Raw genomic sequence first — 47399 nt, forward strand, 5'->3', positions numbered from 1 at the left:
CGCGCCGACAGCCAGTCCCTGCCACACAAAATACAGCAGCGACCAGCCCAGCGCGGGTATCAGCATGGCCAGGTTCATGGCTTGCCGGAACCTTTGTGGCTGAGGATTTTTTCGATTTCCAGGCGCTCCGCGTCGCTGACATGCTCGCGCAGCGCGGTCAGCACCAGCGCCTTGCCGGAGCCGGCAAACACCTTGCCGATCAGGTCCTTGAGCAGGCTGGTCTGCACTTTTTCCTGCGCCTCGACCGCCGCATACAACTGCGGCCGCCGGCTTTCATCGCGGCTCAGCAGGCCTTTGCCATGCATCAGCTGCAGCTGGCGCAGGACCGTGGCGTAGCTGGCATCGGCGCGCTCCAGCACCAGGCAATCGTAGACGGCGCGCGCGTCGAGCGGACCGCGCTGCCAGAGGATGCGCAGCAGTTCCAGTTCGGCGGCGGTGGGAGTGGGGAGTGGAATGGGTGTTGACATGACGCCAGCATACCCACACTAGAACTTTATGTCTAGAACTTTATTTCTAGATTATCCACCGCGCGTTAAAAATCACGCAACTGGTCGAACAGTTCATACAGGCGTTCCTGCTGCACCAGCGCCGGGCCCTGCCCGCCCAGCTCCGTTTCCAGTTGCACCAGCACATCGGCCAGCACGGCATAGATTTCCTCGCGCTCCACGGTTTCGATGATGCCGGAGCGTTCCATCTTGTTGAAATCCTCCGTGTAAGCCGTGACCATGGCGTCCAGCGCGGCGGCCGCTTCCGCCGCAGGCATGCCGGCGTCGATGGCGCGCGTGGCAGCCAGCAGGTTCTTGTAGGCCAGCGCCGCCTTCTTTGCCTGGGCTGCGGAAATCTGCTCGCGACCGTCCCAGTCGCGAAACGGATTGTGCAGATTCTCGGCCAGCCATTCCGGTTTGCGCGGCTTGCTGATCGACAAGTCCAGGCCCTGCGCGGCCGCCTTCTTGTACGCCGTCTTGACGGCCTTGGCCACGTCCGCCGGCAGGCTGGTCATCCACAGGCTGGCCAGGTTCGGCAACTGTTCCGGCGATGGAAACTCGTCCGCGCCAAAGCCGAACACGTCAAACGTGGTCAGCATCTGCAATTGTGGCAACTGCGCGATGCTGCGCAGATTGCGCGCCATGCCGGGCTTGCCCCAGAGGCGCAGCTCGCGCAGATGGGGAAAACGCTCGACCACCGGCGCCAGGTCCAGCTCCCTGACGCCGGTCAGCGACAGCGCGCCCAGGCGATCCAGGCCCTGCAGGACCGGCATTTCCTCCCCGCACTGCAAGCTCAGGTCGCGTCCCTGCTCCGCCTGTTCAACCTGCAGCTGCGGCGACGGCGTGGCGGTCAGCGAAAACAGTTGCAGGCCGGAATTGAGGCGCACACGGGTGACGCCATCGGGCTGCAGGACAAAGCGCTGCAGGTGCATGGCGCTGACATCGATCTCGGTCACCGTCGACGATTGCCAGTGCAGCTCGTTGATGAACGGATGCTGCCGGATATACGCCATCAGCTCGGGCGTGCCCTTGGCGGTTTCGATGGTCATCAGGCAAGGCAGCAGGTCCAGTTCGGACAGGTCCTTGACAGCGTCCAGTATGCTGTCGTTGATGCGGGTCGCGTCCTGCTTGAAGACGTGGCCGCCGACAATCACCTTGTTGCCGCCCGACGCGGCCCGGAACTGCTTGCGCCGCGCGGGATCGATCTGCTGCCAGCTGCGCTGGCGCGCCATGCTGGCGCCCGTGTCCCAGCCGAACTTGTAGGTGTGGACCTCGTCTTCCACCAGCGGCGGCAGGTTGGCAATGAACACATGATCGGGCGGCACATTGGCCGTCACATAGCCGTGATCGAGGCGGTTGCGGACAAAATAATAGCTGTAGCGCAAGGGCTGCATGCGGCTGGCCGCCGCCGCGTCGGGCAAAGCGTCGCCCAGCCAGTCCAGCTGCAGCACGGCCGCCAGCGGCTTGCCCCTGGGCGTCCTGGGCGGCTGGATATGGGTCACCTGGCACGCCACGTACTGCTGCAGCTCCACTGAAAATACACTGTAGATATCACCGACATTTGCTGGCACTCGGATTTTCCTTTTACTTATGGATTGATATTCGCGGAGCATGAGGCGCAGTGCCCCGCGCTAGAATTCGCGCAGCGCAGCGAAGCGCTGTTGCAGCGCGGCCTGGTCGACCAGTGCGCCGCCCCGTTTTTCCAGTTCCTCCGCCAGTTGCGCCAGCACGTCCGTCAGCGCCGTGCCGATCTGTTCGCGCTCCGCCGTTTCGATCATGCCGCCGTGCCGGTCGAGCTGGTTGAACACGCCGACATAATCGCCGACCAGGGCAGTCAGCGCCTTGGCCAGGCTGGCGGCGTCGATCGCCGTATCGATGGCGCGGGTGCCGGCCAGCAGCTGCTTGTAGGCCTGCGCCGCCTTTTTTGCCTGGGCGGCGGAAATGCGCGCGTGACCGTCCCAGCCGCGAAACGGATTGAGCAGGTTGTCAGCCAGCCATTCCGGCTTGCGCGGCTGGGTAATGCGCAGCGCCAGTCCCTGCGCCGCCGCCTGTTTGAAGTTTGCCTTGATAGCCTGGGCCGCATCGGCCGGCAGGCTGCTCATCGACAAGGTGGTGAGGTGGGGCAATTGACCGGCGGTGGGAACATCCTCGGCGCCGTAGCCAAACAGATTATCGGCGGTAAACAACTGCAACCGTTTCAGCTGCGCGATAGCTGGCAGGTTCGTAAGCAGCCCCGGCTTGCCCCAGACGCGCAAGCGCTCCAGCATGGGAAAGCGCTGCGCCACCAGCGCCATGTCAAGTTCGCGCACATCGACCAGCGACAAGCCCGTGAGCCGGTCCAGGCCCTGGAATGGCGGTATGCCGTGTTCGCATTCCAGGGCAAGAAACTGCCCCTGATGCGCGTGTACCAGGCGCAAACCGGGCGACGGCGCCCCGCGCAAGGCCAGGGTATGCAGGATCTTGTTGAGCTTCAGGCAGGTGACGCCCGCCAGCTGCACGCTCAGGCGCGCCAGATTGCCGTGGCTGAAATCGAGCTCGGTGACAGTCGATGACTGCCAGCTCAGTTCATGGAGGAACGGATGCCGGGCGACATATTCCATCAGCTCATGCGTGCCATGGCGGGTGGCGACGCGCATCAGCCGCGGCAAGCGGTCCAGCTCGGACCAGTCGCTGACGGCGCGCAGGACACCGTCGTCGATCCTGGAGGCAGATGAGGGCAATAATTGCCCGCCAACCATTACATCGCCGTCAGCAACAGGCGCATTGAATTGCCGTTGCATGGCTTCATCGGCACGCTGGCGTTCTGCAACATACTCATTAACGAGATCGGCAACATTTGCTGGCACTCTGCTTCCTTTCAACGACCCCTGGCGGTGGAGGGTTGAAACATAGCAAATTTTCAGCGCCTCTGTCGTCCTGCTCAGTGCGCGTGCAGCTTGCGGTGCATGCGCCGCAAGCCCAGCCAGACGCCGGCCGCCACGAACGGCACCAGCGCACCCACCAGGATTTCCGGGTTGACGGGCAGGCCCATCACCTTGGCCGCCTTGCCCGTATAACTGAACAGGCCGATCACATAATAGGAAATCGCCGCCACCGACAGGCCTTCGACGGCCTGCTGCAGCTGCAGCTGCTGGGCAGCGCGCGCGTTCATCGATTGCAATATCTGCCGGTTCTGCAGCTCCTGCACGATGCCCACGCGGGTGCGCAGCAGGTCGTTGGTATTGGCAATGCGCTGCGCCATCGCTTCCTGGCGGCTGGCCATCGCTTCGCAGGTATGCATGGCCGGCGTCAGGCGGCGGTCCATGAATTCCTCGACCGTCGGAATGCCCTCGATGCGCACTTCGCGCAGTTCTTCGATGCGGGCGTTGACCAGGCCAAAATACGCTTTCGAGGCGGAAAAGCGGTAGCTGTTGTCGAGCGACAGTTTTTCGATGCGGGCCGCCAGGCGCGTGATGCGGTCGAGCAGCGTCTGCTCGGAGGTACTATCTTCGCCGCGCGCATTGTCGGTGGCGACCATGGCGGCGGCCAAAGTCGCCAGTTCGTTTTCAATCGCGTTCAGCGACGGCGCCGCCTGCATCGCGTACGGCAGGCCCAGCAGTGCGAACATGCGGTAGGTTTCGATTTCCAGCACGCGCTGCACCAGTCGGCCCGACTGCTGCGAGCGCATGCCCGCGTCGCGGATAATGAAGCGGCTGAAGCCGTCGGACTGGATCGTGAAATCGGTCCACAGTTCGCCGCCCTGCAGCACTTCGCTGCCAACCAGGGTATTGCCTTCGAAGACGTTCGACAAACCCGGCATGTAGGTGTCGGCCGGCTCGATGGCACGCTCGAGCACCACGTGGGCCGCCACCATCAGCTTGCCCTTCAGGCTGGCCAGCCAGTGCTGCGGCAACTGTTCCAGCGGCATGCCTGCGAACGCCTGCTCCACCGGCACCGGCGCGTCCGGATGTTCGGCAAAGGTGAAAGTGGCGAACTCGGTATGGCATTCCCATTTCAGGCGAAAGCGGCCGAAATCGTAATAGAAATACTTGGCTTCGGCAGCGGGAGGCGTGACGCCGAAATGCGTGCACAGCGCCGCCAGCGTGGCGTGCTGGGCCTGCAGGTTCGACGTGCCGGCATCGGGCTGGTCGTTGCTGTAGACGGCCAGATGCGTGATCAGTTCCGGCGCATCGAGTTGCAAGAACGGCCGCGAGTGGATCTCGGCGGCCAGCGGCACGCGCAAGGCGTGGTTCAGACTGGTGTTAATCAAGTGCATGGATAGGCGATAAAGTTGCAAATTGCTGAGCCCCTTGCTGGCGGCAGATTGTTACAGTGTAACAAAGCCGCCGCCATGCCTGACTATCAGTTGCTTTTCACTACCTCTTGTTTGGGCTGAACGGCGGCTTGCCGCGTGCCCAGCCACCAGAAAAACGCAGCAAATGCCACCGCCGCCGCCTGCCCCATGGCCAGCTTGAAACCGCTGTCGAACAGCAGCGGCGCGACAAAGCCGGACACCAGCGCAAACAGCACCATCTGCACGAAGTTCTGCAGGGATGCGGCCAGTCCGCGCATCTGCGGGAAAATATCGAGCGTGGACATGGTCATGCCCGGCAGCGCGATCGACATGCCGAACGCATACAGCGCCACCGGCGCCACGGCAAACGGAATGCTGGCGACAAACCAGTGGTTGTACGCCATGTTCAGCACACCGGTGGCCGCCATCACCAAGAGGCCGCGCCGCACCAGGGTTGCGCTGGGCACGGTATGGGCCAGCTTGCCCGACAGCGCGGACCCCAGCACCAGGCCCGCCACCATCGGCACGAACATCCAGCCGAACGCCGTTTCCGGCAGGCGCAGCAGGTCGAGGATAAAGTGCGGCGCCGAGGCGATATACAGCGCAAAGCCGCCAAACGCAAACGCCACCGCGAGCGAGCGCAGCAGGAACACCTGGTGGCGCAGCGCCTGCCAGTAATTGGCGGCGATGGTGCCGGGATGAAACGGCTGGCGCTGCGCGGCAGGCAGGCTTTCCGGCAGGCCTTTCAGGCAGGCCAGCATCAGCAGCACCGTGACGGAAAAGGTGAACACGAAAGTCGACTGCCAGCCATACGCCACGTGCAGCCAGCCGCCGATAATCGGCGCGATGGCGGGCGCGATGCCGAACACCATCATGATATTGGCCAGCATCTTTTGCGCGGCCGCGCCGGAGAGCGAGTCGCGCACGATGGCCTGGCCGATCACCCTGCCCGCACCGGCCGAGGCGCCCTGCATGCCGCGGAAAAACAGCAGCCAGCCGAAGCTCGGCGCAAACGCGGCGCCGATCGAGCCGACGGCGAAGATCAGCAGCGAGCCGAGGATCACGGGACGGCGGCCGAACGAATCGGACAAGGTGCCATAGAACAGGGTCATGAAGGCATAGGCGGCCAGGTAGACGCTCAGCGTCTGCTGCACCAGCACGCTGCTGACATCGAAATGGGTGGCGATCGCGGGGAACGACGGCAAGAACGTATCGGTGGCGAACGGACCCAGCATGGACAGGCCGGCCAGCACCAGCGTCAGGTTGCGCGCCTTCATGCGTTCACCTGTGCGTATTGCGCGCGCAGGCCCTCGAGCGCGGCCAGCGAGAACTGCGCGATATGGCGCGCGATGCTGGCAATGCCGGCCTCGTCATAGGTGATTTCCGGCGCGACAAGCTCATGCACGATGCGCGAGCGCGCGTAGAACACGGCCTGGCCGATCACGCTGAACACGCATTTCTGCACCACGTCGGCCGGCATGGCAGGACCCGTCACGTCACGGATCAGGCTGGTAAACAGCGCATGCTGCGGGCGAACATTGCGCTCGGCCAGCTTGTGGATGGCGGCCGTCGGTTCCAGCAGTTCGCGCGCCACCAGGCGGCTGAACAGCGTGGCCGAACCACAGCGCAGCATGTCGGACACCAGCGCTTCGATCGCCAGGCGCAGCTGTTCGGCAGGCGGCAGGTCGGCCGCCGCGCTCGCTTCAGCCACCGTCCGCGCCGAAGCGCCAGCCAGTTCGCGCGCATGGTCGAAGGCGGCCAGGTGCAGCTCTTCCTTGCTGTGGAAATAATAATTGACCATCGCCACATTGACGTGGGCCGCGTCGCAGATCTTGCGCACGGAGGTGGCTGCATAGCCGTGTTCGGCAAACAGCTCGGCGGCCGTTTGCAGGATGCGCGCGCGCGCCGGTTCCTGCGCATTCGCAGGTTCGGGAGTGATGTCCAGGCTCATTTTTTACCAAGCGGTTAAACAGATGTTTGAAATCATATCAAACATCTGTTTAATTTTCAAATGAACATGGTGCGTAGGTCGGATTAGCGGCGCGCAGCGGCGCGTAATCCGACAACATTGTTGGCGCTAACTATGGTGTCGAATTGCGGCCCTTTGGGCCTAATCCGACCTACGTGTTGCCATCAATGCCCGGCATGTGCTGCAGGAGCGCCACCAAGCGGCCGCGCCACGGCCGTCACTTCGATGATTTCGCGGTGCCTGTCTTCGCCTTCGACCACCAGGCTCAGCGGAATCTTGTCGCCGGCCTTGACCTGGCCTTTCAGGTTCAGCAGCATCACGTGGTAGCCGCCCGGTTTCAGCTCGACGGCCTTGCCGGCCGGTAGCGCGATTTCCTTGACCTGGCGCATGCGCATCATGTTGTCGGCCATGCTCATTTCATGGATCTCGGCCGTGCCGGCCACGCTGGCGCGCACTTCGACCAGGCGCATGGCTTTCGGCGCCGTGATCTGCATGAAGGCGCCGGTGGCCTTCTGCTGCGGCACGGTGGCGCGCACCCACGGGTCGGTGACGGTGACGGCGCTTTGCGCGGCAGCGGAGAACGACAAGACGGCCAGGGTGGCGGCAACAACGGTTTTCAGATGGAACATGGTTAAATCCTTTCGATGTTTATAACGTGTATTTGGCGGTCATCAGGGTCTTGATGTCCTGCGCGCATTCGTCAGCCGTCATCTGGTGCTTGAGGCCCAGGCGCATGCGGCCCTGCGGATCGAGCACGTAGCTGATGGCCGTGTGGTCCATGGTGTAGGAGCTGCCGCTGGCCACGCGGCGGTAGAACACCTTGTAGTTGAAGGCGGTCTGGGCCGTGTTTTGCGGATCGGTGCGCAGCCCGAGGAAGGTCGGATCGAACGCGCGCATGTATTCACCGAGCAATGCCGGCGTGTCGCGCTCGGGGTCGATGCTGATAAAGATCACCTGCAGCTTGCCGGCATCCGCGCCCAGCTTGTTGCGGATTTCCACGGCGCGCGACAGCGCTGTCGGGCAGACATCCGGGCATTGCGTGAAGCCGAAAAAGACCATCACATACTTGCCCTTGAAGTCGGCCAGCGTATATACGCGGCCGTCCGGGCCGCTCAGCTTGAAGTCGGGCTTGTAATCGCCTCCCGTCAGATCCATGCCGTTGTAATGGGGTTTCGGTGCTTGCTCGCAGGCAGCAAGCGTGAGCAATCCCGCCGTGCCGGCGAGCAGAAAAAGACGACGTTTCATAGGTATTCAGGCCCGATGGGCGTAGCAGGACAAAAAACATGCCGCAGCAAGCGCGGCGGAAAAATGGAAGCGTCAGCCGGCCGCCGGTGGACCGCGCGGGCGCGCAGCCGTCCACGAGAACAGCGGCTGTGGCGCCTGGTAGTACAGCGGCGGATACCGGTCGTGGCCCGTGACCACGGCCACCAGTGGCGGTGGCGCAGGCGGCAGGGCCAGGCTGCCCGCATGGTGCATGCAGTACAGGCAATGTTCGATATGCTGCGGGGCATCCTGGCCGGACCACGGCGCCAGCTCGGCCTGGGTGTAGACAGCGCCGCTGGACGAGCAGATCTCGGTGGCGGCACCCGCTTGCGAAGAGGAAAATGCATGGGACAGCGGCGGCAACAGGGCATTGAGCAGCAGCGCCAGGCAGGCGAACCACAGAAGCAGATGCTTGCGCTTGATAAAAATTCCCATGCCGCGATTATAGCGGAGTATCAAGCGGCGGGTCCTGGCCCGCCGAGGAACAGTGTCGGGCGCACGCCGGCCACATCGGTGCAGGCGTCGCAGAAGGCAGGCACCGAGGCGAAGCCGGAGCCGGCCGCCACTTCCGCCAGGCCACGTCCGTCGCTGCCATCGGCTTGCGCGGCCGTATGCAGCGCATGCGCCAGGCGCTGTTCGCGCACCAGGCTGAGCAAGGCTTCGCCTTCGGCAAACAGCCGCGCGCGCGCCTTGTGCGGCGTGACCTGCCACAAGGCAGCCAGCCGGCTGGCCGTCCACTGCCCTTGCGGCGCATGAAAGATATGACGCGCCAGCGCGCGGCTCCAGCGCTTGCCGCTGCCATCGTGTTTGTCTGTGTCGTCCTGTTCCAGCGCCAGGCTGAACACGGCCGGTTTGCCGCGTCCCGGCATCACATCGCAGGCAAAGCGCAGAAAGGCCGGCACCACAAAGCTGTCGCCGCTGCCCAGTTTTTTGACGGCGATGTCATTGTGCAAGGTCACAAAACCCTGGCGCACGGTGACGCGCAGGCGCAGCGGAAAGCGCAGGCCCAGCAGATGCATCGGGGAATGGGAAACCAGGGCCATGCGTCAGTTCGCTTCAGTTTGCCAGCGGCCAGCATGCCATGCCGGATCGTAAAAGTCTGTCATCACAGCGACGCCGCGCCGTACAGACGCAAGCCTTCGAGGTCGACCACGCGGATCGCCTGCCAGGCTATGCTGATCAGGCCCAACTCGGCCAGGCGGCCCAGCGCCAGGTTGACGCGCTGGCGCGAAATGCCGGTCAGCATGCCGATTTCCTCCTGCGACAGCTCAAGCACCCTGGAGGTGCGCGGATATAGCATCGGGTGGAACAGCTGCGCGATCGCCTGCGCCACCTGCGCGTCGACACCGAGCAGGCGCTGGTTCTGGATGGTGGCGATAAACTGCCCCATGCGCTCGTTGAGCTGGCGGATCACGAAGGCGTTGAACGACAGGCTTTCGGCCAGCAGGCGGTGGAACAGCTCGGCCGGCACCAGCAAAATGCCTGAAGCGCGCACGGCCACCACGTCATAGCGGCGCAATTCGCGTTTCAGCACGCTGCCTTCGCCGCACCAGCCGCCGGCCGGCACGCCGGAAAAGGTGGCGCCGCGGCCATCGGCGTTATACACGGCCAGCTTGATCAGCCCGGCATGCACGCCGATCCAGTGCTGCGACGGCTCGCCACGGCGCGTGATGACGGCGCCCGCCTCGAACTGGCGCAGCTCGCTGCCGGCGCGCAGCAGCGCCTGGTGGCCGGCGTCCAGAGCCTGGAACCATACATGGCTGTCGAGTTCGGGCAGTGCGTGATCCATTTCATCCTCGTCAGATTTCGCCTCAGCTGTCGCTAAGATGACAGTGAATTTTCAGTACTGGTGCTATGCTGGCATGCACCAGCCCCGCACACAGGGAGCAGCAGACTTTCAATCAGGAGACCAACCATGACACCCGATTTCAATACCGGCCTGGGCAAGAACAGCGCCAACTATGCCGCCCTTACCCCGCTCGACTATATCGCCCGGGCTGCCGAAGTATATGGCAATCGCCTGGCAATTGCACATGGCAGCGTGCGCCAGAACTGGCGCGACACCTATGCGCGCACGCGCCGCCTGGCGTCCAGCCTGGTGAAACTGGGCATCGGCATTGGCGACACGGTGGCCGTGATGCTGCCCAACACCCCGGCCATGGTGGAGGCGAGCTTTGGCGTGCCGATGGCCGGCGCCGTGCTCAATGCCCTCAATATCCGGCTCGACCTCGCCTCGCTGACCTTCATGCTGCGCCACGGCCAGGCCAAGGTCCTGCTGGCCGACACGGAATTTGCCGAACTGGCGCGCCAGATGGCCGAGCAGATTCCCGGCCTGCGCGTGATCCAGGTCAACGACGAACTGGGACCGCAGGTGGAAGCCTTTGCCGAACTCGATTACGAAAGCCTGCTGGCCAGCGGCGACCCCGATTACGCCTGGCAGCCGCCCGCCGACGAGTGGGATGCGATCGCCCTCAACTACACGTCCGGCACCACGGGCGACCCGAAAGGCGTGGTCTACCATCACCGCGGCGCGGCCTTGAATGCCCTGTCGAATATTCTGGAGTGGGACATGCCCAAGCACGCGGTCTATCTGTGGACGCTGCCCATGTTCCACTGCAATGGCTGGTGCTTTCCCTGGACCATCGCCGCGCGCGCCGGTGTCAACGTGTGTCTGCGCAAGTTCGAACCGAAGCTGGTGTTCGACCTGATGCGCGAATTGCGCGTCACCCATTACTGCGCGGCGCCCATCGTGCATGCGGGACTGGCCAATGCGCCGGCCGGCTGGCGCGAGGGCATCGACTGGCCCGTGCGCGGCATGGTGGCGGGCGCACCGCCGCCAGCGGCGATGGTGGCCAAGATCGAGGCGATGGGTTTCGATCTGATCCACTCGTATGGCCTGACGGAAGTGTACGGCCCGGCCGCCATCTGTGCCGAGCAGGAGGAATGGGCCTGGCTGTCGCCGGAGGAGCGGGCCGTCATGAAGTCGCGCCAGGGCGTGCGCTACCACCTGCAAAGCGAGGTGGCCGTGATCGATCCGGAGACCATGCAGCCGGTGGCCAGCGATGGCGAACAGATCGGCGAGATCATGTTCAGAGGCAATATCTGCATGAAGGGCTACCTGAAGAATGAAAAGGCGACGCAGGAGGCGTTTGCCGGCGGCTGGTTCCATACGGGCGACCTGGGCGTGCGCTATCCGGACGGCTATATCAAGCTCAAGGACCGCAGCAAGGACATCATTATTTCGGGCGGCGAGAACATCTCCAGCGTGGAGGTGGAGGATGCCTTGTACCACCACCCGCAGGTGCTGGCCGCCGCCGTCATTGCCCAGCCCGACGAAAAGTGGGGCGAGACGCCGTGTGCGTTCGTGGAACTGCGCGAAGGAGCCAGCGTGACGGAAGCCGAGCTGATCGCCTTTTGCAGAAACAACCTGGCCGGCTTCAAGGTGCCGAAAGCCATCTATTTCGGCCCCCTGCCGCGCACCTCGACCGGCAAGATCCAGAAGTTCGAACTGCGCAAGCGCATGCAGTCCGACAAGGCGATCGACGTTTGACCGCGCTCGGACCCGATTCAGGCGTTGGCCGGCTGCGCCACCACCAGCCGTGAAAAGCTGGCGATGCAGGCCAGCGCCGCAAAGCCGGCCGCCAGCAACAAGGCATAGGTGGTGCCGCGCGTGGCCGAAATGGTGAAGCAGTAGGCCACCAGCGCGGCGCCCGTGGCCTGCCCGACCAGGCGCGAGGTGGCCACCACGCCGCTGGCGCCGCCGCTGCGCTCGGGCGGCGCGCTGCCCATGATGGCTTTCAGGTTCGGCGCCTGGAAAAAGCCGAAACCGATGCCGCACAGCGCCATGCGCCAGGCTATGTCGAAGACGCCGGGGCCAGCCGGTATCCACACCAAGGTCAGCAAGCCGGTGGCCAGCGCGGCCAGGCCAATGCCGCCCAGCAGGCCCGACGAATAACGGTCGCTCAGCCGGCCGGCAATCGGCGCCATCACCGCCACCAGCACCGCCCACGGCGTCATCAGGAAACCCGTCTCGATCGGCGAGCGGCCCAGGGTCACTTCAAAATAGAACGGCAGCGACACAAACGCCAGGCCCTGCGCGGCAAACGTGCAGATCGCCGTCATCGATGACAAAAAGAACAGCGGCCGGCGAAACAGGTCGACCGGCAGCATCGGCGCCTGGTGTCCCCTTTGGCGGCGCAGCAGCAGCACGAAGAAGATCACCACCGCCACCAGTTCCGGCAACAGGGTCGACACGGCCGCATGGTGGGCCGCGTCGCCGAACAGCAGTATCAATACACCGAATGCGCCCACGTTGTACAGCGCCGTGCGCGCATCCATCTTGTGGCCGGACAGGCGGGTGGCCGGCAGCATGCGGCTGGCGACAAACCAACCGGCCAGCCCCAGCGGCACATTGATGGCGAACAGCCACGGCCAGGAGGCGGTGGCCAGGATCAGCGAGGCGGCCGTGGGGCCGATGGCAAACGCCACGGCGACGACCAGCGAGTTGGTGCCGAACGCCCTGCCCTGCAAGTGTTTCGGATACAGCACGCGCAGCAGCGCCGTATTGACGCTCATCATGGCGCTGGCGCCCACGCCCTGGAACAGCCGCGCCACCACCAGGGTCGGCAGCGACCAGGCCATGGCGCAGGCCAGCGACGCCAGCGTGAACAAGAACATGCCCGACAAAAACACGCGGCGGTAGCCGACGATTTCGCCAAGCGAGGAAAACGGCAGCAGGGTCGCCACCATCGCCAGCTGGTACACATTGACGATCCACACGGACGCGGCCGGCGTCGTATGCAGTTCGCTGGCAATCGCCGGCAAGGCGGTATTGGCGATCGCCGTGTCGAGCGAAGCCATGCCGACGCCGATCGCCAGCGACAGCATGGCCCAGCCGCGTGCGCCGGGCGGCAGGCCGTCTTCGCCGACCATTACCGGCTGCGCTGCGTTCTTCTTCATCGCGGCGACCCTATTTCTGGCAATCGATCACTTTGAAGTCCTTCGAGTAGCAGATGCGCAGCTCGCCCGAATTCTTTTCATAGCCGAGCCAGCGGCCTTTCAGCTGCGGGTTGTGTTCCTTCATCCACTGGAACAGTTCGTTTTTCGCCATGCTGGTGTCGGGCAGCTTCAACGCCTGGAACAGTTCGCGTTCCTTTTCGAAGTACTCCCTGGCCGTATCGAAATCGCAGGCGCCATGCTTTTCCCACTCGCCCTGCAGCAGCGCCTCGCCCGGCTGCATGCACATGTAGGGCAGGATCTCGCCCGGCGCCAGCTTCGGCAGGTTGCCCTTGCAATAGCGCGGATGCAGGTCGGTCTTGCGCGGCGGCGTGACGGAAAGATCGTCGCAGGTTGCCGGATTGGCCGACTGCGCCCACAGGCCGTGCACGATCCAGCCGAACTGGTTGCTTTCCGAACACTGGAAAGCCGCTTTCTTCGAGATTTCGCCGCGGCGGCGCTGGCTGTCGCAAAAGCCGGGCGACCACGACAGCGCCAGCATGAAGTAATCGGTGGGCACGTTGGTGCTCTGCTTGTAGCAGGTATTCTTTTCGTCCGACGGTTTGACGTCGTAATCGGCAAAACTGATATTGCGCGGCGCCACGCACTGGGCGTCGGCCGCATGGGCCAGGCCGCTGGCCAGGCTCAATAACAAAGGCAGGATAAAGCGCAACTGCATGGGAATCTCCTCCAGCGATGTAAAAACGCCGGCAACATGGTGCCGGCGCAGGATCATTCAAACAACGGGGCTCAGCAGACCTTGTGCATCCAGCCGTGCGTGTCGGCGGCCGTGCCGTGTTGCAGGCCCAGCAGCGCTTCGCGCAGGGCCAGCGTGACGGCGCCGTTTTCGTTATTGTTGATGGTCATTTCAAAACCGTTGGCCTTGGCCACGCCCACCGGCGTGATCACGGCGGCCGTGCCGCAGGCAAACACTTCGGTCATGCGGCCCGAGGCGATATCGTCGCGCCATTGCTGTACTGACAGCTTGCGCTCTTCGGTGGCGTAGCCGAGGTCTTTCGCCATTTCCAGCAGGCTGCGGCGGGTAATGCCCGGCAGCAGCGTGCCTGTCAGTTCCGGCGTGACCACGGTGACTTTCTCGCCATCTTTATAAACGAAGAACAGGTTCATGCCGCCCATCTCTTCGATGAATTCGCGGTGCACGGCATCCAGCCACACGACCTGGTCGCAGCCCTTCTCTTGCGCTTGCGACTGGGCCATCAGGCTGGCCGCATAGTTGCCGGCGCACTTGGCTTCACCGGTGCCGCCCGGCGCGGCGCGCACGAAGTCTTCGCTGATCCATACGGTGACCGGCTTCACGCCCTGCGGGAAATAGGCGCCGGCAGGCGAAGCGAACAGCACGAACAGGTATTCTTCCGACGGACGCACGCCCAGGTAAGGATCGGTGGCGATCATCAGCGGACGCATGTACAGGCTCTCGCCGGTCCTGGTCGGCACCCAGTTGCGGTCGATGGAAATGAGCGCGTCGCCCGCTTCCAGGAACAGGTCGACGGGAATCGCCGGCATGGCCAGGCGCGCGGCGCTGCGGTTGAAGCGCTCGGCGTTCTGTTCAGGACGGAAGGTCTTGATGCTGCCGTCGGGCTGGGCAAACGCCTTGTAGCCTTCGAAAATGGCCTGGCCGTAATGCAGCGAGGAAGCCGACGGGTCCAGCATCAACGGGCCGTAGGCTTTCAGCTCGCCCTGCTGCCACTTGCCGTCGCGGTAAGGAATCACCACCATATGGTCGGTAAACACGCGGCCGAAGGCCGGCTTGTTCATGCGCTCGCCGCGTTCGGCGTCGGACAGGGGGTGGGCGGATGGCGTGATGGCGAGATTCGGTGTGGAGGTGGTCATGGGCGTTCGAGGATAGTAGTAAAGACAGGCTGCTATTGTAGTCCTTCCGGCAGGACAGGATGGCATGCAGTATGCATGGCAAAACGTCCGGAGACAAGCGGGCCGGCGCGCGGCCGATCTGAGCCCGCCTGGCCCGAAGATTAGTGCGAATCATTCTCATTTGCGATATGATGGCGCCCTTGTCCGCCCTGCCAGCCAGAAAGTCGATTCATGAGCACACCCACCCTCGCCGGCGCACCGGCATCGCGCGCAACGCCCGCAGCGCAGCCACAGACAACTGCGCGCCGGCGCGCCACCATGCAATGGACCTGGCCCAGCTGGAAACAGGTGTGGTTCCAGCTGCACTGGTTTATCGGCATCACCGCCGGCACCGTGCTGATGATTATCGGCCTGTCCGGCGCCACGATCTCGTTCAAGGATGAACTGCTGGACCTGATGAATCCCGGCGTGCGCCATGTGGCGGTGGAAACGCGCGCGCCGCTGACGCCGGGCCAGCTGGCCAGCGTGGCCTCCAGCGAGCACGGCCAGCGGGTCGCCTCCGTTACGATGTATGCGCAACCGGGCGCCGCGCCGCGCGTGTCGTTTGCGCCGAAAGCGGGCCAGCGCCGTGGCGAGTCGGTGTATGTGCATCCGTACACGGGCGCGGCGCGTCCGGCACTGCAGGGCGCGGGCTTTTTCGAGTGGACCGAGTCCTTGCACCGCTGGCTGCTGCTGCCGCGCGAACCGGGCCGTCAGGTACTGGGCGCGCTGGCGCTGTGCCTGCTGGGCCTGGCGTTGTCGGGGCTGTACCTGCGCTGGCCGCGCCGCCCGCTCGACTGGCGTACCTGGCTGACGTTCGATCCGGCCCTGAAAGGCCGCTCGTTTTTGTGGAATCTGCACGCCGTGATCGGCACCTGGTGCCTGGTGGTCTACGTGATGCTGACCCTGACCGGCCTGTACTGGGCCTACGACGTCGTGCGCGACAATGTCGACGCCTGGGCCGGCAAGCCGCCGCGCACGGCGCAGGCACCGGCCAAACCGGGCGCCGGCCGCGAGAAAAAAGCCCCGGCGTCGATTGCACCGGCAGCCGATATCAGCCTGGCCTGGAACACCTTCCGGCAGCAGGCCGGCCAGTGGACGCTGGCCACCGTGCGCATGCCGGCACGCCCGAACGAGGCGGTACAGTTTACCTGGCTGCCTGCCGACGCACCGCATGAGCGCGCCCGCAATACGCTGTCGGTGATGCCGGCCGATGGCGCGATTACGGAAGGCAAGCGCCATGATCAGCAAGCGTTGGGCTCGCGTCTGGTGTCCATCATTTACCCGCTGCATATGGGCACCTACTTCGGTTTACCGGGCCGTATTATTGTCACCGTTGCCAGCCTGTGCATGCCGCTGTTCGGCATCACGGGCTGGATGCTGTACCTGGGCCGGCGCAAGGCCAGGCGCGCCGTCGCCGCCCAGCGCGCCATGCTCGGCGCCGGCGCGCCCGGCCCCCATGTCAGCGGCTTGCCGACCCTGGTCGCGTATGCCAGCCAGTCGGGCCAGGCCGAACGGCTGGCGCTGGAAAGCGCCCATGCGCTGCAGCAGGCCGGCGTGCCGGTTGACGTGCAATCGCTCGCCCAGCTGGCTCCCGCGCAGCTGCGCCAGTATGAACGGGCGCTGATCGTTGCCAGCACGTTTGGCGAAGGCGAAGCGCCGGACGGCACGCGCCGCTTTGCGCGCCTGCTCGACGATGCCGCCGCGGCGCAGCTGGCCGGCCTGGAATTTGGCCTGCTGGCGCTGGGCGACCGCCATTACACCGAGTTCTGCGGCTTCGGCCATGCGCTGGACCGCCGCCTGCAGGCGCTGGGCGCCACCCCGCTGTTCCCGCTGATCGAAGTCGACAGGCACGATGCGCATGCGCTGGCGAACTGGTCGCAGGCGCTGGCGCGCGTCAGCGGCAGCGACATCGACGCCATCGGCCGCCAGGAACAAGCGTCGTACGACGCGTGGACGCTCACGCGCCGCGTGCTGCTCAATCCGGGCAGCCAGGGCGGCGCGCTGTATGAAATCGCTCTCGCGGGACCGGCCGGAGCCGCCTGGCAAGCCGGCGCTCTGGCCGAAATCATCCCCTGCAACAGCGATGGCAGCGAAGGCGAAGACAGCGGCGGCAGCGTGCCGCATGCGCCGCGCAGCTATTCGCTGGCCTCGATGCCGTTCGATGGCGAACTGCAGCTGCTGGTGCGCCAGGAGCGCCATGCGGGAGACAACAATGGCGGCTACGGCGTGGCTTCGGGCTGGCTGACGCAGTTCGCGCCGCTGGGCGGCACCGTCCGCCTGCGCCTGCAGGCCAACCCGGCGTTCGCCCCCGCGCTCGACGACACGCCATGCATCTATATCGGCAACGGTTCGGGACTGGCCGGGCTGCGTTCGCACCTGCGCGCGCGCAAAGAAGCGGGGCTGGCCCGCAACTGGCTGCTGTTCGGCGAGCGCCAGCAGAGCGTGGACAGCGTCTGCGCGGCGGAACTGGAAGCGTGGCTGCAGGACGGCCACCTGGCACGGCTGGACCGCACCTACTCGCGCGATGGCGGTTCCCGCGAATACGTGCAGGATCGCCTGCGCGCCAATGCGGACGAGCTGCGCGCCTGGTTGCTGGAGGGCGCCATCATCCATGTCTGCGGCAGCCTGCAGGGCATGGCGGCCGGCGTCGACGCCGTCCTGCTGGAGGTGCTGGGCCAGGATGGGTTAGATACCTTGCGGGCCGCAGGCCGCTACCGGCGCGACGTGTATTGAGCGAAGTCTATTGACCCAGCACAAACACTGAAGCCGAGGCGGCGCCCTGTGTGGGCCGCCGCACGGTCAGCCCGCATCACGCGCCTACAGTAGGGACATTCTCCACCACTGCGAGGTGCGTCATGAAAAACCCCTGGATGAGCATGTACCTGAGCGCCACCAACCGCGTGGCCAATACGGCGCGCGGCCATGCGACGGCCGCCATCAAGCGCGAAGCGGCAAAAAGCACGCGGCAGCTGACGCAGGTCTGGTTCGATTCCCTGCTGCCGCCGGTTGGCAAACCGCCGCGGCGCCGCAAGCCGAAATAAGCCCAGACTTGGTGCAGTGCATCACAGCAATAAGTTGAACTTATCGCTATCTGACCTAAACTGCAAGCATGGTTTACCTGATGGCTACCGGCAGGCGCCGCATCCCCGCGCCGCTACCGGCATGCGGGGAGATGATCATGTTGACGCTCAAAGTATTGTCCTGCCTTGCCCTGTCGGCATTGCTGCTGGTGCCAGTCACGCTGTACAAGTCCAATCCCGCCGCCGTGCAGGCCGTGGACATTCCGCACGTGGATGCGCAGGCCATGTGGTCGCGCTGGGAGCGCCGCTAGCCTGGTGGAAATAAACCATTTTTCATGGCCAGGTTTTGCGTTTGATCCCATCGTAATTTTGATCCAGATCATGGATTTTGAGGTGCAGCGCGCCCACACTGGAACAGCCCGCTCAGCTTTGAACGGGCTCAGACAGGAGCTGGCATGTTCACATCTCAATGGAAAACCGACATGGCGCTGGGCGTCCCCGCCCTCGACGACGCGCACGAAGCGCTGTTCGACGAACTGGCGCGGCTGGAGCATCTTGCGCAGCTGGCCGACCCGAACTTCAGCGCCGGCTTTCGCGACCTGATCGCGGCCGTGGAACGCGATTTTCGCGAGGAAGAAGACCTGATGGAGGAAATCGGTTTTCCTTCGCTGGCCACGCACCGCGAGCAGCATGCGCGCGTGCTGAGCGGCCTGCACCACGCCTGGGCCGCCGTCGATGAAGGCGACCTGGCACAGGGACGGCAGGCGCTCGCGCTATTGCCGCAGTGGCTGCTGTTTCACCAGGCCACCATGGACCTGGCGCTGGCTGCGGCGCTGGAGCTGGTGCAGCGCAACTGAAACCTAGAGGAGCAGCACGGTGGCCTGCTCCGGCATCACCACGCGGTAGTGGCCCGGGTACTTGTCTTCGCCATCGAACACCTTGCAATACACGGGCTGGTTGATGTCGTTGACGGCCGGCTGGCTCATGGGGATCGTGGCGATCAGCTGCTCGCCCTGCATCAGCTGCAGCGCGCTGCCCTGCTCTTGTGCACAAAAGGCCAGCGATTGCACATCGCTGGCAAACGGCCGCTTGTACCACGGCGTGATCGCCCGCACGGCCAGCCGGGCGTCGTGCAGCACCTGCGCCACGCGCGCCACCGTCCAGGCATCGCGCGCCACGGACGGCTGGATCACCATGCTGGCCGTCAGCTCGCCCTTGCTCTTGTTGACCAGAAAACTGCCGCGCTGGCCGGCGATCTCTTCATTCAACGGCACGATAAACACGCCACCCTCCCCCACCTTGATCGGGATCGGCGCGCCATCGCCCTGCAGCGCCACCCGCACATCGTCGATGGTGGCACTGAGCTTGGCCGGAATCAGGCGCAGGGCCATCACCACGTTGCCGCGCGATACCTGCCATACTTTTTTTGCCGTCAGATAGCTGTCGCGGTAGGCGGTAAACCGCACGCGCGGCGCAATGCCGGACGGAGCAGCCGTGACCGTTACCGACTGCGGCGCCACTGCCGGCAACTCGGAGGCGACCGGTACGGGAGCAGATGCAGGCTGTTCCTGCACCGGCTGCGCTGCCGGGTCGGTCACGGGAAGTGAAGGCGCAGCCGGGCTGTCCTGCGACTGCCCCCGCACCGGCACGGCCGGCGCCGGCCCTTCCTGGGCATGGCCCAGCGACACGGCGCAGAACCATCCGGCACAGGCAATCCATGTACGCATGCAACTCCTTCATCTTGCAAAATGTCTTGCATGCATTATCGCAGATGCCTGTAAACCACGTCCATCACGGCAATGGCGCACTCTGTTGGTGCAAATACTTGCCAATTGAATCAATAAAAGCTATATTGATAATGATTCTCATTCACGCGAAGAATTGACGCTCCGATATCCAAGCCACACCGGGCCAGCCGCACGCCAGCGCCCCAGCCACTGCGCCATGCGCCAGAAGCGATAGGACACCCACAATGACAATATTCAGGATGATCATGTCTTTACACGCCCGTACCGCCCACCTCACCCACCTCGCCCGCCCCTCTCTGCGCCCGCTGCCCTGCCTGTTGCGCGTCGCCCTGCTCGGCCTGGCTGCCGGCGCCAGCCTGCCGCTGCTTGCCGCCGAGGCCGAGGCCGACCCGACCCTGCCGGCCGTTACCATTACCGGCCAGGCGGCCCAGACCACGGAAGGCACGCGCTCGTACACCAGCGGCGAAGCGCGCAGCGCCACGCGCATGGAATTGTCGCTGCGCGAAACGCCGCAATCGGTCAGCATCATCACGCGCGAGCTGCTCGACGACCTGGGCGCCGTGCGCCTGGACCAGGCGCTGGGTTTGACGACGGGCATCCAGGTGGGGCAGCAGGACAGCGAACGCACCAGTTTCTATGCGCGCGGCTTCAGCATCAACAATATCCAGGTGGACAGCATGCCGCGCGGCTCGAACTCGCCGCTGCAGGACACGGTGCTGTATGACCGCGTGGAAGTGGTGCGCGGCGCCAATGGCCTGATGGGCGGCACGGGCGACCCGTCGGCCACCATCAACATGATACGCAAGCGCCCGACGAAAACTTTCCAGGCCAGCGCGGGCGTGAGCCTGGGCCGCTGGGACAATCACCGTGTAGAGGCTGATATCTCGACGCCGTTCAGCCAGGATGGCAGCGTGCGCGGCCGCGCCACGGCCGCCTGGCAGGAACGCGACTCGTATTTCGACATGTACCACGAGCGCAAGACGGTCGGCATGGCCGTGCTGGAGGCGGATCTGCGTCCCGGCACGATGCTGACGGCCGGCATCGACTTCCAGGACAATACGCCGACCGGCGCCACCTGGGGCGCCGTGCCGTACTGGAATGCCGATGGCAGCCTGGCCAACCTGCCGCGCAATACCAGCCTGACCACGCCATGGAGCACCTGGGCCAACGACCAGCACACGCTGTTCGCCTCGCTGGACCAGCATCTGCCCGGCAACTGGAAGCTGCACCTGGGCTATGCGCGCACGGAAAGCAGCAACAACACCACGGTCGCCTATGCCGGTTCCGGCTATCCGAACCCGCTCACCGGCAAGGGCATGAGCTTGTGGACGGGCGCCTGGGGCGAAGGCAAGAGCATCGCCGACAATTTCGACCTGTACGCCAGCGGCCCGTTCAGTTTATTCGGCCGCAAGCATACGGCGATTGTCGGCTGGAACGGCGGCAATACCAAGTCCAAATCGCTCGGCGGCGATGCCGAGATCCTGTATCCGGCCCAGGTGCCCGACTACCACACATGGACCGGCAATATCCCGAAACCGGTCTTCACGCCGGACGGCTCATACACGCGCGACGTGACGCGCCTGGCCGGCGGCTACGTGGCCACGCGGCTGAGCCTGGCCGATCCGCTGCATGTGATCGTCGGCGCGCGCAGCAGCACGTATCGTACGGAAACGCGAGCCTGGAACACCAGCGGCGTGTATACCGGCGCCAGCGACTTTTCGGAAACGCGCAACGAGATCACGCCGTATGCAGGCGTGGTGTTCGACATCAATCCGCACTACTCGACCTACGCCAGCTACACGCAGTTGTTTACGCCGCAGTCGAACCGCGACCGCAACAACCATTTTCTCGATCCGGAAACGGGCGACAACCTCGAAGCGGGCGTGAAGGGTGAATTTTTTGACGGCAAGCTGAACGCGTCGGCCGCCGTGTTCAAGGTCAGGAAGAAAAACCTGGCCGAACTCGACACCACGGTGCCGCAAGGCTTTGTGCTGCCCGGCGGCGGCTCGGCCTACGTGGCCAACGGCGAAGGCATCAGCGCCAAGGGGATCGAGTTCGACGTGTCGGGCCAGCTGGCGCCGGGCTGGGAAGCGAGCGGCGGCTATACCTTCCTGAAGGCGGAAGACGCCGACGGCGCGCGCGCCGTGCCGAACCAGCCGCGCCATCTGCTGCGCCTGTCCACGGCCTACCGCTTCGACGGCCGCTGGCAGGGCCTGAAAGTGGGCGGCAGCGCCACCGCGCAAAGCGCCACCTACAGCGAAACCTGGTACGGCCGCCCGCCCGCGCGCGACCGTACGGCGCGCATTCCGCAGGCCGGCTACGCGCTCTACAGCCTGATGGCCAGCTATGCGGTGTCGCCGAAGAGCACGCTGCAGCTCAATGTCAGCAACCTGCTCGACAAGAAGTACTACCGCAACGTGGGCTTCTATGACAGCGTGTTCTGGGGTGAACCGCGCAATGTCAACCTGAGCTTGCGCACCACGTTCTAGTGGTTCAGCTGCGCCAGTGCGCCGGCGCCGGCAGCTCGTAGCCCGCGAGCAACGGACCGCCGGCCGGCGCCAGTATCGCACCGGCTACCTGTGCATACGCCTGCTGGCCGGCCGGCAAGTCGCTCGCCAGCAGGCGCTGGGCGCCATCGAGCTGCAGGGCGATGGCCGCATCGTGGGCGTGCAGGCGGCGAAACAGATGCTTGCCGCCGCCGCTCCACTGGCCCGCCGCGCGCAGGTGCAAATCGGCCAGCATGCCGTACAGGCCGCAGGCCACCGCCATCGCCTCGCCCGGGTGGCGGCTGTCAACCAGGTCTTCCAGTGCGTTGGTAATGGCATAGCGGCGCTGCCGCAGATTGTTTGTGTCGAGCGGCGGCGGTCCGGCCGCATGGGTAGCCTGCGCCAGCGCCAGCAGTTCGGCATGCTGCGCGCTGGCGGCCAGAATATTTTCGCCTTCGATCATCATCATCGCCAGCGGCACCGTGCCGCGCGGCGCGTCGATTTCCTCGCAAAAATACCGGAAGGTAGCCAGGTCGTGCGCAAACAATTCGACTGTCTGGCCTTCGTACACGATGGTATTGCGCCAGGCGGCATCCACATGGTCGAACAGCAGCAGCAAATCGATATCGGAGCTGGCCGTCTGCCGGCCGGTGGCGAACGAGCCGCCGATCACGGCCGCCACGGCGCCCCGATAACGTTCCTGCACCAGCCGCATGGCCCGCGCGCGGATTTCTTCATACGTTGCAATCGCTTCCATCAATACCCTCCTGATGCCATCGTACCTGCATTTCATTCCCTGATAAACTCGAACCTGTTCGCGCTCGCAAGGATAGGCAATGGACTGTGTGTACAAGATAATGCCCTCGCCCGTCGGCGAGCTGACGCTGGTGGCGCGCGGCGCCGCGCTGGCGGCCATCCTGTGGCAGCACGACCAGCCCACGCGGGTACGCCTGGGCCAGTTGCGCGAGGACCTGGCCCACCCGGTGCTGCTGCTGACGCAGCATCAATTGCAGGAATATTTTGCCGGCACGCGCCGGCAGTTCGACGTGCCGCTCGATTTTGCCGGTACCACTTTCCAGAAAGAAGTCTGGCAGGCGCTGCTGACGATACCGTTCGGCCAGACGCGCAGCTATGGCGAGATCGCGCGCCAGATCGGCCGGCCGGCAGCCGTACGGGCCGTGGGCGCGGCCAATGGCAAAAATCCCGTGTCGATTATCGCTCCCTGCCACCGCGTGATCGGCGCCAACGGGGCGCTGACGGGCTTTGCGGGAGGCCTGGAAGCCAAGCAGACCCTGCTGGCGCTGGAGGGCATTACGCTGTCGAGCGAGCGGGATGCGGCAAAAACAGGATTGGCCAGGCGCCGCGCCAGGGCTGTCGGCCTGGCCCAGGGCAGACTGTTCTAGCTATTTCCCCAATTATTCGCCCAGCAGCGCCAGCGACTCCGGCCGCGCCGCCTTACAAGCTTACGGGGCGCGCCGGGCACTGTGAATCCGAGTTTGCGCACCAGAGTGCTGCTCCTGGCAAATTGAATCTGGTTTTGCCGCTGATGTCCTGCCAGTAGAAAAGACAACAGGTGCGCCATTCGCGCACCGGATCTGGATATTTTCATCATAATTTAATTCATTTTACTTCAGTGTAAGTTTTTATCATATTTTTTTGATATTATGAAAAATTAAACAGGAGTTGCAATGAAAAAGAAAATAACTGGAATAACGCTGGCACTGCTGTCTGTTTTTTCACTACCCGTATCTGCCGCCGGCGACACGACGCCAGCGTGCACGAACTGCTTTGAAAAGCGGTGGATTTATTTTGGCGGCAATATCACCGCATCGTTCGCCACTACGGATGCCACTTTCAACAAACTGATTGAACTGATACATGTTGCCAAGGCCGAGGGTTACAACGGCATTGCATATAATGCCGGCGGCAGCGGTGCTTATACCGCCATGCTCGACCCTACCACGCCATCGAATTACCATGCGAATTTCGCGCTGCTGGTACAGGCAGCGGCCGACAATGGCATGGAACTCATACCGGTGGGTGGTGGCCCGGAAGTGCCTCAACGCGCGGCGCCAGATCTGATCGAGGCCTTGCCGGTGAGTGATACTCCGTTTATCGTGCAGGGCAATCAAGCCAGGCCGGTGGGCGCTTCTTTTATCACCGATGGTGGATTTGAAAACAATGATACCGCCTGGGATCTGTTTGAAAACGCCTCGGGCAATGTCATCTACGACACTACGGTCGCCCATACGGGCCAGCGCAGCGTCAAGTTCACGAAGGGCACCGGAACAACCGTGGCGACCGCCCGGTTGCATCGGAAATTATCCGACCTGCGCGCCCATTCCGCCTATCGGCTGTCTTTCTGGGTACGCTCATCAAATTACAACTTCCCGTTCAGACTGCAAATGACGGATGATGCGGGCCGCCCCATGTACTTGAACGCCAGCGCGCGCCTGGGTTGGGGCACCGCTCCCAATGGCGCCTGGAATGCGGATGGCAATACCCTGGCCGCTACTCAGGACTGGACCCATTACAATCTGGACTTCAATACGGGCAATAATGTCGGCTTGCGTCTGTATTTGGGCACCTGGAGCATGCCTGCGGGTCCCAACGGCGAGGTGTGGATCGACGACCTCGATATTCGGGAAATCGGCTTGGCCCATACCATACGCCGCACTCCGCGCAGCCTGCCTGTTTCAGTCAAGTCCGAAGACGGCTCGATTACCTATCAGGAATTCGATTCCAACGGCCAGCCGAAGGACTATATCGTGGGATCTGAATCGCTGACGCTGCCGCAGGTAAGCACGATAGGCGAAGGACAAATACTCAAGGTTTCGGCCTATCAGTCCGCACAAAACATGACAGCCATGTGGGGCACGCCGGCAAGCGCCTGCTATCAGAAATTCTTTGATATTCAAAAACAATATTACGACCATATCCATGCGCTGCTCGCAGGGCCATCAAAATTCTTTTTGCACTATGATGAAAATCGTGTCCTGAATTGGGATCCCGCCTGTGCCGCAAATATCACAGCAGGAAAATACCTTGCCGACATGATCAAAAAACACCAGGAAACGCTGCTGCAGGCGTATCCGAATCTGGAGCTGTATGTCTGGAACGATATGTTCGATCCGAAAATGAATGCCGTCCCCAAATATTGGGCGGTCAATGGTGACCTGAGCAATTCATGGGCAGGACTCAAGCCGGCCACGGTAATTGTCAACTGGACGGATGAGAATACGGCCAAGCGCAAAGCCTCGTTGGAATTCTTCCATAGTCTGGGGCAGAAGCAGATGATTGCCGGATATTATGACGATCATACTCTGGGCAACATCGCATCGTGGATGCAGGCGCTGACACAAGCGCAGGCCAATGGCGTAAGCGGCGTCAACGGCTTCATGTACACTACCTGGAATGGCAATAACGGCTATAGCGATGTCAAGGCTGTGGCGGACTATATCAAGCAGCACTATCCACAGCGCTGGCCGCAGTAGGTCATCAGCACGGCCAGGCACCGGGCGCCATCCTGCCACATTACACAGGCTGGCGCCCGCTCTGGCAGTGGCCATTGACGAGATAAATGCACGGCCATCCGCCGTGAGCGCCGGACGCGGCAAAAACAGGATTGGCCACGCGCCGCGCCAGGGCTGTCGGCCTGGTCCAGGGCAGCCTGTTCTAGCTATTTCCCCAATTATTCGCCCAGCAGCGCCAGCGATTCCAGCCACGCCGCCTTCCAGGACCGCAGCAGCGGCTGGGTGGCAAATGCCTTTTTCAGGTGCGGCATCGGCACGCGGTGCACATCGTGCAGCCCGAACGCCAGCGTGACGGGATTCCACAGGTAATTGTTCTTGCCGCCGCGCGAATTCTTGCGCACGCGCGCGCCATCGTCGCCAAACACGCCCTCGCCCTTCAGCATGCCCTGCTCCAGGTTCAGCTTGCCACCGCCCACGCCGGCAAACGCCTGCACGATCTCGCTGCGCTCCAGGCCTTTCATGAGCTGGCTTTCCATCACCGGCGGCGCTTGCGGCTCGGCCGGCCTGGGGTTCAGCAGTTCCTTGACCAGTTTCAGCAGGTCGCGCTCCTGGAAATGCAGGCCGTCCCGGCTGGCGCGCAGGCCCGGTTCCTTCAGGGCGATGGCCAGGTTGCCGGAGTCGCGCGTCAAGCGCAGCCATACGTCATCGCTGCCGGACGCCAGGTATTGCTTGTCTTCGATAAACACCACCGGCGCCGCATAGCGCGTCACGCCGTCGTGGAACAGTTCGGCCCAATCGTCGGAATAATCGAGCCACACATACGGCTGGCCGCCTTCGTCGAGCAGGCGCGCCAGGGTCCAGGGCGTGCCGGTCTGGCTGGCCAGCCAGGCGCAGGCCTCGTCGGCGGTGGCGCGATAGGGCAAGGAAGTGGTCATGGTGCGATCCCAATGCAATAAATGGTGCGCAGTGTAGCACCCGGGTGGCACTGCGCTGCATCCAAAGCGGCCCCGGCTGCGTATACACAGTATCAGCCAAGCAACCATTCAGCGATGGAGGAAGTCGCCATGCCCCACTTCAGCAAAAAAGCCAATGCATTGGAACAATCCCTGTACCTGGCCCAGCGCATGGACCAGGCATTCGAGCGGCTGCGCCAGCATGACAATCCGCAGGCGCGGCTGCGCTGCGCGCAATGGGTGACGGCCTGGGCGGTGGCGGCAGGCGCCGATGCGCCGCGCGGCATGAAGCTGCGCATACGGGGCGAATTCATTTTGCTGTAATGCACCGCCCCGCTCGCCTATGGCAGATCCGGTTTGCCGAGATATTTCTCGGGCGTCGTATCGCCGTCGACCATCTCGTACCACATTGCGTTGAGCACGGCGAACATCGCCGCCAGCGGAAGGCCCAGTATCCAGGCGAAATACCACATGATGATTTCCTTTTAAAAGTAACAACGCTTTAATACGCGTGGCCGGAGCCGTCTTCGATGGCCTGGCCGTCGACCTTGCCCCACAACACCTTATAAACCCAGCTCGTGTAGGCCACGATAATCGGAATGAAAATGGTGGTGGCCACCAGCATGATGAACAGCGTCATGTGGCTGGACGAGGAATCCCATACCGTCAGGCTGGCGCGCGCAGCCAGCGACGACGGCAGGATAAACGGGAACATGGACGCGCCCACGCTGAGGATAATGGCGGCAATGCCCAGCGCGCTGGCCAGCAGGGCCGGCACGGCGCGGCGCAGGCGCAGGCACACGAATGCCAGCAGCGGCGCGGCCAGGCCCAGCACGGGCGCGGCCCAGGTCCACGGATGGGCCGCGTAGTTGGCGAACCAGGCGCCGGCCGCCACTTCGGCCGTCTTGAACATCGGGTTCGACGGGCCGGCCACGCTGATGGCGCTGGTAATGCGGTAGCCATCGACCCACTGCCACAGGGCCACGCCGGCCAGCGCATACAGCGCCACGGTGGCGACCGCCGCCACGCTGCCAAAAGCACGCGCACGTTCGGCGACCGCACCGTCGGTCTTCACCTGCAGCCAGGTCGCGCCATGCATCACCAGCATCGCCACCGAGACCAGGCCGGCCAGCAGTGCAAACGGGTTCAGCAGGCCGAAAAAGCTGCCTTCGTAAAAGATATGCATGTCGTCGGAGAAGCGGAACGGCACGCCTTGCAGCACATTGCCCATCGCCACGCCAAAAATCAGCGCCGGCACGAAGCCGCCGATAAACAGCGCACGATCCCAGCGCGCGCGCCAGCGCGGGTCGTCGCGCTTGCTGCGGAACTTGAACGCGACGGGCCGCAATATCAGCGCCACCAGGATCACGAACATGGCCAGGTAAAAGCCCGAGAACGATACGGCGTACAGCTGCGGCCAGGCGGCAAAGATGGCGCCGCCGCCCAGGATCAGCCACACCTGGTTGCCCTCCCAGACGGGGCCGATGCTGTTGATGATGACGCGCCGTTCCAGGTCCGTCTTGCCGGCAAACGGCAGCAGGATGCCGGTGCCCAAATCAAAGCCGTCGGTGACGGCAAAGCCGATCAGCAGCACGCCGATCAGCAGCCACCAGATCAGGCGCAGGGTTTCATACGAAATCAGTTCATGCAAAATCACGATATTGCTCCTCAGGCAGGTTGGACGATGGCAGGCGGCACAGGCAATGCGGCAGGCGCGTGTTGCTGCGGTCCCTTGCGTATCATCTTGAGCATCAGTTTCATTTCGATCACCAGCAGCACCGTATAGATGGCGGCAAAGCCGGCGATGGTGATCAAGAGCGTCGTCACCCCCAGGTTCGACACCGCCACGGCGGTCGGCAATACTCCCTCGATCACCCACGGCTGGCGGCCCACTTCGGCCACGATCCAGCCTGCTTCAGCCGCCACCCACGGCAGCGGGATGGCGAACACGGCCACCTTCAGCAGCCAGCGGTGTGCGTCCAGCGTGCGGCGCACGGACAGGATAAAGAAGGTGGCGGTCAACAAGATAAAGAACATGCCCAGGCCCACCATCACGCGGAACGACCAGAACAGGGGCGCCACGGACGGCACGGTATCCTGCGCCGCTTTCGCGATCTGCTCCGGCGTGGCCAGGCGCGGATCATCGACATAGCGTTTGAGCAGCAGTGCATAGCCGAGCGACTTGCCTTTCGATTCAAACACGGCTTGCGCTTCTTCGGGCACCACGCCGCCGGGCGGCACGGCGCGGATGGTCTGCAGCGCGTCATACGCCTTGATACCGTCGCGTATCAGCAGTTCGCCCCGTTCGACCAGCTGCGCGATGCCGGGAATCTCGGTATTGAGGGAACGCGTGCCGATCAGCCCCATCACCATTGGAATATGCAGCGCGTAATGCGTCTCGCGCGCGGCCTGGTCGGGAAAGCCGATGGCGGTAAAGGCGGCCGGCGCCGGTTCCGTTTCCCACATCGCTTCGATCGCGGCCAGCTTCATCTTTTGATGTTCCGACGACAGGTAGCCGCTTTCGTCGCCGAGCACCACCACCGACAAGGACGCCGCCAGGCCGAAAGCGGCGGCCACCGTCATCGAGCGCTTGGCCAGCTGCACATGGCGGCCCTTGAGCAGGTACCAGGCGGCGACGCCCAGCACGAAGATGGCGGCCACCGTGTAGCCGGCCGACACCGTGTGCACGAACTTGGCCTGCGCCACCGGATTGCTCAGCACGGCGCCAAAGTCCGTCACTTCCATGCGCATGGTCTGCGGATTGAAGGCGGCGCCGACCGGGTTCTGCATCCAGCCGTTGGCGATCAGGATCCACAGCGCCGAAAAATTCGAGCCGATGGCGACCAGCCAGGTGGTGGCCAGGTGGGCCCGCTTCGACAATTTATCCCAGCCAAAGAAGAAGATGCCGACAAAGGTCGCCTCCAGGAAGAAGGCCATCAGGCCTTCGATCGCCAGCGGCGCGCCGAAGATGTCGCCCACGTAATGGCTGTAGTAGCTCCAGTTCATGCCGAACTGGAATTCCATCACGATGCCGGTCGCCACGCCCATGGCGAAGTTGATGCCGAACAGCACACCCCAGAACTTGGTCATGTCGCGCCAGATGCTGCGGCCCGTCATCACATACACGGTTTCCATGATGCCGAGCATCACCGACAAACCGATGGTCAGTGGAATGAAAATAAAGTGGTACAGCGCCGTCAGCGCAAATTGCAGTCTTGATAATGCAACAATATCGAGGTCCATGGTTGTTCCTGTTTGTTCCCTAAATGAATACAGCGGTGCTACAAAAACTGTCAGTCGGCCCGCAAACTGCGCAGCGCCTGCTCAAACTCCAGCGTGCCGCGCCGCGCATCGCCGACGATGCGGCCATGGCGCAGCGTGACCAGCCGGTCCGCCAGCTGTGCTTCGCGGCGCAGATGGGTGGCGATCAGCACGGTGCGCCCTGTGCTGCGCTCGCTCAGCCGCCGCAGCACATCGCCGGCAACATCGGCATTCAGTGCTTCGGTGGCTTCGTCCAGCAGCCACAGCGTGGAGTGATGCAGGAATAGCCGCGCCAGCGCCAGGCGGCGCAGCTGTCCGCCGGATAAGCCCAGGCCGCCCTCGCCCAGCGGCGTATCGAGGCCCTGCGCCAGCGCATGCACTTCCTGCTCCAGGCCGGCCGCGGCCAGCGCATTCCACAGGCGCGCGTCGCCGGCAGCCGGGTCGGCCAGGCGCAGGTTGTCGCGCAGGCTGTCCTGGAACAGTTCGGTGCGCTGGGTAAACAGGCAGGCGCGCGGCGCGCTGATGGTGCCGATCAACGGTGCGATCTCACCCGCGGCCAGCGCCAGCAAGGTCGATTTGCCGGCGCCGCTATGGCCGATAATCGCCACGCGCTCGCCCGGTGCTACCGTCAGCGACACGCCATGCAGGATGGGATTGCTGCTGCCGGCATGCGCAGCGCTGACATCGTCGACGCTCACACCATCCACGCTGGCCGCCACGGCTGCCTGTGGCTGTTCGCCGCGTGGACTGAGCCGGCGCAGCGCCAGCAGCATGCGCCCCGCTTCCAGCGCGCCGCGGCGCAATGCGGCAAACGGTTCCATGGCGGTCAAGGCCACCAGCACCGCCAGCGCCGCCGCCGGCACGCCGATCCGGCCGCCCTCGGCCAGCGCAGCCACCGCCAGCAGCACGCCGGCCAAGCTGATGCTGCCGACGATGCCATAGGCGGCGCCAGCATGGGCATCGAGACGCTGCAGGGCGATATCGGTGGCGGCCAGCGAGCGGTCGATGGCGGCCAGCGCCCGGCATTGCGCATCGAGGCGTCCTGCCATCACCAGGTCGGTCTGGCCGGCCACCAGGTCGATGGCGCCCGAACGCAGTTGTTCGATGGCCCGCGAGCGCCTGACGGCATGGCCGCGCGCCTGCTGCGTGACGTACCAGGTGATGGCGCCGCCGCTGGCCAGCAGCCAGGCGGCAAATGCGGCACCCAGGCCCATATCGAGCAACGCGAGCGCCAGGCCGGCCAGCACGGCGGCGCAGACGGCGCTTGCCACCGGCACCAGCAGGCGCAGGTACAAGGACTCCAGCGCATCGATATCGGCCGTCAGGCGAAACAGCAGTTTGGCCGGCTGGCGCAGCAGGCGGTTGCCGGCGGCAGGCATCGACCAGTTGCGAAACAGCCGCACGCGGATCGCCGCCAGCGCGGCGAACGTGGCGTCGTGCGTGACCAGCCTCTCCGCATAGCGCGAACCGGTGCGGCCGATGGCCAGCAGCCGGATGCCGGCCGACGGGCCGAACACGTCGAACATCAGCGCGGCGGTGGCACTGAGACCGGCGATCGAGGTGGCCGTGACAAACCAGCCGGACAGGCCCAGCAAGGCCATGCCGGCCACCACCGTCAGGGCCGACAGCGCGGCGCCCAGCAGCATTTTGCCGGGATGGGCCAGCAGCAGCTCGCGTAACAAACCACGCGGCAGGAGGGTCGATCTCGATGAGGTTTTCATGCCTGCAGTTCCTGTGAATGCGATGACACCAGCACGCTGCGGTGCAACCGGCTGGCCAGCACGGGGTCGTGCGTGGCGACGATCATGGTCTTGCCCCTGGCCAGCATCAGCAGCGCATCGGTGACGCGCGCCGCCGTTTCGCTGTCCAGGTGCGCGGTCGGCTCGTCGACCAGCAGCAGGCCGGCATGCGGATGGATCGCCGCGCGCGCCAGCGCCAGGCGCACGGCTTCGCCGCCGGACAGGCCCAGGCCGCCATCGCCGAGCATGACGGTGGGCTGCGCCTGCGCCACCGACGCCAGATCGGCCAGCCGCAGCGCGGCGTTCACGCGGGCAGGATCGGCAGCGGCGCGGCCCAGCGTCACGTTCCGGCCGACGGAGGCGGCAAACACATGCGGACGCTGCCCCATCCAGGCCATGCGCTGGCGCAGCATGTTTGCCGTGTCGTCGTTGAGGGGCACGCCGCCGATGCGGATTGTGCCGCTGTCCGCCGGCAGCAGGCCGGCGATCAGCGACAGCAGGGTCGATTTGCCGGTGCCGCTGGCGCCCAGCAGGGCAATATGTTCGCCGGCACGCAGGTGCAGCTCGAAGCCGTCAAACAATGGCGCTTCGCCGGGATGGGCGTAGCCCAGCTGCTGCAGTTGCACGGCAGGCGGCGCGGCGTGGCTCGCCGGTGCGGCAACAACCGGCTTGCCGCTGCCCGGCAAGGCCACGCCGCCCTCGGCCAGCTCAACCATCCCGGCCAGGCCCGCCTCGCCGGCCGCCTTGTCGTGCCAGACGGCGGCCAGCTCGCGCAACGGCTCGAAAAACGCCGGCGCCAGCAGCAGGATGAACATGCCCTGCCCCAGAGTCAGCCTGCTGCCCCAGCTGCCGAAATTGAAAGTGCCCAACAGCGAAAAGCCGATATACGCGGCCACCATCGCCACGCCCAGCGCCGAGAACAGTTCCAGCACGGCCGACGACAGAAAGGCGATGCGCAGTACCGCCATGGTACGGCGGCGTACCGATTGCGCCGAGTCCTCCAGCCGCTCTGCCGTGGCGTCGACTGCGCCCAGCGCGCGCAAGGTAGCCAGGCCGCGCAGGCGATCGAGCAGGAACGCGTTCATGCTGCCCATTTCCACCATCTGCGCGCGGCTGGCCGCCTGCGCGCCCATGCCGACCAGCGCCATAAAGACGGGAATCAGGGGGGCCGCCACCAGCAGGATGACGGCGACAAGCCACGACAACGGGGCAATGGTGGCCAGGATCGCCAAAGGCAGCAGCAGCACTTTCCAGCGCGTGGGCTGGAAGCGCACCAGATAGGGCACGATGGCTTCAGCCTGCTCGGCGATCACGCTGGCGGCCTGGCCCGACTGGGCGCGCTGGCGGTCCAGCGGCGAACGCTGCGCCAGCGACAGCGCCACCTGCGCGCGCAGCACGGACAGGTGGGTCCGCGCTGCCGCATACACGCTGCGCGCACCCCACGCTTCGCTACCGGCGCGCAACACGCCCAGCAGCAGCACACCCAGGGCAGGCAGCAAGGCAGCGCGCCAGCCGGCGCCGTTGCTCATCGCTTGCAGCGTCCAGGCCAGCAGTGCCGCCTGCGGCAACCACAACAGCGCTGCGCCTCCCTGCACCAGGCTGGCAAAACGGGGAAGGACAAAATGCGGCAGGGATAGTGGCACGGAAGACATGGCTGGATCGATTCGTATTTCTTGAGTTTTCAGATATTTCTGTAAATTCGATTTTTTGTATAATACTGCGAAACGTGACAGATATCAATTGACCCAGCCAAAATTGGGTGCGAAACTTCCACAGAACACAAAAATTCCAGTTAATTATGAAAACTCAAAATATTGAAATGACGCCGCTGATCCTGACTTTTGTCAGCCACTTCGGCGAAATGGGCAGCCGCTGGGGCTTCAACCGCACAGTCGGACAGGTCTACGCCCTGCTGTTCGTGTCCGAGCAGCCGCTGCATGCCGATGAAATCGCCGAGCACCTGAGCTTTTCACGCTCGAACGTCAGCATCGGCCTGAAGGAACTGCAAGGCTGGGGCCTGATCCGGCTGACCCGCATTCCGGGTGACCGGCGCGAATATTTTTCATCGCTGGGCGATGTGTGGCAGATCTTTCGCGTGGTGGCGGCCGAACGCCGCCGGCGCGAAGTGGCGCCGACCCTGACGGTACTGCGCGAATCGCTGCTGGCGCCGGCCAACGAGCCGGGCGACAAGTATGCGCAGGAGCGCATGCGGGAAATGTATGAGCTGGTCGACCTGGCCAATACCTGGTTCGACGACCTGCAGCGGCTGTCGCCCGAATCGATGGCGCAACTGATGAAGATGGGTGCAAAAGTGCAGAAATTGTTGAACGCCAAGGATCGCCTGTTTGGCGCAGGGAACAAGAAAGAACAGGAAGAATAAGGGAGCCGATGCCGATGGAAGCATCGCGTCGAGGGCCAGCAATCGCTGGTCCGCCCAGAGGGAATCGAACCCCCATTCACGGTTTAGAAGACCGTTGTCCTATCCGTTGAACGATGGGCGGAAAGGTGCAGTATTTTAACTGATGCAGGACAGCGATGAAATATCCCTGCCCCACAATAGAAAACGGGCTGTCATTTCTGACAGCCCGCTTATGACTTTGGTCGGAGTACAAGGATTCGAACCTTGGACCCCCTGGTCCCAAACCAGGTGCGCTACCGGGCTGCGCCACACTCCGAAGACAAGATAATAAGGCCTGGCAACAATTTCGTCAATTGCCAGAGGCAAAATAGATGGAAATAACTATCGGCCAGGCCCTGTGCGCCAAAATTAGGCCGCCAGCTTGTCGGCAATGCGCCTGGCCATGCTTTCCGCCTTGTCCTTGTCTTTCGCTTCGACCATCACGCGTATCAATGGTTCCGTGCCGGATGCGCGGATCAGTACGCGGCCCGTATCGCCCAGTTCCGCTTCGACCGTGGCCGTTTCGTCCACCATGGCCGCATTCTGCTTCCAGTCGGTGCCCGGCGCCACGCGCACATTGATCAGCGTTTGCGGAAACAGCACCAGTTCGGCCAAACACTGCTGCAGGCTCTGGCCGCTGCGCTTGAGTGCCGACAGCACCTGCAGCGCGGACACGATGCCGTCGCCGGTCGTGTGCTTGTCCAGGCACAGCAGGTGGCCCGACCCCTCGCCGCCCAGTATCCAGCCCTTTTCCTTCATCACTTCCAGCACATAGCGGTCGCCCACCTTGGCGCGTGCAAAGCCGATACCTTTTTCTTTCAGCAACACTTCCAGCGCCATATTGGTCATCAGGGTGCCGACGGCGCCAGCCACGGGGCCGGTCGCCAGGCGGTCCTTGACCATCACGTACAGCAGTTCGTCGCCGTTATACAGGCGGCCGGCGGCGTCGCACATGATCAGGCGGTCGGCGTCGCCGTCGAGCGCGATGCCGAGGTCGGCGCCATGCTCGACCACGGCGGCGGCCATGGCCTGGGTGGCGGTGGCGCCAAAGCCGGCGTTGATATTGAAGCCGTCCGGCTTGTTACCGATGGCAATCACCTCGGCACCGAGCTCATGGAACACATGCGGTGCGATATGGTAGGCCGCGCCATGCGCGCAATCGACGACGATCTTCAGGCCATGCAAATCGAGTTCGTTCGGAAAAGTACTCTTGCAAAATTCGATATAGCGGCCGGAAGCGTCATCGAGCCGCTTGGCGCGGCCCAGCTTTTCGGACGGTACGCAGTCCATTGGCTCGTCGAGCGCCTGCTCGATTTCCTGCTCCAGGCTGTCGGGCAATTTGGTGCCTTGCGCCGAGAAAAACTTGATGCCGTTGTCATGGTAGGGATTGTGCGAAGCCGAGATCACCACGCCGGCTGTCAGGCGCAGCGCGCGCGTCAGGTAGGCAATCGCCGGGGTCGGCACCGGGCCTGCCAGCATCACGTCCACGCCAGCCGCCGCCAGACCAGCTTCGAGCGCCGCTTCCAGCATATAGCCGGAAATACGCGTGTCCTTGCCGATCAGCACTGTCGGGCGCACCTTGCTGCTTTGCGACTTGGCCAGCACTTTGCCGGCCGCATAGCCCAGGCGCATTACAAAATCGGGTGTGATCGGCGCCGTGCCCACCAGGCCCCGGATGCCATCGGTACCAAAATACTTACGTGTCATATATTTCTCTTTTTGTTGTTTATAATGAATCTTACAGGGTCAATGGGCCATGCGCCAGACCGCCAGCGCGTCGACGGTCTCTGCAACATCATGCACACGTACAATCTCCGCGCCTTGCGCTACCGCAGCCAATGCGCCGCCCAGGCTGCCTGCCAGCCGCTGCTCGACCGGGCGGCCGGTAACGGCGCCCAACATCGACTTGCGCGACAGGCCGGCCAGCACGGGCAAGCCCAGCTCGCTGCGCAACCGCCCGGTGGCGCGCAGCAGCGCATAATTCTGTTCCACCGACTTGCCGAAGCCAAAGCCGGGATCGATGCACAGGCGCTCGCGCTCGACACCGGCGGCCAGCATGGCATCGACGCGCTCGCGCAGGAAATCGATAACTTCACGCACCACGTCCTCGTACTGCGGCTGGTCCTGCATGGTCTCCGGTACGCTTTGCATGTGCATGATGCACAGCGCGCAATCGCTGTCTTTCACAGCCTCGATGGCGCCCGGCGCGCGAAAGCCATTGATATCGTTGATCATGTCGGCGCCGGCCAGGATGGCTTCGCGCATCACCTGCGGCTTGTACGTGTCGACGGACAAGGGCTTGCCGCAGTCGCGCAGCGCATACAGCACCGGCATCACGCGCCGCAATTCGTCCGCCAGCGGCACCGGCGGTGCGCCCGGCCGGCTCGATTCGCCGCCGATATCGAGGATGTCGGCGCCATCAAGTATCATCTGCTCGGCGCGCGACAGGGCAAACTCCAGGTGCTGGAACTTGCCCGCATCGGAAAACGAGTCTGGCGTGATATTGAGGATGCCCATGACCAGGGCTTGCCTGCCTTGTTCGGCTGCCTGCAGCTGGAAGCCGAAGCGGCCGAATTGTAAATAGTGTCGCATGTCCATCTGTGTAATCGAAGAGAGCAGGAAGCTGTAATAAAAAAGGGCAAGGATTTCTCCTTACCCTTTGTATCGTGTGCCGTCGCCAGGACGGCTGTCACGATCAGGCTGGCGCCGTCACGTTGGGCGAGATGCCGCCGGCGCCGCTGTCGCCCGCATTGCGGCGTGGCGGAATGACTTTCGGTGGACGCGGCTCCAGGCCGGCCATGATGTCGTTGATCTGCTCGGCATCGATGGTTTCCCATTCCAGCAGGGCCTTGGTCATCATTTCGACCTTGTCGCGGTTGCTTTCCAGCAGCTTGCGCGACAGTGCATATTGCGTGTCGAGGATGCTGCGGATTTCGGCATCGACCTTTTGCTGGGTCGCTTCCGAGATCGTCTTGGTGGCGCCGCCGAAGAAACCTTCGTTTTCGCTGTCTTCGTAGACCATCACGCCCATGCTGTCGGACATGCCGAAGCGGGTGACCATCGAGCGGGCCAGCTTGGTGGCGCGCGAGAAGTCGTTCGACGCGCCGGTCGACATCTGGCCGACGAAAATTTCTTCCGCAATACGGCCGCCAAACAGGATGGAAATTTCTTCCAGCATCTTGTCCTTGTAGGCCGACAGATTGTCATGTTCCGGCAACTGCCAGGTCAGGCCCAGGGCCCAGCCACGCGGCATGATGGTGACCTTGTGCACCGGGTCGGCTTTCGGCAGCAGCTTGGCAACGACTGCGTGACCGGACTCATGGTAAGCCGTATTGCGGCGCTCTTCCTCGCGGATGATCATCGATTTACGCTCGGGACCCATGTAAATCTTGTCTTTTGCATCTTCGAAGTCCGACATTTCCACCAGGCGCTTGCTGCGGCGCGCGGCGAACAGGGCAGCTTCGTTGACCAGGTTGGCCAGGTCGGCGCCCGAAAAACCAGGCGTGCCGCGTGCCAGGATGTCGGCCTTGACGTCGGTGCCGATCGGCACTTTGCGCATGTGCACGTTCAGGATCTGTTCACGGCCGCGGATGTCCGGCAGGCCCACCGACACCTGGCGGTCGAAACGGCCCGGGCGCAGCAGCGCTTTGTCGAGCACGTCGGCACGGTTGGTGGCGGCCACGACGATCACGCCGGAGTTCGCTTCAAAACCGTCCATCTCGACCAGCAGCTGGTTCAGCGTCTGTTCGCGCTCGTCATTGCCGCCGCCGGTCCCGGCGCCACGGTGACGGCCGACCGCGTCGATCTCGTCGATGAAGATGATGCAAGGCGAGTGTTTCTTGGCGTTCTCGAACATGTCGCGCACACGGCTGGCGCCGACACCGACAAACATTTCCACGAAGTCGGAACCCGAGATCGAGAAGAATGGCACCTTGGCTTCGCCGGCGATCGCACGCGCCAGTAGGGTTTTACCCGTGCCTGGAGGGCCGACCATCAGCACGCCGCGTGGAATGCGGCCGCCCAGTTTCTGGAACTTGCTCGGATCCTTGAGGAAGTCGACCACTTCGTTGACTTCTTCTTTCGCTTCGTCGCAACCGGCGACGTCGGCGAAGGTAACGGTGTTGCTTGCTTCATCCATCATGCGGGCTTTCGACTTGCCGAACGAGAATGCCCCGCCCTTGCCGCCGCCCTGCATCTGGCGCATGAAGAAGACCCAGACGCCGATCAGCAACAGCATCGGGAACCAGGAGACAAAAATCGATTGCAGGAACGATGGTTCCTCAGGTGGGCGCACGTCGAAGTGCACGCCGTTGTCGCGCAGGTCGCCGATCAGGCCCTTGTCGAGACTGGTGGCGGTGGTACGCACCTTGGTATCGTCACTGAGCTTGGCGGTGATCGACGAACCTTCGATCACGACGTCCTTGACGCGCTTGGCTTTGACCTCATCCAGCAAATCGGAATAAGCGATGGCCTTGCTGCCGCCCGTGGCGCCATGGCTATCGAACTGCTTGAACAGCATGAACAGCAGCAGCAAGACGACTACCCAGATGGCAGATTTGGAAAACATGTTATTCACGAAGACTCCTTGGATGCAGTGCGCATCTTTTTGCTATAGCTAGAAACACGATTTTACTCGCAATAAGCGGGCCGTGCCAAAGCCCGCCGATCCGTGTGCGCCAAATACCTGCGCCTACGTCAAGAAGTGCAGTATAAACAATTTAGCCTTGCAAGCCATCATCGCTACCGCACTCCTCGTTCCCATGTGCGGATTCCACCTTAAATATCAAGAGTGGAATCGTCTTCTTCAACGGCATTTTTCATCGGATTCTTGATACCGCGGCCCATCAGGAAGATTTCCGATGACTTGTCGCGGCTGGCCTTCGGTTTCTTCTGCACCACCACCTTGAACTCGTCGCGGAATTTCTCGACGATCTGGCTGAAGCCCATGTCCTTGAAACACTTGACCAGCAAGACGCCCGATGGTTTCAGGTGCAGCTGCGAAAATTCGATGGCCAGGTCGATCAGGTGTTCCATGCGCGCGGCGTCGGCCGTGGCAATGCCCGACAGATTCGGCGCCATGTCCGACAGCACCAGGTCGACTTTGCGCCCTTGCAACACCACCTCCAGCTGGCGCAGCACGCGCGCTTCGCGGAAATCGCCCTGGATGAAGTGGAAGTCCGCAATCGGCTCCATTTCCAGCATGTCGAGGCCAATCAGCGTACCATTGACGCCGCCGCCATCCTTGCCGGCCAGCTTGCGGCGCGTGTATTGCGCCCAGCTGCCAGGGGTGCAACCGAGGTCGACGATTACCTGGCCAGGCTTGATCAGTTTTTCGTCTTCATCGATTTCCTTGAGCTTGTATGCGGCCCGGGCGCGGTAGCCCTCTTTTTGCGCCAACTTCACATATGGGTCATTAATGTGGTCGTGCAACCAGTTTTTGTTTAATTTCTTCTTTGCCATTCGCGTAGAATACTGCTTTTAAGGGAATTACTAAAAATTATTATGCTAAAACTTACACCCGTTGAGCGCAGCGCACTGCGCGCCGAAGCACACGCGCTGAAGCCTATCGTCATTATCGGCGAAGCGGGCTTGACACCTGCTGTCCTCAAAGAGATCGACCTCGGCCTGGATTCACACGGCCTGATCAAAGTACGCGTGTTCGGCGACGACCGTGAAGCCCGCGTCGGAATGTACGAGACGATTTGCGGCAATCTCGGCGCCGCCCCGGTACAACACATAGGCAAACTGCTGGTAATCTACCGTCCGAAAAAAGAAGTGGTGAAGGAGAAGATCAGCTCCGGCAAGGGCATGCGCGAAGTGACCATCGTCAAAGCCAGCGCCAGTGGCACCAAGCGCCCGAGCGTGACGAAAGTCATGATCAAAGGCAATGAGCGCGTCACCGAAGGCGGTTCGATCAAGCGTGCCAAGCCGCGCCAGAAGAGCGCCAAGAAAAGCGCACTGGGCAGCAAGTAAGCCCGACCTCAGCCGCCGCCAGGCGGTTGAAACAGGAAGCGGAGCATGGACTTTTCCATCGCTCCGCTTTTTTTATTTCCACCCCAAAGGCAAGGGCTGGGGTCAGACCCTCAGGGTCTGACCCCGGATTTTTTGCTTTTCGGGTTAAAACAATTACTGCTGCTTCCAGATCAGCACGCCCGCCAGCAGGCTCTGCACCGCAAACACCAGCGTCGATACGCCATGCAGCATGCCGAAGCGGCTGCGCAGGGCGTCGTCCATGATGCCCGACGGCGCCTGCGCCTTGAGTTCGCTCATCAACGGCGTGATGCCAAAATGGCTGACCAGCGCGCATACCAGCATCGACAAGACCAGCGCGCCCAGCAGGCGGCGGCGCTTGGGCTCCAGCGCGCCGGGCGCCCACTGCAGCAAGGCCAGCAGGATCAGCGCGCAGGCGATCGACAGCCAGGCCTCGGCGCGGAACATGCTGCCGGCGATATTGCCTGCCAGCACGCGGTCGCTCAGGGTGCCGAACAGCGTGGGCGCAACGACAAAACCGATGGTCCACAGGCTGCCGGCCCACAGCGTGGCAACCAGGATGCGGATGCGCGCGAGCATCAGATGTACAGCACTTCCAGGATTTCGTATTCGCGCGGGCCGGACGGCGCCTGCACTTCAACCACGTCGCCGGCATACTTGCCGATCAGCGCGCGGGCAATCGGCGAGGTCACGGAAACTTTATTGAGCTTCAGGTCGGCTTCGTCGAGGCCGACAATCTGGTACGTCACTTTCTGGCCCGATTCCAGGTCTTCCAGGTTCACGGTCGAGGCAAACACCACGCGGCCTTCCGCGTCCAGCGCGGTCGGGTCGATGATCTGGGCGGCGCCCAGCTTGCCTTCGAGTTCGGCGATACGGCCTTCGACGAACGCCTGGCGTTCCTTGGCCGCGTCGTATTCGGCGTTTTCCGACAGGTCGCCGTGCGAGCGCGCTTCGGCGATCGCATCGATGACGATGCGGCGTTCCTTGGTCTTCAAATGATGCAGCTCCTCTTTCAGGAGTTCTGCGCCGAATTTGGTCAATGGGACTGAGGTCATGTTATCTCTACTATCTGCTAGTTATCAGTGTCAGGTCGTGCAAACGACGCCACCAAGTGAAAACCACAGAGGCCGCGCGCTGCTCTGCACGGAACTCTGTGGTTGATAAGCATGCAGTGTACCGCCTAACGGCAGTCACTGCAAATAGCTTGGCAATTACGCCTGGTTCAGGGTCTTGTGCAGGCCCTGCAGATCGTACACGCGCAACTCGTCGAGGTGGCGGATGCCTTCGACCGCCGCTTCCGCGCCGGCGATGGTGGTGTAGGTCGTCACGCGCGAGGCCAGGGCCGAGGTGCGGATGGCCCGCGAATCGACGATGGCGCTGCGTTTTTCTTCGACGGTGTTAATCACCAGCACGATCTCGTGGTTCTTGATCATGTCGACCACGTGCGGACGGCCTTCGATCACCTTGTTCACCGGGGTGACGGCAATGCCGGCGGCGGCGATGACGGCAGCCGTGCCCTTGGTGGCAACCACGGTAAAGCCGGATTCGACCAGGTCGCGCGCCACTTGCACGGCGCGCGGCTTGTCCGACGACTTCACGCTGATGAAGACCTTGCCGGTCTTCGGCAGGTTGACGCCGGCCCCCAGCTGCGACTTGACGAACGCTTCGCCGAAGGTCTCGCCCACGCCCATCACTTCGCCGGTCGACTTCATTTCCGGCCCCAGGATGGTGTCCACGCCAGGGAACTTGACGAACGGGAACACGGCTTCCTTGACGCTGAAGTAAGGCGGCACCACTTCCTGCGTCACGCCCTGCGACGCCAGGGTCTGGCCGACCATGCAGCGGGCGGCAATTTTCGCCAGCTGCAGGCCAGTGGCTTTCGAGACGAAAGGCACGGTGCGCGAGGCGCGCGGATTGACTTCCAGCACGTAGACCACGTCTTTCAGTTCGCCTTCGATTTCCTGTTTCTGGATCGCGAACTGCACGTTCATCAGGCCGACCACGTTCAGGCCCTTGGCCATCAGCGCCGTCTGGCGCTTCAATTCGGCGATGGTATCCGGCGCCAGCGAGTACGGTGGCAGCGAGCAGGCCGAATCGCCCGAGTGCACGCCAGCCTGTTCGATGTGTTCCATCACGCCACCGATAAAGGTGGTTTCGCCGTCCGAGATGCAATCGACATCGCATTCGATGGCGTCATTCAGGAAGCGGTCCAGCAGCACCGGCGAATCGTGCGAGACCTTGACCGCTTCGCGCATATAGCGCTCGAGGTCGCGCTGCTCGTGGACGATTTCCATCGCACGCCCGCCCAGCACGTAGGAAGGACGCACCACCAGCGGATAGCCGATTTCCTGCGCCAGCGCCAGGGCGTCGGCTTCGGTGCGGGCGGTGCGGTTGGGCGGCTGGCGCAGTTCCAGCTTGTGCAGCAGCTGCTGGAAACGCTCGCGGTCTTCGGCCGCATCGATCATGTCGGGCGAAGTGCCGATGATCGGCACGCCGTTCGCTTCCAGGTCCAGCGCCAGTTTCAATGGCGTCTGGCCGCCGTACTGCACGATCACGCCGACCGGTTTTTCGATGGCGACGATTTCCAGCACGTCTTCCAGCGTCAGGGACTCAAAGTACAGGCGGTCCGAGGTATCGTAGTCGGTCGACACGGTTTCCGGGTTGCAGTTGACCATGATGGTCTCGTAGCCGTCTTCGCGCATGGCCAGCGCGGCATGGACGCAGCAATAGTCGAATTCGATACCCTGGCCGATACGGTTCGGGCCACCGCCCAGCACCATGATCTTTTTCTTGTCGGTCGGATTCGATTCGCACTCTTCGTCATAGGTCGAGTACATGTACGCCGTGTCGGTCGAGAACTCGGCCGCGCAGGTGTCGACGCGTTTGTAGACGGGACGGATACCCAGCGCATGGCGCTGCTGGCGCACGGCCGTATCGGTGGTCTGCAGCAGGAAGCCCAGGCGGCGGTCCGAGAAGCCTTTTTGCTTCAGCTTGTACAGCGTGGTTTTATCCAGGCCTTCCAGCTTCTGCGTATCCAGCCACAGTTCCAGGTCGACGATTTCCTTGATCTGGATCAGGAACCATGGGTCGATCTTGGTGAGATTGTGCACTTCTTCCAGCGTGAAACCTTGCGCGAACGCGTCGCCCACGTACCAGATGCGCTCCGGTCCCGGCTCGCCCAGTTCCTCTTCGATCTTTTCGCGGTCCTTGGTTTTTTCGTTCATGCCGTCGACGCCCACTTCCAGGCCGCGCAGGGCTTTCTGGAACGATTCCTGGAACGTGCGGCCGATCGCCATCACTTCGCCGACCGATTTCATCTGCGTCGTCAGGTGATGATCGGCGGTCGGGAATTTCTCGAACGTGAAACGCGGGATCTTGGTGACGACGTAATCGATCGACGGTTCGAACGAGGCCGGCGTGGCGCCGCCCGTGATTTCATTGCGCAGCTCGTCCAAGGTGAAACCGACTGCCAGCTTGGCGGCGATTTTCGCGATCGGGAAGCCGGTGGCCTTCGACGCCAGTGCCGACGAACGCGACACGCGCGGGTTCATTTCGATGACGATCATGCGGCCATCGACCGGATTGATCGAGAACTGCACGTTCGAGCCGCCGGTGTCGACGCCGATCTCGCGCAGCACTGCCAGCGACGCATTGCGCATGATCTGGTACTCCTTGTCCGTCAGCGTCTGCGCCGGCGCGACCGTGATCGAGTCGCCCGTGTGCACGCCCATCGGGTCCAGGTTTTCGATCGAGCAGATGATGATGCAGTTGTCCGCCTTGTCGCGCACCACTTCCATCTCGTACTCTTTCCAGCCCAGCAAGGATTCTTCGATCAGCAATTCCTTGGTCGGCGACGCTTCCAGGCCGCGCTTGCAGATGGTTTCGAATTCTTCTTCGTTGTAGGCGATGCCGCCGCCACTGCCGCCCATGGTGAACGATGGACGGATAATGGTCGGGAAACCCAGCGTGCGCTGCACGGCCCACGACTCTTCCATCGAGTGCGCCACGCCGGAACGGGCCGAACCGAGGCCGATCTTGGTCATCGCGTCCTTGAACTTCGAACGGTCTTCGGCCTTGTCGATCGCTTCCGGCGAGGCGCCGATCAGCTCGACGTTGTATTTGGCCAGCACGCCGTTGTTGAACAGGTCCAGCGCGCAGTTCAGCGCGGTCTGGCCGCCCATCGTCGGCAGGATCGCGTCAGGACGCTCCTTGGCGATGATACGCTCGACTACCGACCAGGTGATCGGTTCGATGTAGGTGACGTCGGCCATTTCCGGGTCGGTCATGATGGTCGCAGGATTGCTGTTGACCAGGATCACTTTGTAGCCCTCTTCGCGCAGGGCCTTGCACGCTTGCGCGCCGGAATAGTCGAACTCGCAGGCCTGGCCGATCACGATCGGGCCGGCGCCAATAATCAGAATACTTTTGATATCTAAACGTTTAGGCATTTTTCTTTTTCTCCTCCGCATCCATCAAACCGATGAAGCGGTCAAACAGGTAAGCAACATCCATCGGGCCCGGCGACGCTTCAGGGTGGCCCTGGAAGCAGAAGGCCGGCTTGTCCGTGCGGGCAAAGCCCTGCAGGGAGCCGTCGAACAGCGATTCATGGGTCACGCGGCAGTTGGCAGGCAAGGTGGCTGCGTCGACTGCGAAACCGTGGTTTTGCGAGGTGATCAGGACCTGTCTGGTTTCCAGGTCCTGCACCGGGTGGTTGGCGCCGTGGTGGCCAAACTTCATCTTCAGCGTTTTCGCGCCGGAAGCCAGGGCCATGATCTGGTGGCCCAGGCAGATGCCGAAGGTCGGGATGCCCTTCTCGATCAGCTCCTTGGTGGCGGCAATGGCGTAATCGCATGGCTCCGGGTCGCCGGGGCCGTTCGACAAAAAGATGCCGTCCGGATTGAGCGCCAGGGCATCGGCGGCGGTGGCCTGCGCCGGCAGCACGGTGACCTTGCAGCCGCGCGCCGTCAGCATGCGCAGGATGTTGCGCTTGACGCCATAGTCGAAGGCGACCACGTGGTATTTCGCGTCGGCGTCGGCCAGCTGGCCGTAGCCCTCGCCCAGCGTCCATTCCGTTTCGCGGTATTCGTAGGCGGTTTTCACCGATACGACTTTCGCCAGGTCCATGCCGGCCAGGCCGGGGAAGGAACGGGCCAGGTCCAGCGCCTGCGCGGCAGACGGTTCATTGCCTTGCGTGCCGACCAGGATGGCGCCGCCCTGCGCACCTTTTTCACGCAGGATGCGCGTGAGCTTGCGCGTATCGATGCCGGCGATGGCAACGATATTTTCAGCTTTGAGGTAATCGGACAGGGAAAGGGTGGAACGGAAATTGGATGCCAGCAAAGGCAGATCGCGAATGATGAGGCCGGAAGCATGAACCTTGGAAGATTCGACGTCTTCCGGATTGACGCCCGTATTGCCGATATGCGGATAGGTCAGGGTGACCATCTGGCGGCTATAGCTGGGGTCGGTAAGGATTTCCTGGTACCCGGTCATCGAGGTATTGAAAACAACCTCGCCCGTGGTATGACCGGCGGCACCGATCGAAAATCCTTTGAAGATCGTTCCATCAGCAAGCGCTAATATGGCTGGAACGGCAGGGCCAGAAAAAAATGGCGGCAAGGGCAACTCCTGAGAAAGTTACCGTAGCTGCGCCACGTCAGACCGACCGCCTATCTACCCGAGTCGCGTGCGCTCAGGGTGTGTCAACGGTCATTTTGAATGATGAGATGGGTAGTCGCTACGGTATGTGTGTGATTGGCTAAACCTTTGAATTATAACCAAAAGGCAGCTTTTCCACAAGGACGAAAATTCGGAATCTGCGGCAAAATTTTTCCACGGCATCATAAAATGCCGCCGCCATGAAAAAAGCCGCCCGGCATGCGCAGGGCGGCTTGTCGGGCAATATCGGCGACTACTTATGCGGACAGGGCGGCGATCCCGGCCTTGGCGATCTGTGCATCCTCATTCGACTTCACGCCCGACACGCCGACGGCGCCCACATGATGGCCTTCATAAATGATGGGTACGCCGCCTTCGAGCAGGCCGTCGATTTCCGGCGCGCTCAGGAACGATACGCGGCCGCCATTGATCATTTCTTCATAGATGCGCGACTCGCGGCGGCCCAGCGCGGCCGTTTTGGCCTTGGCCGGCGCGATATGCGACGAGATCGGCGCCACGCCGTCCATGCGCTGCAGCCACAGCAGATGGCCGCCGTCGTCGACGATGGCGATCGTCACTGCCCAGTTATGCTTGATCGCTTCCGCTTCCGCGGCGGCGGCGATTTTTTTGATGTCTTCCAGGCTCAGTACCGGTTTCGATTGCATGATGTTTCCTTGATATATGGTCATTCGGTGATTCAAAATTGTAGCTGAAACAGGCGTCACACCGGCGTATTTACTGCTCGCGCCTGGCCTTGAGTTTCTGCTTGAGCTGCGCCATCACGGCAAACGCCGCCTGCTCGCCCGCCAGGATGGCCTGGTTGCGGCTTGCAAAATCGTTGCCTTTCATGGTGCCCAGGCTGGGCTGGATCACCACGTCCGCATCCTTGAGCTCGAACTGGTTGATGCGCTGGCCCATGATGGCAAACGTCTGCATGATGACCTCCATCGAGCTGATGGCTTTCTGGGTATCGGTCTGCGACGAGATATTGACGGCGATAATGAAATCGGCGCCCATGTCGCGCGCAAAGCGCACGGGTACCGGTGCGACCAGGCCGCCATCGACATAGGTATGGCCACCGATGACCACCGGCTGGAAGACGCCGGGCACGGACGACGAGGCGCGCACGGCCATGCCGGTATTACCACGCTGGAACAGGATAGGCTGGCCGTTTTTCAGGTCGGTGGCCACCACGCCGAACGGGATCTTGAGTTTTTCCAGCGGCACGCCGCCGACCGCCTTGTTGACATAGGTCTGCAGCGCCTCGCCTTTCAGCACGCCGGACGACTTGCCGAACAGCGGCAGCGCCCAGTCGGAAATGGCCGCCTCGTCCATGTCAAACGCCATCTTTTGCAAGGCAAAGCCGGAGTTGCCCGCCGCATACAAGGCACCGACCACGCTGCCGGCGCTGGTGCCGGTGACGATATCGGCATTGATGCCCTGCGATTCGAGCGCCTTGATCACGCCGATATGGGCAAAGCCGCGCGCCGCGCCGCCGCCGAGCGCCAGGCCGATCCTGATCTTGCGCGGCGTGACGGCCACCGGCTCTGGCGGCGTCAGCACTTGTACGGGTTTCGGGGCGGGCGTTTCGCAGCCAGCCAGGACAAAGGCGGCCAGGGCAAGCAGGGTCAGGCGTTTAGGGAGCATAGTGGACTAGTAGGGAGCCGCGCGCGGCAGTGACACAAAGGGAAGCGCCGATTGTAGCGCAAGCAAGCCCGGGGGCGCTGAAGCGATGCTTAAAAGAAGGCATATCGTTAGCGTTGCCGCTGCCAGAATTTGCCACGCATGTTTCTCGATCCGCGGCCGTTGCACGGC

At 63.1% G+C, this 47399-nt stretch carries 43 protein-coding genes and 2 tRNA genes; 11 read left to right on the top strand and 34 right to left on the bottom strand.

All coding sequences use genetic code 11. The features are described 5' to 3' along the window. Positions 1 to 74 precede the first annotated feature (74 nt). From RTQ46_RS22930 to RTQ46_RS22980, 11 genes are all read right to left on the bottom strand, one after another. Complete coding sequence (locus RTQ46_RS22930; RefSeq protein WP_312439903.1) at positions 75 to 467, bottom strand: BlaI/MecI/CopY family transcriptional regulator; 393 nt, start codon at positions 465 to 467, stop codon at positions 75 to 77. Between the two features lie 65 nt (positions 468 to 532). Then, positions 533 to 2056: a hypothetical protein gene (locus RTQ46_RS22935; protein ID WP_312439905.1), complete on the bottom strand. Its 1524-nt coding sequence runs from the start codon at positions 2054 to 2056 to the stop codon at positions 533 to 535. Positions 2057 to 2116: 60 nt separating this feature from the next. Continuing rightward, positions 2117 to 3265 carry a hypothetical protein gene (locus RTQ46_RS22940; RefSeq protein WP_312439906.1) on the bottom strand — a complete coding sequence of 383 codons (1149 nt, stop codon included), beginning with the start codon at positions 3263 to 3265 and terminating at the stop codon, positions 2117 to 2119. 140 nt (positions 3266 to 3405) lie between these two features. Then, positions 3406 to 4740, bottom strand: a complete 1335-nt coding sequence (locus RTQ46_RS22945) for a DUF3422 domain-containing protein (protein WP_312439907.1) — start codon at positions 4738 to 4740, stop codon at positions 3406 to 3408. 86 nt (positions 4741 to 4826) lie between these two features. Next, a complete protein-coding gene (locus tag RTQ46_RS22950; protein WP_312439908.1) occupies positions 4827 to 6035 on the bottom strand; it encodes a multidrug effflux MFS transporter in 1209 nt (402 codons plus the stop codon). Beyond that, positions 6032 to 6709, bottom strand: a complete 678-nt coding sequence (locus tag RTQ46_RS22955; RefSeq protein WP_312439909.1) for a CerR family C-terminal domain-containing protein — start codon at positions 6707 to 6709, stop codon at positions 6032 to 6034. The genes RTQ46_RS22950 and RTQ46_RS22955 overlap by 4 nt, the downstream gene beginning before the upstream one ends. Positions 6710 to 6891: 182 nt before the next feature. Beyond that, the gene (locus RTQ46_RS22960; RefSeq protein ID WP_312439910.1) at positions 6892 to 7356 is read right to left on the bottom strand and encodes a copper chaperone PCu(A)C; all 465 of its coding nucleotides are present in this window, start codon (positions 7354 to 7356) and stop codon (positions 6892 to 6894) included. A 19-nt stretch (positions 7357 to 7375) separates the two neighbouring features. Next, entirely contained in the window at positions 7376 to 7972 is a 597-nt protein-coding gene (locus tag RTQ46_RS22965; protein ID WP_312439911.1) for an SCO family protein, read from the bottom strand. Between the two features lie 72 nt (positions 7973 to 8044). After that, a complete protein-coding gene (locus tag RTQ46_RS22970) occupies positions 8045 to 8425 on the bottom strand; it encodes a DUF2946 family protein (RefSeq protein ID WP_312439912.1) in 381 nt (126 codons plus the stop codon). A 20-nt stretch (positions 8426 to 8445) separates the two neighbouring features. Beyond that, complete coding sequence (locus tag RTQ46_RS22975; RefSeq protein ID WP_312439913.1) at positions 8446 to 9033, bottom strand: hypothetical protein; 588 nt, start codon at positions 9031 to 9033, stop codon at positions 8446 to 8448. A 62-nt stretch (positions 9034 to 9095) separates the two neighbouring features. Then, positions 9096 to 9779, bottom strand: a complete 684-nt coding sequence (locus RTQ46_RS22980) for a Crp/Fnr family transcriptional regulator (protein WP_312439914.1) — start codon at positions 9777 to 9779, stop codon at positions 9096 to 9098. Between the two features lie 126 nt (positions 9780 to 9905). On the opposite strand from RTQ46_RS22980, the gene RTQ46_RS22985 reads away from it, so the two are divergent. Continuing rightward, entirely contained in the window at positions 9906 to 11540 is a 1635-nt protein-coding gene (locus tag RTQ46_RS22985) for an acyl-CoA synthetase (protein WP_312439915.1), read from the top strand. 17 nt (positions 11541 to 11557) lie between these two features. Here RTQ46_RS22985 and RTQ46_RS22990 read toward each other — a convergent pair whose 3' ends face one another. The 3 genes from RTQ46_RS22990 to RTQ46_RS23000 form a co-directional block, all read right to left on the bottom strand. After that, the gene (locus RTQ46_RS22990; RefSeq protein ID WP_312439916.1) at positions 11558 to 12949 is read right to left on the bottom strand and encodes an MFS transporter; all 1392 of its coding nucleotides are present in this window, start codon (positions 12947 to 12949) and stop codon (positions 11558 to 11560) included. 10 nt (positions 12950 to 12959) lie between these two features. After that, positions 12960 to 13664 (bottom strand): ribonuclease T2 family protein, encoded by a 705-nt coding sequence (locus tag RTQ46_RS22995; protein ID WP_312439917.1) that lies wholly within the window; start codon positions 13662 to 13664, stop codon positions 12960 to 12962. Positions 13665 to 13735: 71 nt separating this feature from the next. After that, a complete protein-coding gene (locus RTQ46_RS23000; RefSeq protein WP_312439918.1) occupies positions 13736 to 14836 on the bottom strand; it encodes a branched-chain amino acid aminotransferase in 1101 nt (366 codons plus the stop codon). Between the two features lie 297 nt (positions 14837 to 15133). Between RTQ46_RS23000 and RTQ46_RS23005 the strand changes: the two genes are divergently transcribed. From RTQ46_RS23005 to RTQ46_RS23020, 4 genes are all read left to right on the top strand, one after another. After that, positions 15134 to 17590 (top strand): sulfite reductase flavoprotein subunit alpha, encoded by a 2457-nt coding sequence (locus RTQ46_RS23005; RefSeq protein ID WP_312439946.1) that lies wholly within the window; start codon positions 15134 to 15136, stop codon positions 17588 to 17590. A 122-nt stretch (positions 17591 to 17712) separates the two neighbouring features. After that, entirely contained in the window at positions 17713 to 17898 is a 186-nt protein-coding gene (locus RTQ46_RS23010; RefSeq protein ID WP_312439919.1) for a hypothetical protein, read from the top strand. Between the two features lie 137 nt (positions 17899 to 18035). After that, positions 18036 to 18188 (top strand): hypothetical protein, encoded by a 153-nt coding sequence (locus tag RTQ46_RS23015; protein WP_312439920.1) that lies wholly within the window; start codon positions 18036 to 18038, stop codon positions 18186 to 18188. Positions 18189 to 18332: 144 nt separating this feature from the next. After that, complete coding sequence (locus RTQ46_RS23020; RefSeq protein ID WP_312439921.1) at positions 18333 to 18734, top strand: hemerythrin family protein; 402 nt, start codon at positions 18333 to 18335, stop codon at positions 18732 to 18734. 3 nt (positions 18735 to 18737) lie between these two features. On the opposite strand, the gene RTQ46_RS23025 is transcribed toward RTQ46_RS23020, so the two are convergent. Next, positions 18738 to 19604 (bottom strand): hypothetical protein, encoded by an 867-nt coding sequence (locus RTQ46_RS23025; RefSeq protein WP_312439922.1) that lies wholly within the window; start codon positions 19602 to 19604, stop codon positions 18738 to 18740. Positions 19605 to 19870: 266 nt separating this feature from the next. Between RTQ46_RS23025 and RTQ46_RS23030 the strand changes: the two genes are divergently transcribed. Continuing rightward, positions 19871 to 22114 (top strand): TonB-dependent siderophore receptor, encoded by a 2244-nt coding sequence (locus RTQ46_RS23030; protein ID WP_312439923.1) that lies wholly within the window; start codon positions 19871 to 19873, stop codon positions 22112 to 22114. 4 nt (positions 22115 to 22118) lie between these two features. Here RTQ46_RS23030 and RTQ46_RS23035 read toward each other — a convergent pair whose 3' ends face one another. Further along, on the bottom strand, positions 22119 to 22868 hold the full coding sequence (locus RTQ46_RS23035; RefSeq protein WP_312439924.1) for a nucleotidyltransferase domain-containing protein: 750 nt from the start codon (positions 22866 to 22868) through the stop codon (positions 22119 to 22121). 79 nt (positions 22869 to 22947) lie between these two features. On the opposite strand from RTQ46_RS23035, the gene RTQ46_RS23040 reads away from it, so the two are divergent. After that, a complete protein-coding gene (locus tag RTQ46_RS23040) occupies positions 22948 to 23514 on the top strand; it encodes a methylated-DNA--[protein]-cysteine S-methyltransferase (protein ID WP_312439925.1) in 567 nt (188 codons plus the stop codon). Between the two features lie 285 nt (positions 23515 to 23799). Beyond that, a complete protein-coding gene (locus RTQ46_RS23045; protein WP_312439926.1) occupies positions 23800 to 25605 on the top strand; it encodes a carbohydrate binding domain-containing protein in 1806 nt (601 codons plus the stop codon). A 197-nt stretch (positions 25606 to 25802) separates the two neighbouring features. On the opposite strand, the gene RTQ46_RS23050 is transcribed toward RTQ46_RS23045, so the two are convergent. Continuing rightward, entirely contained in the window at positions 25803 to 26519 is a 717-nt protein-coding gene (locus RTQ46_RS23050) for a hypothetical protein (RefSeq protein WP_312439927.1), read from the bottom strand. A 129-nt stretch (positions 26520 to 26648) separates the two neighbouring features. On the opposite strand from RTQ46_RS23050, the gene RTQ46_RS23055 reads away from it, so the two are divergent. Next, positions 26649 to 26861 (top strand): hypothetical protein, encoded by a 213-nt coding sequence (locus tag RTQ46_RS23055; RefSeq protein ID WP_312439928.1) that lies wholly within the window; start codon positions 26649 to 26651, stop codon positions 26859 to 26861. 17 nt (positions 26862 to 26878) lie between these two features. Here RTQ46_RS23055 and cydX read toward each other — a convergent pair whose 3' ends face one another. Genes cydX through cydD form a run of 5 tightly spaced genes read right to left on the bottom strand, consistent with a single transcriptional unit; the run spans position 26879 to position 33189 of the window. Next, positions 26879 to 27010, bottom strand: a complete 132-nt coding sequence (gene cydX / locus RTQ46_RS23060) for a cytochrome bd-I oxidase subunit CydX (RefSeq protein WP_312439929.1) — start codon at positions 27008 to 27010, stop codon at positions 26879 to 26881. 29 nt (positions 27011 to 27039) lie between these two features. Then, positions 27040 to 28194: a cytochrome d ubiquinol oxidase subunit II gene (gene cydB, locus RTQ46_RS23065; protein ID WP_312439930.1), complete on the bottom strand. Its 1155-nt coding sequence runs from the start codon at positions 28192 to 28194 to the stop codon at positions 27040 to 27042. A gap of 11 nt (positions 28195 to 28205) precedes the next feature. Further along, complete coding sequence (locus tag RTQ46_RS23070; protein ID WP_312439932.1) at positions 28206 to 29780, bottom strand: cytochrome ubiquinol oxidase subunit I; 1575 nt, start codon at positions 29778 to 29780, stop codon at positions 28206 to 28208. A 50-nt stretch (positions 29781 to 29830) separates the two neighbouring features. Next, positions 29831 to 31519, bottom strand: coding sequence for an amino acid ABC transporter ATP-binding/permease protein (locus RTQ46_RS23075; RefSeq protein WP_409518366.1), 1689 nt, complete (start codon positions 31517 to 31519; stop codon positions 29831 to 29833). Continuing rightward, complete coding sequence (gene cydD, locus RTQ46_RS23080; protein ID WP_312439933.1) at positions 31516 to 33189, bottom strand: thiol reductant ABC exporter subunit CydD; 1674 nt, start codon at positions 33187 to 33189, stop codon at positions 31516 to 31518. The genes RTQ46_RS23075 and cydD overlap by 4 nt, the downstream gene beginning before the upstream one ends. A gap of 146 nt (positions 33190 to 33335) precedes the next feature. Here cydD and RTQ46_RS23085 point away from each other — a divergent pair, with 146 nt between their 5' ends. Further along, entirely contained in the window at positions 33336 to 33917 is a 582-nt protein-coding gene (locus tag RTQ46_RS23085; RefSeq protein WP_312439934.1) for a GbsR/MarR family transcriptional regulator, read from the top strand. Between the two features lie 46 nt (positions 33918 to 33963). Here RTQ46_RS23085 and RTQ46_RS23090 read toward each other — a convergent pair. The 6 genes from RTQ46_RS23090 to RTQ46_RS23115 form a co-directional block, all read right to left on the bottom strand. After that, positions 33964 to 34038 (bottom strand) — tRNA-Arg (locus RTQ46_RS23090). Between the two features lie 97 nt (positions 34039 to 34135). Next, positions 34136 to 34212 (bottom strand) — tRNA-Pro (locus RTQ46_RS23095). A 92-nt stretch (positions 34213 to 34304) separates the two neighbouring features. Beyond that, entirely contained in the window at positions 34305 to 35642 is a 1338-nt protein-coding gene (gene glmM / locus RTQ46_RS23100; RefSeq protein WP_312439935.1) for a phosphoglucosamine mutase, read from the bottom strand. Between the two features lie 39 nt (positions 35643 to 35681). Beyond that, the gene (gene folP, locus RTQ46_RS23105) at positions 35682 to 36527 is read right to left on the bottom strand and encodes a dihydropteroate synthase (protein ID WP_312439936.1); all 846 of its coding nucleotides are present in this window, start codon (positions 36525 to 36527) and stop codon (positions 35682 to 35684) included. A gap of 103 nt (positions 36528 to 36630) precedes the next feature. Then, the gene (gene ftsH, locus RTQ46_RS23110) at positions 36631 to 38511 is read right to left on the bottom strand and encodes an ATP-dependent zinc metalloprotease FtsH (RefSeq protein ID WP_312439937.1); all 1881 of its coding nucleotides are present in this window, start codon (positions 38509 to 38511) and stop codon (positions 36631 to 36633) included. A gap of 200 nt (positions 38512 to 38711) precedes the next feature. Further along, positions 38712 to 39395, bottom strand: coding sequence for an RlmE family RNA methyltransferase (locus tag RTQ46_RS23115; protein WP_312439938.1), 684 nt, complete (start codon positions 39393 to 39395; stop codon positions 38712 to 38714). A gap of 42 nt (positions 39396 to 39437) precedes the next feature. Here RTQ46_RS23115 and RTQ46_RS23120 point away from each other — a divergent pair, with 42 nt between their 5' ends. Continuing rightward, positions 39438 to 39908 (top strand): YhbY family RNA-binding protein, encoded by a 471-nt coding sequence (locus RTQ46_RS23120; RefSeq protein ID WP_308920200.1) that lies wholly within the window; start codon positions 39438 to 39440, stop codon positions 39906 to 39908. A gap of 153 nt (positions 39909 to 40061) precedes the next feature. Here RTQ46_RS23120 and RTQ46_RS23125 read toward each other — a convergent pair whose 3' ends face one another. The 6 genes from RTQ46_RS23125 to RTQ46_RS23150 all read right to left on the bottom strand — a co-directional run bounded on the left by RTQ46_RS23125 (position 40062) and on the right by RTQ46_RS23150 (position 47231). Then, entirely contained in the window at positions 40062 to 40505 is a 444-nt protein-coding gene (locus RTQ46_RS23125) for a DUF4149 domain-containing protein (protein ID WP_312439939.1), read from the bottom strand. After that, a complete protein-coding gene (greA, locus tag RTQ46_RS23130; RefSeq protein ID WP_312439940.1) occupies positions 40505 to 40981 on the bottom strand; it encodes a transcription elongation factor GreA in 477 nt (158 codons plus the stop codon). The genes RTQ46_RS23125 and greA overlap by 1 nt, the downstream gene beginning before the upstream one ends. A gap of 156 nt (positions 40982 to 41137) precedes the next feature. After that, positions 41138 to 44374 (bottom strand): carbamoyl-phosphate synthase large subunit, encoded by a 3237-nt coding sequence (gene carB, locus RTQ46_RS23135; protein WP_312439941.1) that lies wholly within the window; start codon positions 44372 to 44374, stop codon positions 41138 to 41140. Beyond that, positions 44367 to 45545, bottom strand: a complete 1179-nt coding sequence (gene carA / locus RTQ46_RS23140) for a glutamine-hydrolyzing carbamoyl-phosphate synthase small subunit (protein ID WP_312439942.1) — start codon at positions 45543 to 45545, stop codon at positions 44367 to 44369. The genes carB and carA overlap by 8 nt, the downstream gene beginning before the upstream one ends. Before the next feature lie 296 nt (positions 45546 to 45841). Beyond that, complete coding sequence (locus RTQ46_RS23145) at positions 45842 to 46249, bottom strand: heme-binding protein (RefSeq protein ID WP_312439943.1); 408 nt, start codon at positions 46247 to 46249, stop codon at positions 45842 to 45844. A gap of 70 nt (positions 46250 to 46319) precedes the next feature. Beyond that, the gene (locus RTQ46_RS23150; protein WP_312439944.1) at positions 46320 to 47231 is read right to left on the bottom strand and encodes a patatin-like phospholipase family protein; all 912 of its coding nucleotides are present in this window, start codon (positions 47229 to 47231) and stop codon (positions 46320 to 46322) included. Positions 47232 to 47399: the final 168 nt, after the last annotated feature.

It is taken from the genome of Janthinobacterium sp., assembly GCF_031995485.1.
Taxonomy (GTDB): domain Bacteria; phylum Pseudomonadota; class Gammaproteobacteria; order Burkholderiales; family Burkholderiaceae_D; genus Janthinobacterium.

Coding starts and splice junctions, on each gene's coding strand:
- RTQ46_RS23020 (WP_312439921.1), top strand. CDS start 18,333: ATGTTCACATCTCAATGGAAAACCGACATGGCGCTGGGCGTCCCCGCC.
- RTQ46_RS22990 (WP_312439916.1), bottom strand. CDS start 12,949: ATGAAGAAGAACGCAGCGCAGCCGGTAATGGTCGGCGAAGACGGCCTG.
- RTQ46_RS22940 (WP_312439906.1), bottom strand. CDS start 3,265: ATGCAACGGCAATTCAATGCGCCTGTTGCTGACGGCGATGTAATGGTT.
- folP (WP_312439936.1), bottom strand. CDS start 36,527: ATGCGACACTATTTACAATTCGGCCGCTTCGGCTTCCAGCTGCAGGCA.
- RTQ46_RS23150 (WP_312439944.1), bottom strand. CDS start 47,231: ATGCTCCCTAAACGCCTGACCCTGCTTGCCCTGGCCGCCTTTGTCCTG.
- RTQ46_RS23045 (WP_312439926.1), top strand. CDS start 23,800: ATGAAAAAGAAAATAACTGGAATAACGCTGGCACTGCTGTCTGTTTTT.
- RTQ46_RS23035 (WP_312439924.1), bottom strand. CDS start 22,868: ATGGAAGCGATTGCAACGTATGAAGAAATCCGCGCGCGGGCCATGCGG.
- RTQ46_RS22970 (WP_312439912.1), bottom strand. CDS start 8,425: ATGGGAATTTTTATCAAGCGCAAGCATCTGCTTCTGTGGTTCGCCTGC.
- RTQ46_RS23125 (WP_312439939.1), bottom strand. CDS start 40,505: ATGCTCGCGCGCATCCGCATCCTGGTTGCCACGCTGTGGGCCGGCAGC.
- RTQ46_RS23070 (WP_312439932.1), bottom strand. CDS start 29,780: ATGGACCTCGATATTGTTGCATTATCAAGACTGCAATTTGCGCTGACG.
- RTQ46_RS22955 (WP_312439909.1), bottom strand. CDS start 6,709: ATGAGCCTGGACATCACTCCCGAACCTGCGAATGCGCAGGAACCGGCG.
- RTQ46_RS23115 (WP_312439938.1), bottom strand. CDS start 39,395: ATGGCAAAGAAGAAATTAAACAAAAACTGGTTGCACGACCACATTAAT.
- RTQ46_RS23085 (WP_312439934.1), top strand. CDS start 33,336: ATGAAAACTCAAAATATTGAAATGACGCCGCTGATCCTGACTTTTGTC.
- RTQ46_RS23000 (WP_312439918.1), bottom strand. CDS start 14,836: ATGACCACCTCCACACCGAATCTCGCCATCACGCCATCCGCCCACCCC.
- RTQ46_RS22950 (WP_312439908.1), bottom strand. CDS start 6,035: ATGAAGGCGCGCAACCTGACGCTGGTGCTGGCCGGCCTGTCCATGCTG.
- RTQ46_RS23025 (WP_312439922.1), bottom strand. CDS start 19,604: ATGCGTACATGGATTGCCTGTGCCGGATGGTTCTGCGCCGTGTCGCTG.
- greA (WP_312439940.1), bottom strand. CDS start 40,981: ATGACCTCAGTCCCATTGACCAAATTCGGCGCAGAACTCCTGAAAGAG.
- RTQ46_RS22975 (WP_312439913.1), bottom strand. CDS start 9,033: ATGGCCCTGGTTTCCCATTCCCCGATGCATCTGCTGGGCCTGCGCTTT.
- RTQ46_RS23120 (WP_308920200.1), top strand. CDS start 39,438: ATGCTAAAACTTACACCCGTTGAGCGCAGCGCACTGCGCGCCGAAGCA.
- RTQ46_RS23015 (WP_312439920.1), top strand. CDS start 18,036: ATGTTGACGCTCAAAGTATTGTCCTGCCTTGCCCTGTCGGCATTGCTG.
- carB (WP_312439941.1), bottom strand. CDS start 44,374: ATGCCTAAACGTTTAGATATCAAAAGTATTCTGATTATTGGCGCCGGC.
- RTQ46_RS22980 (WP_312439914.1), bottom strand. CDS start 9,779: ATGGATCACGCACTGCCCGAACTCGACAGCCATGTATGGTTCCAGGCT.
- RTQ46_RS23075 (WP_409518366.1), bottom strand. CDS start 31,519: ATGAAAACCTCATCGAGATCGACCCTCCTGCCGCGTGGTTTGTTACGC.
- RTQ46_RS23050 (WP_312439927.1), bottom strand. CDS start 26,519: ATGACCACTTCCTTGCCCTATCGCGCCACCGCCGACGAGGCCTGCGCC.
- RTQ46_RS22995 (WP_312439917.1), bottom strand. CDS start 13,664: ATGCAGTTGCGCTTTATCCTGCCTTTGTTATTGAGCCTGGCCAGCGGC.
- RTQ46_RS23005 (WP_312439946.1), top strand. CDS start 15,134: ATGCAATGGACCTGGCCCAGCTGGAAACAGGTGTGGTTCCAGCTGCAC.
- RTQ46_RS23040 (WP_312439925.1), top strand. CDS start 22,948: ATGGACTGTGTGTACAAGATAATGCCCTCGCCCGTCGGCGAGCTGACG.
- RTQ46_RS22945 (WP_312439907.1), bottom strand. CDS start 4,740: ATGCACTTGATTAACACCAGTCTGAACCACGCCTTGCGCGTGCCGCTG.
- RTQ46_RS23010 (WP_312439919.1), top strand. CDS start 17,713: ATGAAAAACCCCTGGATGAGCATGTACCTGAGCGCCACCAACCGCGTG.
- RTQ46_RS22985 (WP_312439915.1), top strand. CDS start 9,906: ATGACACCCGATTTCAATACCGGCCTGGGCAAGAACAGCGCCAACTAT.
- RTQ46_RS22965 (WP_312439911.1), bottom strand. CDS start 7,972: ATGAAACGTCGTCTTTTTCTGCTCGCCGGCACGGCGGGATTGCTCACG.
- RTQ46_RS23145 (WP_312439943.1), bottom strand. CDS start 46,249: ATGCAATCGAAACCGGTACTGAGCCTGGAAGACATCAAAAAAATCGCC.
- glmM (WP_312439935.1), bottom strand. CDS start 35,642: ATGACACGTAAGTATTTTGGTACCGATGGCATCCGGGGCCTGGTGGGC.
- cydX (WP_312439929.1), bottom strand. CDS start 27,010: ATGTGGTATTTCGCCTGGATACTGGGCCTTCCGCTGGCGGCGATGTTC.
- RTQ46_RS22930 (WP_312439903.1), bottom strand. CDS start 467: ATGTCAACACCCATTCCACTCCCCACTCCCACCGCCGCCGAACTGGAA.
- RTQ46_RS22960 (WP_312439910.1), bottom strand. CDS start 7,356: ATGTTCCATCTGAAAACCGTTGTTGCCGCCACCCTGGCCGTCTTGTCG.
- RTQ46_RS23055 (WP_312439928.1), top strand. CDS start 26,649: ATGCCCCACTTCAGCAAAAAAGCCAATGCATTGGAACAATCCCTGTAC.
- cydD (WP_312439933.1), bottom strand. CDS start 33,189: ATGTCTTCCGTGCCACTATCCCTGCCGCATTTTGTCCTTCCCCGTTTT.
- RTQ46_RS23030 (WP_312439923.1), top strand. CDS start 19,871: ATGTCTTTACACGCCCGTACCGCCCACCTCACCCACCTCGCCCGCCCC.